The following is a 55943-nucleotide window of genomic DNA, read 5'->3' as shown; positions in this document are numbered from 1 at the left end:
ACTCCAGCAGGCTGCCGAGGTCGGCGGGCGGTTCGCCGACCGTGATGGTGTTGGAGACGACCTCCCCGGCCACGTACGTCCACTCGGCGCCGATCAACACCGCGGCAGCGGCGGCACGCAGCCTCGTGGGCAGGTGGCCCCAGACGACGACGAGGGCGGCCAGGGCGCCGAGCACCGCGAGCAAGGTGACGCCCGCGATCAGCGGGTCCAGCCAATCGGTGACGGGCATGCGACCGTCGCGGGCCCTGACCGCCGTGAACCCCATCAGGACGGCCACGAAGGCGAGGCCCAGCACCAGCGAGTACCCCACCACGGCCGGCGGCCGGTCGATCCGGTGGATGCGTGACGAGCGCATGCTCCCCCAAAGTGACGTGTGCGCGCACCTCATTCTTGCGCTGCTAATGTGGTGCGCGCGCACCTCACTTGTCAACCGCGGGAGGCAGCTGTGGCCCCGCCTGCACGCCGGCGCATCCTCGACGCGGCCGCTCGCCTGCTCCGCGAGCGCGGCCTGGCCCGGCTCACCACGCGCCAGATCGCCGAAGCCGCGGACGCGGCGGAGGGCAGCATCACCAAGAACTTCGGCGGCAAGATCGGCCTGTTGATCGAGCTCCTGTCGCAGGAGCTACCCGAGCTGCGCGCGTGGCAGGAGGCCGCCACCCCGCCGGGGCAGCGGCCGATGCGCACCGTGCTCGTCGACCTGGTGGAGCGCGGCGTCGACTACTACGCGGCGTCGCTCCCGATGATCGCCGGGGCCGCCGCCGACCAGGAGCTGTTCGCGGCGTACCGGAACGCCAACCGGCAACGCGGCACGGGCCCGCAGGTGGCCCTCGAGCGGCTCACCGACTACGTCGCGGAATGCCAGGACGCGGGCGAGCTGCCACGAGGCGTGCCACCCGCCACGATCGCCCTGATCCTGTGCGGCACGGCGCAGTTCGAGGCGTACGCCGAACACCTCTTCGGCGCGGACGCCCTCGACGGCGACCGGTCCGAACGGATCAGGGCGGTGGCCGACGTGCTCCTCGCCGGCAGGCCCTCCGAGCGGTGATCGCTCGATCGGCACGGGGCGGCGTCACGCGGGGGCGCCGAGCGGCGGGTGCTCGAGCACCCGCGGCTTGTACTCGACCATCTGGATGCTGCCGTCGAAGGTCCGGTGGTCGGTCATCTCGAGGGCGACGTCCGGATAGCCGTCGTAGATGCGTTCCGCGCCCGTCGCCCCGGTGATCACCGGGAACATCACGACCCGGAACCGATCGACGAGCCCCGCCCCCAGCAGGGACCGGCACAGGGTGAGGCTGCCGATCGTGCTGAGGATCGCCGGGCGGTCCTGCTTCATGGCGCGAACGGCCTCGACGGCGTCGCCGCGGACGAGCGTGGAGTTGGCCCACGTCAGCGGTTCCTCGAGCGTGGAGGAGAACACCACCTTCGACGCTCGCGTGAGCTCGTCGACGGACTCCTGCTCCTCGGGCCGGAACTCGTCCTGGCCGCCCGGAACCGCGCCGGCGGCGAAGCCCGACATCGTCCGGTAGGTGTTCGCTCCCATCAGGTACGTGACCTCGGGCTGCTCGCCGAGCCACGCGAGGTACTCCGGGGCCTCGAGGCCCCAGAACCCGGGCCAGCCCTCCCCCGACGCGTAGCCGTCGAGGGAGGTGATGAAGTCGACGAGAAGCTCTGCCATGTCTTTCGTCCTTTCCTCGGTGTCACGACCTTGGACCGGCGCCGAGCCGCGAACTCATCGGATCGGTGCGTAATCTCTCGGGCAGAGTTGGGACGGGGGGCTTCCAGACGTGAACGACGTTCCGGAGATCGACACGACCGTGCCGCACGGGGCGCGGACCTACGACTACTGGCTGGGCGGCAAGGACAACTACGCCGCCGACCGGGCGCTGGGCGACCAGATCCGGCAACGGATCCCGACGATCAGCGCCATGGCCCTGGCGAACCGGGCGTTCCTCACCCGGGCGGTGCGCTACCTGGCCCGCGACGCCGGGATCCGCCAGTTCCTCGACATCGGCACCGGCATCCCCACCGCCCCGAACGTCCACCAGGTCGCGCAGGCGGTCAACCCCGCCGCTCGCGTGGTCTACGTCGACAACGACCCGATCGTGCTCGCCCACGCCCGGGCGCTGATGACGAGCACGCCGGAAGGGCGCACGTCGTTCCTGCTCGGCGACTTCACAGACCCGGACGCGATCCTCGCCAGCCCGCAACTGCGCGAGACGCTCGACCTCGGCGAGCCGGTGGGCCTGCTGCTCGTCGCCATGCTCATGTACTTCGACCCGGCCGAGGGCGAGGACCCCTACCCCGTGGTCGAGACGCTGGTCGACGCGTTGCCGGCGGGCAGCCACGTGGCGATCAGCCACCCCACCGCCGACTTCGCCCCGGACGCGATGGCCGATGCGCAGGCGGTGATCAGGCAGTCCGGCATCACGTTCGTGGCGCGCGACCACGCGGAGGTCACCCGCTTCTTCGCCGGCCTCGAGCTCGTCGACCCGGGGGTCGTGCCGGTGCTCGGGTGGCGGCCCGACGAGCAGGACACCGGGGCGATCGATGAGAAGAGCGCCTACTACTGGGCCGGCGTGGCGAAGAAGGTGTGAGCTGACGGCGGATCTTGCTAAGGTCCGCCGCCGTGGCGGACCGACCGATCCCGACCCTGTCCTTCCTCGCGACCGTCGAGGTCACCGTCGGCCGACCGGTCGAGGTCGGCCCCACCGTCGACGGCCATCGGCGGATCATCCCGATCCTGGGCGGGACGGTCACGGGGCCCGAGCTGGTCGGCACCGTGCTGCCGGCGGGTGCCGACTTCCAGGTGCTGAAGACCGGCACCCTCACCGAGCTGCACGCGCAGTACGCCATCGAGACCGGTGACGGCGAGCGGATCTCCGTCACGAACTTCGGTCTGCGCTCCGGATCGCCGGACGACATCGCCGCGCTCGTCCGCGGGGAGCCCGTGCCCGCGGAGCGGATCTACTTCCGCTGCACGCCGCGGATGATCTCGGCGGGTCCGAGGTGGGCGTGGCTCGCCGAGCGGATCCTCGTCGGCACCGGGGAGCGGCACCCCGAGGCGGTCCGGCTGCACCTCTACGTCGTCGACTGAGCAGCCGCGGCCGCCTGCCGGACTCCCAGCCCGTGGACCTGCGTCAGCTCGAGTACTTCCTCGCCGTGGTCGAGCACGGTGGGGTGCACCGGGCCGCCGCGGCGCTGCGCGTCGCGCAGCCGTCGCTGAGCCAGTCCCTGCGCCGGCTCGAGAAGGACCTGCAGGCGGACCTGTTCCACCGCGTGGGGCGCGGCCTGGTGCTCGCACCGGCGGGTGAGGCGCTGGTCGGCCCCGCCCGCCAGATGCTGCGCACGCTCGGCGAGGCCTACGACGCGGTGCGCGAGGTCCGCGACCTCGAGGCCGGGCGGATCGACGTGGCGGCGCTCGCCGACCTCTCCGCGGACCCGGCCGCGATCTGGGTTGCCCAGTTCCGGGTGGCCAACCCGGGGGTCAGCGCGCGCATCGAGGAGCGCGACGACGTGGCGCAGGTGACCGAGCTGGTCGCGTCCGGCGAGTGCGAGGTCGGCGTCGGCGTGCTCCCGCAGCCGCCCCGACCCGGCATCGTGCTCGAACGGCTGCTCACGCAGCACTTCGTGTTCGTCGCCCCGCCGGGCACCGAGGACGGGTTCCCCGATCCGGTCCGGCTCGCCGACCTCGACGGCGTCCCGCTGGTGCTGGGCGAGCGGCGCGCCACCACCCGCGAGTGGATCGAGGCGACCCTGCGCGCGGCTGACGTCGAACCGCTGGTCTCGGTCGAGGTGCCCCAGCGGGGCGCCGTGCTGCCCACGCTCCTGAACGGCGGCGGCGCGGCGATCATGCCGCTGCGGCAGGCGCTCGACGCGCGCCTGCGCGACGCCGTGGTCCGGGAGCTCGACCCACCCCTGCGCCGCGAGATCGGCGTCGTGCACCGGTCGGGCCGGCAGGCGGCGGCGACGGCGGCGTTCCTCGACTTCACCCGCGGCCGCGTGGGTTCGTGGGAGCGCGCGGTCGAGCGCCGGATGGCCGCGGGCCTCGGGCTGGTGGCCGCGGCGGCGGACACCGATCTCGCCGTCCGGCGGCGGCAGCGCGCGGAGTTCTCCGCCCGCTCCCCCGTCGCCCGGATCACCCGCCGGCCCCGGGACCTCGATGGCCCGACGTCGAACCGATAGGCGGGATGGATCGGATCAGGTGATTTTCGGTCTTTGACCTTGCACGTCGGTGGGGCTTTGACTGAGGCCGGATTCGGCCCACCGGGGTGCCACCAGGCGTTCCGGCGGCCAGGGACCGCGGGAGAACGCCATGGCAGAGACGCAGACGACGGGAGCCGCGACGACGCAGCCGGCGGTGGAGGGGCTGCGTCGCGGCGCGTGGACGGCGACCGCCCTCGCATTCGCGTTCATGCTGCTCAACTTCGCCGACAAGGCCTCGCTCGGCTTCGCCGGCAGCTCCATCATGCGCGACCTGGGCATCACCCCGGCCGAGTTCGGCGTGGTGCAGAGCTCGTTCTTCTGGCTGTTCGCCGCCGGTGCCCTGGTGGTCGGGGCGCTGAGCACCCGGGTCCCGGTCCGGTTCCTGCTGCCGGCGCTGATGGCCGTCTGGGTCCTCACGATGGTGCCGCTGCTGTTCCCGGTGGGCTTCGGCCTGTTGCTGGTCTCCCGCGTCGTGCTCGGCTTCGCCGAAGGCCCCGCGTACGCGCTCGCGACCCACGTCGTGCACTCGTGGTTCCCGCCGGAGGAGCGCGCGCTGCCCGCCGGGGTGATCAGCGCGGGGAGCTCGGTCGGCCCGCTGATCGCGGCGCCGGTGCTGACGGTCGTGATCGCCACGTGGGACTGGCACGCGGCGTTCCTCGTGCTGATCGTCGCCGGGCTGGTCTGGCTGGTCGCCTGGTTCCTGCTGAGCCGTCCCTCGCCGGAGGAGCCGACCGCACCCCGCGACGACGCGGCCGCCGGTGCCGCCCCGCGAGCCCGCACCGACTGGCGGCTGCTGGTCCGCCAGCTGCGCACCCCGACGATCATCGGAGTGGCCCTGCTGGCGTTCGTCGGCTACTGGACCACGACGCTGCGGGTGTCCTGGCTGCCGCTCTACCTGGAACAGGGCCTCGGCTACGACGCGGTCACCGCGGGCCGGCTGGTGACGGCGCCCTACGCGGTGGCCGCGGCCGCCGCGGTCGCCGCCGGTTACGCGTCCAACCGCATGATCGCCGCCGGGGTGTCGCGGCGCTGGGCCCGCGGCGGGCTGTCGGTGGGGTTCGTCGTACTCGGCGGGATCAGCATGTTCCTGTTCACCGTGATCCCGCAGGGCGCCGTGCAGATGGTCCTGGTCAGCTGCGCGTTCTCGCTCAACTCGGCCGCGTACGGGGTGGCGCTCACGATCGTGGCGGACCTGGTCCGTCCGGGGCACCGCGGTGCCGTGCTGGGCTGCCTGGTCGCCTTCTACAGCATGGCCGGGGTGCTCGCACCGCTCGTCCTGGGCTTCTCGATCGGGGACGGCACCGCCGCGGCGGCGGGTTACGGTCAGGGCTTCGTGATCAGCGCGATGGTGATCGTCCTCGGCGGCCTGCTGTCGCTGCTGCTCATCAACCCGGAGCGCGACATCGCACGGCTCAGCGGCGACGGCGAGGCGGTGCCGGCGTGAGGCAGCCGCTCGACGGGGTCCGCGTCGTCGACTTCGGCCAGTTCATCGCCGTGCCGGCGGCCGGGGCCGCGCTCGCCCGCATGGGCGCCGACGTGATCAAGGTCGAGCCGGTGGGCGGCGAGTCGGCCCGGCAGATCGGCATCTACGGCGAGGCGATGGTGCGCACCTACAACGGGGACAAGAGGTCCATCGCCGTCGACCTGCGCACCCCGGAGGGCCAGGCGCTCGCGCAGCGGCTCGTCCGGGGCGCCGACATCGTCCTGCAGAACCTGCGCACCGGCGTCATGGAGTCGTTCGGCCTGGGACCGGCCGACGTGCGCGCGGTCAACCCCGGCGTCGTCTACGGGTCGGTCAGCGGCTTCGGGCGGGGCGGCCCCTCCCGCGACCGCCCGGGGTTCGACATCGCCGCGCAGGCCGAGAGCGGCCTGATGTCGATCACCGGGGAGGCCGGCCGGGAGCCGCAGCGCGTCGGGGTGCCGATCGTCGACGCGGCGGCCGGGCACGTGCTGGCCGAGGCGGTCCTCGGCGCCTACATCGGCCGACTCCGCTTCGGCAGCGGCCGGGACGTCGAGGTCTCCCTACTCGACGTGGCCATCCACCTGCAGGCCACGACGTGGGGCGAGTACTTCCTCACCGGCCGCGAACCCGAGCGCAAGGGCAACGGGCAGCCCACCGTCGCGCCCGCGGCGGACGTCGTGCCCACCGCCGACGGCGCGATCGTGCTGTCCGCCTACACCCCCGCCCACTTCGCGAGGCTCTGCGCGCTCATCGGCCGACCCGAGCTGGCGGACGACCCGCGGTTCGCCACGAACCCCGACCGGGTGGCGCACCGGGCCGAGCTGCTCGCCGAGCTCGCCCCGGCGTTCGCCGATCTCACCAGCGAGAAGGCGCTCGAGGTGCTCGTCGGCAACGGCATCGTCGCGGCCGCGATCCTGAGCTACGAGCAGGTGACGCGGCACCCCGACGTCCGCGCCTCCGGCACGTTCGTCGAGGTCCCCGACGCGGCCGGGCCGTACCCGGTGGTGCGCGAGCCGTTCCGGCTCGACGCCGTCGGCACACCGGCGCGCACGCCTGCGCCCCGGGTCGGCCAGCACACGCGGGAGATCCTGACCGAGCTCGGCTACCCCGACAGCGCGATCGACGACCTGGTGCACCGCGGGATCGTCGGGACCGGGGAGGAGTAGGGGTGCCCGCAGGCGTCGACCGCGAGGACGGGGACGGCATCGCCCGGCTGATCCTGCGCAACGAGGGCCGCCGCAACGCGCTCGCCGTCGACCTGTTCGACGACCTGGACCGCGAGCTGGCGGCGCTTCAGCACGACCCCGCCGTGCAGGTGGTCGTGCTCACCGGGCACGGGTCGGCGTTCTCGGTGGGCGCCGACCTCGCCGCTCCCCCGCACCGACGCACGCTGCGCGGGGACTCGGCGGACGCGGACCTGTCCCGCTTGCGTCGGGTCGGCCGGATCGCCGAGCGGCTGCACCGGTTGCCGCAGGTCACCGTGGCGGCCGTCAACGGGGCCTGCGCCGGCGCGGGGCTCTCCCTCGCGCTGGCCTGCGACCTGCGGATCGCGCCCGAGACGGCGGTGTTCAACACCGCCTTCCTCGCCGCGGGGCTGTCCGGCGACCTCGGCGGGATCTGGTTCGCGACCCGCATCCTCGGCCAGGCGAAGGCCCGCGAGCTGTTCCTGCTGCCCGAGCGGCTGCCGGCCCGGGAGGCCTGCGCCGCCGGGCTGGTCAGCAGGGTGACGCCCGCCGAGTCCTTCCCCACCGAGCTCGCCGCCCTCACGGCGCGGCTCGCGGCCAGCGCCCCACGGGCACTGCGGGCGATGAAGGCGAACCTGCGCGACGCCGACCGGATGCCCCTGGCCGACTACCTCGACGTCGAGAGCGAGCGGATGGTCGCCACGTTCCACACCGACGACGCCCGCGAGGCGGCGCGGGCGTTCCTCGAGCGGCGCGAACCCGTCTTCACCGGCCGTTGATCCACGGACCCCAGGACCTCGACGGGGTCGCGGAGGTGACTGCGCCGATCGGCGTCGCCCGCTCCCCCGCTGAGGTCGCGGCAGGTCCGCTCCCCTGCCTCGGACGCCGCCCGCCACATCACCGGCGCCGAGATCGTCGACGGCAGGATACGGCGGGCTGACCTGCCGTTCCGGCGCCGTTCGGTCAGCCCGGGTGCCGTGGGGTGTTGCTCAGGCTCCACCCGGACACGCGAGCCAGCGCGACCTCCAGCTGCGGCACCCTGACCACGTCCGTCGCCGCGGGCCCCTGGATGGTGACGTTGACCAGGTGCACGTGCTGGATCTGCGTCGCGTGCACCGGGGCCTCGTCCTCGTAGCCGCTGGCGACGTCGCGGAGCGCCACCCGCACCGCCGCGCTGATCGCGCCGTTGCCGTGCTCGGTCTGACCGGCCAGGGCACGCAGCCACGCCGATCGGCCCACCGCGTGCCCGGTGATCACCTTGCCGTCGACGTACAGCGTCACCCCGAAGCCGTCGTCGACGCGCGCGAAGTTCTCCAGCATCGCCCGCAGCACCGGGAACCGGCCCCCGTCGTCCCACTCGTCCACGCTGGGAGGCCGCATTCCCTCCGCCATGGCGCGACCATATCGCGGCGGCGGTCGCCCGAGTTCGTCCGTTGGTGCCGCGAGCAGATGTCACCCGTCGGACGCCGGCGGTAACCCGGACGACACAGGATTGCCTGACGATCCGACACATGAGCTCCCCCGATCCGGCAGTTGCCCGCGCACTCCTCGTCCGCGGCCTGGGAAGGCGCGCCTTCCTCCGGGCCGCCACCGCCCTGACGGGCGCGGGCGGGGCAGGTCTGCTCGCCGCCTGCAGCGCCACACCCGTGGCGACGTCCCCGGCGGGTGGCGGGACGGCGTCCGACACCCCGCTGCAGCCCGGCTCCGGGCCGATCGACGGTGATCACTACCTGCAGTCCACGCTGGACACCGTCCGCTGGGGGTACGTACCGGCGATCGGCGCCGAACCGGCGCTCACGATCGCCTCCGGCGAGACCGTCACCATCGACACCGTGTCGCACGAGGGGATCCTCGAGGACCAGGGGCGCGACCCCGTCGCGTACTTCGGCGGCCACGGCGTGGCGCAGGACGACGTGCTCACCGACGCCGTGACCATCGCCCGCGACTACGCGCGCACCCCGCGCAACTTCGACGTCGACGGCCCCCACGTGATCACCGGCCCGGTGTTCGTCGAGGGCGCGCAGCCCGGCGACGTGCTCAGGGTCGAGACGCTCTCGGCGGTGCCGCGCGTGCCCTACGGCGTGGTGTCCAGCCGGCACGGGAAGGGAGCGCTGGCCCGCACGTCCGACGGCGGTGCCCCGGCCGGGATCACGGTGGACGAGGTGATGCCGCCGGTCGCCACCGACGGCCGTGCGAGCGGCGACCCGCAGGCCTACGGCAACGTATCGATCTTCACCACGGTGCGGGACGGAGACGGCGGGCCGCTGGGGGTGATGCCGTTCGGCGACCGCGAGGTGGCATTCCCGCTGCGGCCGTTCATGGGGACGATGGGCGTCGCGCACACCGCGGCCGCGAGCGAGACCGCGCCCGAGCTGAACTCGATCCCACCGACGCTCGGCGGCGGCAACATCGACATCCGGCTGCTCGGCGCGGGCTCGGTGCTCTACCTGCCCGTGCACGGCGAGGGAGCGCTGTTCTACGTCGGCGACCCGCACCTCGCGATGGGGGACGGGGAGGTGGCGCTCACCGCGCTGGAGGGCTCGCTGCGGGCCACGTTCCGGCTGACGGTGTGCAAGCCCGGCTCCGGCGAGGCGCCGTCGGTCGCCTACCGCTACCCGTTCGCGGAGACCACCGACGCGTGGGTGCCCATCGGCCTCTCCGACCCGGACGGCTCCGCGGGCGGGCAGGTGAGCGACCTGGACGTGGCGATGCGGCGCGCCGTGGTGAACGCCCTGGACTTCCTCGAGCAGGACCAGGGCATGGACCGCGCCACCGCCTACGCCTACCTCTCCGCCGCGGCCGACTTCACGATCTCGCAGGTGGTGGACCGCACGGTCGGCGTGCACGGCGTGATCACGAAGTCGCACTTCCGCGCATGAGCGTGGCCACCTGACACCGGGCGGCGCGGCGCCTTCCCGATGCATCGATTCCGCGTAGGACGTCAGCACCCACCTCGTATGCCCTCGGCCTTCTCCTCCGGCCGACGACCTTGATACGAAGGGTCGACTCGAGGTCGGGAGGCGTACGGATGGCGTACAGCCCGTGGTCCCTGCTCACGGACGCAGGCCTGATCGGTGGCCTGCTGCTGGTGGGCACGCTGGTGCGCAGGTGGGTGGGGCTCGCCCAGCGGCTGATGCTGCCGGCGAGCGTGATCGCGGGCTTCCTCGGCCTCCTGCTCGGCCCGAAGGTGCTCGGCGTGCTGCCGTTCTCCGACCAGCTCGGCACCTACGCGTCCGTGCTGATCGCGGTGATCTTCGCCTGCCTGGCGCTCTCCGACGACATGGGCGTGCGCGGGTTCGGGCCGTCGACGGGCGCGTTCTCCCTGTACTCGATGGGTGCGTACGCGCTCCAGGTCGGGCTGGGCATGCTGCTGGCCCTGCTCGTGCTCACCCCCGCGTTCGGCACGCCCGCGGGGTTCGGGCTGCTGCTGTTCGCGGGATGGGCCGGGGGGTTCGGCTCGGCGGCGGCGATCGGGAGCGTGTTCTCCGACGCCGGCTGGGCCGAGGCCGGCTCGCTGGCGTTCACCTCGGCCACCGTCGGGCTGCTCGTCGGGGTGGTCGGCGGGATCGTCTGGGCGAACTGGGGCGCTCGGCGCGGCCACGCGCAACGGCTCGGGAACTTCACCGACCTGCCGGACTCGCTGCGCACCGGGCTCGTGCGCGATCCCGACGAGCGGGCGTCGATCGGCACGGCCACGACCTCGGCGTCCTCGATAGAGCCGCTCGGTCTGCAGGTGTGCCTGGTCGCGGCCGTGTCCGCCGCGGCGTACGGGGTGGCCGAGCTGTCCACGGCGCTGTACCCGCAGTTCTCGCCGCCGGTGTTCGCGCTGGCGTTCATCGTGGGGTTGCTGGTCAAGACCGCGCTCCGGCGCACCCCCGCCTGGGCCTACGCGTGCCCACGCACGATGCGCGGCATCTCGGGTGTGGCCACGGACATCCTCATCGTCTGCGGGATCGCCTCGATCGTGCCCAGCTTCGTCGTCGCCAACTGGGTCCCGCTGGTGCTGCTGTTCGTCTTCGGGCTGGCCTTCTGCCTGGTGATGTTCCGGTGGGTCGCGCCCGCCCTGATGCACGACGCCTGGTTCGAGAAGGCGATCTTCACCTGGGGGTGGGCCACCGGCTCGATCCCCACCTCCATCGCGCTCCTGCGCATGGTCGACCCCGACCTGGACAGCCGCACCCTCGAGGAGTTCGGGATCGCATACCTGCCGGTCGCGCCCGTGGAGACCGCGAGCGTCGCCCTGACCCCGGTGATCGTGCTCGTCGGCGCCGCGTGGGCGATCGCGGCGGGCTGGACGGCGCTGGGGGTCGTCGCCCTCGTCCTGCCGTTCGTGCTCGGGTGGGCCCGCCGCGGCGCCCTGCGGGCCACCACGGCCGCCGCCACGGACAACCCGGGGAGGACCGCATGACCATCGAACGCCTCGACGCCGACGTCGCGGTCATCGGGCTCGGCGCGATGGGGGCGATGAGCGCCTGGCGGCTCGCGCGCGCGGGCGCCCGGGTGCTCGGTTTCGAGCAGTTCGGCATCGCCCACGACCGCGGCGCGGCCGGCGGGGAGTCGCGCCTGTTCCGCATGGCCTACCACGAGGGCCCGGAGTACGTGCCGCTGCTGCGCCGGGCGCGCGAGCTGTGGCTGGAGCTCGCGGCGGTGTCCGGGCGGGACCTGTTCCTCCCGACCGGCTGCCTGTCGATCGGGCTGCCCGACCTGCCGCCGATGGTCAACGTGCGCCGCTCGGTCACCGACCACGACCTCGAGCACGAGGTCCTCGCCCACGACGAGCTCGCGACCCGCTACCCGCAGCACCGCCTCCACGAGGGCGAGATCGGCATCCTCGACGTCGCGGGCGGGATGCTCCGGCCGGAGCTGGCGGTGCTCGCGGCGGCCCAGCAGGCCCGCGCAATGGGCGCCCGGCTGCACGAGCACACCCCGGTGCGGGCGATCGAACCCGGCGGCGCCGGGGTCACGGTCGTCACCGACGAGGCGCGCTACCGGGTGCGCCGGGTCGTCGTCACCGCGGGACCGTGGACCGGCGAGCTGGTGCCGGACGTCGCGGTCACCGTGAAGCCGATCGTGCTCACCTGGTTCGCCCCCCAGGATCTTCCCGCCTACGCGCCCGGCGCGTTCCCGGCCTTCATCCGCGACACCGACGGCGTGCACCTCTTCGGCTGCCCCGTGCTCGACGGCATGTCCGTGAAGTGCGGTTTCGCCGACGTGTGGCCGCCGCTGCCCGGGCCGCGGGAGCTGACCCGCGACCTGCCCGGCTCCGCGCTGCGCCCCATCTCCGACGCGGTGCGCCGCTTCCTGCCGGGCCTGCACCCCGAACCGATCCGGCACGGCGTCTACATGGACGGCTACACACCCGACCGCACGGCGGTCGTGGGCCCGCTGCCGGACGCCCCGTCCGTGGTGGTGCTGGCGGGTTTCTCCGGGCACGGGTTCAAGATGGCGCCGGTGTTCGGCAGCATCGCGGCGGACCTGGCGCTCGAGGGCGGCACCGACTTCGACGTCACGCGGATGAGCCCGTCCCGGTTCGGCGCCGCGGCGTGAGCAGGTCCGACGCGATCAGGCCTCCGCTGCCACGATCGCGTCCCGGAACGCCGCTCCCACCGGCGAGGGGGCGGTGGCGCTCACGACCACCGACAGCGGGGTGACGGCCTCCGGATCGGTGAGGGGCCGCGACACGACGCCGTCGACGCGCAGCAGGGTGGTCGAGCGCGGCACCAGCGCAACGGCGAGCCCGCAGGCCACGATGCCCAGCAGGGCCTGGTCGTTGACGGCCTCCTGGGTGATGCGCGGGGAGAAGCCGGCGCGGACGCACGCGCTCACGATCGTGTCGTGGGCCACCGGGGCGAGCTCGCGCGGGAAGCAGGCCACGTCCTCGTCTGCGAGGTCGGCGAGCCGGACCGCCTCGTCGGCGGCGAGCGCGTGCCCGGCCGGGAGGAGGCAGTGCAGCGGCTCGTCGGCGAGGCGGGTCAGCTCCACCCCGTCGTCGCCGGTGAGCATCCGGCAGATCCCGACGTCGATCGCGCCGTCGCGCAACGCCGCCAGCTGCGCCCGCTGCCCCATCTCCTGCACCACCGGCACGACGTGCGGGTGCGCAGCGCGGAACCGCGGCAGCACGCCGGGGAGCAGCCCCGACACGGCGGAGGCGATGCAGCCGATCCGCAGGTGAGCGCGCTCTCCCCCGGCGCGACCGAGCGTCGACTCCAACACCCGCGCCCGGCCGACGAGCTGGCGGGCCTCCGGCACCAACGTGGCTCCCGCGGCGGTGAGGCGCAACCTGCGCTTGCTCCGGTCGAACAGCACCGCGCCGAGCTGGCGCTCCATCTTGGTGATCGCCTGGCTCAGCGCGGGCTGGGCCATCTGCAGGTCGCGGGCCGCCTCGGTGATGCTCAGGCGCTCGGCGACGGCGAGGAAGTACTGGAGCTGGCGGAGCTCGACCATCGCTTGCGTCCCCCTCACATCCCTGGCACCGGCGGCCGTCGGCTCTCACCGCAGGCACCGCGGTTGCTCGTCGTGGGCCTCACGTCGGGCGGCGGGCCACGAGACGGCGCCGCACCCTCCGAGCTCCCCCGGCGATCGATTGTTCCGGTGACGATCGCCTCCCACCCGACGGCTCGGGAAGGCCGGCTCACCACTGCCGGGCGGTACCACCTCCCGGACATCGCGGCTAGCGCTGCCGCAGCCCGTCGACGACGACGGTGAGCATGCGGTCGAGCTGGGCACGCTGTTCGGGCGCGCCGGCCACGGAGAGCACGCCGGCGAGGATGCCGCCGACGTCGACCGGGTCGACGTCGCTGCGCAGCTCCCCGGCCTGGGCGCCGGCCTCGAGGATCGTCTCCAGGATGCGCTGGACCTCGTCGCAGACCGGGCCCCTGCCGAAGCGCCCGGATGCGCTCATGGCGACCAGCGCCTCGCAGATGCCGCGCCGTTCGCCCGCCCATTCGGCGAAGCGGCGCGTCCAGGCGTGCAGGGCCTCGGCGGGCCGCTGGGTGGCGAGGAGGGCTTGCGCGTCCTCGCGCAGGGGGCGGAGCTGGTCGCGGTAGACCTCTTCGACCAGGTCCTCCCGGGTGGGGAAGTGCCGGTAGAGGGTGCCGCTCCCCACGCCGGCGCGTTTCGCGATCGCGTCCAGCGAGATCGGCTGCCCGGAGGCGAACGCCTCGGCGGCCGTGGCGATCAGGCGTTCGCGGTTGCGTCGGGCGTCGGCGCGCTGTGTGGTCCGTGGAGGTGTCATGGCCTTCCGCGATCGAGGAATGAAGCGGGGAGCTCTCCGGTTCAGTGTACAGTCACACAAGCGGGGATCTCCCCGCTTGCAGGGGGCGCCCGCCCCCTGCTCCCACGACGGAAGGCTGGACATGCCTACAGCGCTCATCACCGGCGGTACCACCGGGATCGGCAGAGCGACCGCCGAGCTCCTGCACGCCCGCGGCTACCGGGTCGCGGTCACCGGGCAGAACCCCGACTCCCTCGCGCGAGCGCAGCTCGAGCTCCCCGACGACGTGCTCGTCGTCCGATCCGACGCGCGCGACCTGGCCGACACCGACGCCCTCGTGGCGACGGTGTCCGAACGCTTCGGGACCCTCGACCTGCTGTTCCTCAACGCCGGGATCCTCCGCCCCGCCCCGGTGGCCGACGTGACGGAGGAGTCGTTCGACGAGCAGGTCGCCGTCAACTTCAAGGGCCAGTACTTCACCCTCCAGAAGGCCCTCCCGATCATGAACGACGGCGGGTCGATCGTCCTCACGGTGGGCATCGGGGCCCGCCGCGGCACCGTCGGCGCCACGGTGGCGACCGCGACGCGCGGCGCCCTGCTGGCGATGCTGCCCTCCCTCGCGCTCGAGCTGGCTCCGCGCAGGATCCGCGTGAACACCGTGAGCCCGGGGGCGACCGAGACCCCGCTGCTCGACAAGTTGGGGGTTCCCCAGAGCGGCCGGGACGCCATGCGCGCGAACATCCCGTTCGGCCGGTTCGCCTCCAGCCAGGAGGTGGCGGAGGTCGTCGCCTTCCTCGGCTCGGACGCCGCCAGGTACGTCACCGGCCAGGACGTCGTCGTCGCCGGCGGCTACGGGCTCGCCGCCTGACACCTGATCGACCTGAACCGATCAGGATCCGACCTGCTCGTCGCCGGACCCGCGAGGGAAACCCCGGAGCCGGGCGCCAATCGCAGGTGGGGCAGGCCTCCTGGCGACGGCGCTGCCGGCGCAGGCACTGGCCGAAGAGGAGCCCGGTGCGGGCCCGTTGCAGGGGAGAGCGGGGCTGCCCGGACGGCGCGTGCGTGGCGGGCCTGCCCTTCCCGAGCTCGGCAGCAGCGAGCCGCACCCCTCCTCGGCAGCGGCGGAGGCCAGGTCGGAACCGCTGACCGCGATGGGCTCGACCGCCCGGCTGTTCGCGACGGCCGTCGCCCGAGTTCGACCGGATCGTCAGCAGGCAGATCCTGCTCGTCAGCGGCGGCGCTCGCGGCCTGACGCGCCGGGTCTCGTCACCGGTCGAGCTCTCGCTTCCTCGCACCATCGGGCATCGAGAGGATCGTGATCATGCCGACCGCCACCGACCCCACGAGGTAGACCCAGATCTTGTCCTGGTGGCCGGTGCCGGCCAGCCACGTGGTCAGGTACGGCGCCGTGCCGCCGAAGAGGGCGACGGTGGCCGCGTAGGGAAGCCCGGTGCCCGTGGTGCGCACCGAGGTCGGGAACAGCTCGGCGTAGATGGCCGCGACGTTCGCGCAGTTGCCCACGAGCAGGATCACCCCGATGAGCTCGACCACCAGGAGCGTCCAGAAGCCGCCGCCGTCGAGCACCCGGTAGGCCGGCCACGCGAACAGGGCGAAACCGACGAGGAAGAACATGAAGGTCGGCCGCCTGCCGAAGCGGTCGGACGCCAGGCCGCCGATGGGCAGCAGCAGCATGAACACCACAACCGCGATGGAGTTCGCGAGCAGAGCGCTGTCCAGCTCGAGGCCGGTTGTGGCGCTCATGTAGCCGGGCATGCTCGTGATCCACAGGTAGTAGATGATCGTTCCAGGGACGGTGATCCCGACGACCCTGAGCAGGCCCAGCTTGTGGTGGGCGAACAGGGCTCGCACCGGCCGGTGCGAGCCACCGGACGACTCCGCGCTCTCGAAGTGCTCGGTCTCGCCCGTCCGGGCCCGCAGCCACAGGACCAGCACCCCCATGGCCGCAGCCACCCCGAACGCGACCCGCCAACCCCACGCCTGCAACTGCTGTTCGTCCAACACCGAGGTCACCACGAACGCGAACAGCGAAGCGAGCAGGATGCCGCCCGCGGTGGAGACCTGCTGGAACGACCCGGCGAACGCACGCCTCCCCGGCGCCGCGCTCTCGACGATGTAGGACACGGAGCTCGGCCATTCGCCGCCCGCCGAGAAGGCCTGGACAAGCCGGGCGAGCAGCAGCACCAGCGGCGAGACCACCCCGATCTGCGCGTACGTCGGGCACAGCGCGATGGCGAGGCCGCCGCCGGACATCAGGCCGACGGTCAGCACCAGCGCCTTCTTGCGGCCGTACCGGTCGGCGTAGGTGCCCAGGACGGCGCCCCCGACCGGGCGCATCAGAAACCCCACCGCGAAGATCGCCAGGGCGGCGAGGAACGCGGCGAGGGGATCGTCCTGGGGGAAGAACTGGCCCGCGAACACCGGAGCCAGCGAGGCGTACAGCCCCCAGTCCAGGTACTCGAGCGCGTTCCCGAGCGCCCCCGCCAGGATCGACTTCCGCTGGTGGCGCGTGAACCTCGGCGCTGCCCTGTTTCCGGCCACGACGATGTGCTCGTGAGCTGACACGCCTCTCCTTGGTGATCGAGGGAAAGGGAGATCGACGGGGTCACGACCCTCGTCGTGCGGCCGAGCCGATCAGTCGGGCGCGGACCGGCTCGGACCGGGCGACGTCGGCGATGGTGAGCGCCATGGCCAGCCCCGCGTCGCGCACGAAGCGGTCGCCGTCAGGGCCTGCCGCGGCGGTGGCGAACGCGGCGGTGTGGTTGCCCTCCTCGGGCGGCAGGTCGAACGACAGCATGGGGTGGATGGCGGGGATGCGCAGCGAGACGTTGCCCATGTCGGTCGAGCCGAACATGACGTCCGGGTAGTCGGGGAACGCGCGGCCGATGGCCTTGGCGTTGTCCTCGAAGAGCCGGGCCAGGTCGGGGTCGTGCCGGAACTCGCGGTAGATCGAGGGCAACGGGGTGTACTTCACGCTCGTGCCAGTGCCGACGGCGCCGGCCTCGAAGCACGCGCGCACCCGCTCCCACACCTCGTCGACCTCGGCGATGGTGTCGCAGCGGATCATGCAGTCGACGATCGCGCGGTCCGGGATGACGTTGACGGCGGCCCCGGCCTCCCGGACGAGGTGGTGCACCCTGACGCCGTCGCGCAGCTGCTGTCGGAGCAGCCCGATGGCGGTCTGGGCGAGGACCGTCGCGTCCCCCGCGTTCAGCGCGTTCCAGGGGCGCGAAGCGTGCCCGCCGCGCCCGGTGTAGGTCACCTGCCAGGAGCGCGACGCGCGCAACGTCGGGATCACGACGTCCTTGAGCGACGGGTGCACCATCATGGCGGCGTGGGTGTCGTCGAAGACGCCCGCGTTGACCATGATCTCCTTCCCGGTCCCCCGTTCCTCGGCGGGCGTGCCGAAGACCCGCACGGTGAGCCCGAGCTCGTCGGCGTACGGGGCGAGGGCGAGGGCGGCGCCGACCGCGGACGCGGCGATCACGTTGTGCCCGCAGCCGTGGCCGATGTCCGGCAGCGCGTCCATCTCCGCGCACACGCCGATGGCGAGATCACCGGATCCGGCCGACGCCACGAACGCCGTCGGCAGGCCGGCGACGCCCTTCTCCACCGCGAACCGCCCGGCCTCGAGCGCCGCGATGATCGCGGCCGAGGTCTCGTGCTCCTCGAACGCCAGCTCGGGGTGGGCGTTGATCCGGTGCGACAGCTCCAGCACCGCCGCGAGGTTCTGCTCGAACGTGCTGGTCACGCGTTCGCCGACGTCTGTCATCGCGTACCTCCCGTGAGTGCGTGCTCGGCGATCTGGGCGTGCGTGGCGAACCAGACGCCGTCGTGCGAAGCGATGTGCTCGAGCAGCCGGGTGAGGATCACGATGCGCGAGCGGTGCCCGATGCAGTGCGGGTGCAGGGTGAGCTGGAAGACGCCACCCTCGGCGTAGGCGACGTCGAACTCGTCGCGCCAGATCGACAGCACACCGCGGGGCGGCGTGTACGGCCGCAGCGTGGTGAAACGGTCCATCGTGAAGTACGCCAGGTCGTCGCGGATCCATTCGACGGGCAGCTCGACGATGCCGGTCGGTTCGCCGTCGGCGACGATCTCGTAGCAGTCGTCGTCGGCCATCAGCGACGAGTCGTAGGCCAGGCCCAGCTCACGGATGATCCGCAACGAGTGAGCGGAGAAGTCCCAGGACGGGGTGCGGATGCCGACCGGACGCGCCCCGCTGAGGCGCTCCAACGTGTCGGCCGCCCGCAGGGTCAGCTCGCGCTCGGCCTCCGGCGGGAGCAGGGCGTTGCGTTCGTGGATCCAGCCGTGCAGGGCGACCTCGTGCCCGGCATCCACATAGGACTTCAGCTCGCCGTCGTGCAGCAGCGCGGAGACGGCCGGCACGAAGAACGTGGAGGGCGCCGCGAAGCGCTCGAGCAGCCGGAGGATCCTCGGCACGCCGACGCGTGCGCCGTACTCGCCCTGCGAGAGCTTCCCCGGCAGCACCTCGCCGTCCCGCAACGCGGGCGTCTCGTGGTCGGAGTCGAACGACAGCGCCACGGCGACCTGCGCGCCACCGGGCCAGGACCGCGGGCGCAGCGGACGCCCGGCGCGCACGCGCTCGACGTGGCCGCGCCAGGTCGATTCGTCCCACTGCCACGGCTGGAGCTCGCTCACACGTCCTCCACGGCGACGTCGCGGCTCCCGGAGCGTCGGCGGACGTTCCCGTCGTCGTCGACGACGACCGCCGGGTCCAGCCGTCTCGACGCCTCGGCGAACCGGGCGAGGATCGACGCCGCCACCTCGGGCCGCGGCAGGATCGGCTGGCCGTCGGCATCGAGCTCGATCGGCTCGACCCGGAGGACGGGCCCGTCCGGCCCACCCAGCCGCACGTGGAACACGGCGCTCTCGTACCAGGGGCCCTGCAACAGGGCCGCCTGGTAGGGCGGGGCCGGGCGCGCCTCCTCCCGCACGACCATGGATCTCCGGCTCCAGCCGTCGCACCAGTCGAAGACGAAGTTCCCGGTGGAGTAGAGGATCAGCCCCCGCCCGTGGAACTCGGCCGGGTGCAGGCAGTGCGGGTGGTGCCCGACGACGAGGTCCGCCCCGGCGTCGACCAGGCGGTGCGCCAACGGCCGCTGGTACTGCGCCAACGGCCCCTGCGTCGCAGGCAGGTAGCAGAACGGCACGCCCCAGTGCAGCGCCACCACGACGAAGTCGTTGTGCTGCTCGGCCTCCCGGATCCCGGATTCCGCCGCGCGCACGTCGGGCTCGTGGGCGCGCGTGTGCACGAACGGCGGGGTCCCCGGGGTCTCGTCCAGGAAGGTGCTGTCGAACTCGAAGGTCTGGCGCACCCGGATCGGCGCGATCCCCGCCCGGTCCGCCGTCGCGTTCGCACCGAGCGGGAGCGCCGAGCAGAAGCTGAAGAACGCCACGGTCCTCCCGCCGGCGGACAGCACGTGGGGACGGGTCGCCTCCGCGAGGGTCTCGCCGAACCCGGCGTGGTGGACGCCCGCGGCGTCCAGGGCCCGTACCGTGTCACGCGCGCCCTCCGCGCCGAAGTCCATCGCGTGGTTCGTGGCCAGCGACACCACGTCGAAGCCGAGGGCCGCGAGCTCCGCGCCGCCCGCCGTCGGCGCGCGCATCGTGACGAGCTTCTCCGCACGCCGCCCGGAGCCGGTGAGCGGCACCTCCAGGTTGCCGATCGTCAGGTCGCCGCCCGCGAGCAGCCCGAACGCCGGAGCGCCGGTGCCCGCGGACTCCGCGAGGGGGCGTCGCGGCCACCCGGAGACGACAACGTCCCCCACGATCTTCAGGTCCATGAGGCTCCTGTCTCGTCTCTCGATACGCCGTGCCGCAATGCAGTCCGACAAGTCGACCGAGTAAAGGCTGCGTGCCGGGATGAGGAACGGCTGGGGCGCGGAGTGATACGGTCGCGGCCTGATGAGCACAGGTCTGCCGGAGAAGCCGGCGAGCGGCGTCCGGTCGATGAACAGCGTGCTCAGCACGCTCCGGGTCTTCGAGGAAGTCGCCCTGCGGCAGCCGATCGGCGTGTCCGACCTGGCCCGCGTCACCGGCATCCCGAAAAGCTCCGTCCAGCGGTGCCTGGTGACGCTCCAGCAGGCGGGCTGGCTGAAGGTCGTCGACCCCGAGCGCGCGCGGTGGGGCGTGACGATGAAAGCCCTGACGCTCGGGCTGCGCAGCGCCGGCGAGCAGGACCTCCGCGCGGTGGCGGGTCCGGTCGTCAAGCGCCTCGCCGCCGAGACGGACGAGACCGTCCTGCTCGGCCTGCGCGACGGCGAGGAGTACGTCATCGTCGCGCGTGAAGACACCACGCAGGTCGTCCGCGTGGTCCAGGAGATCGGCTCACGCGTGCCGCTGCGCGCGACCTCCGCCGGTCTGGCGATCATGGCGCGCCTCGAGCAGGCCGAGGTCGACGAGCTGCTGGAGCGCGACCTCACGGAGTTCGCGAACGCGCCCGTGCCCGACCCCGACGAGCTGCGGGCGGAGATCGCGCAGACCGCGAAGCGCGGGTACGCGCTGCACGGCTCGTCATCCTGGTACCGGCCCCACGTGGCGTCGATCGCCGCGGCCATCACGAACGCGGCCGGGCAGCCCATCGCGGGGGTCACGCTGGCCGTGCCGCAGACGCGCTACGACCGCTCCCGCGAGAAGACCCTGGCGCCGCTGGTGGTCGCGGCCGCGGACGAGATCAGCCGGCTCCTCGCCGCTTCCTGACGACCGCCCACCCTCCATCCCCGTGCCGGAGATCGGCACGTCCTGATCGCGTGCCACATTCCGGTACGTGTGTATCGTATGGCAGCATGATTCCTCCGGCGGCGGGACGCCGGATGTCGTGCGCATCGATCGCGTGGCCTGCCGCGCACGTCGCCCCCGACCACCCGCCGCCGTCGACGATCGCGAGAAAGAGAGCTCGTCCGTGCCCAGCGAGATGACCCCACTGCAGCTACGGGGCACCACGTTCCCCAACCGCGTGTGGATGTCCCCCATGGCGCAGTACGCCGCCGGAACCGACGGGATGCCGACCGACTGGCACGTCGTCCACTACGGCGCTCGTGCCGTCGGCGGGGCAGGCCTGATCGTGGTCGAGTCCACGGCGGTCGGGCCGTCGCACCGGACCACCGCGGCCGACCTCGGCATCTGGACCGAGGAGCAGGCGCTGGCGCACCGCCGCCTGACGTCGTTCATCGCCGACCAGGGCTCCGTCCCGGGAATCCAGTTGCTGGCCGCCGGACGCAAGGGATCCCACCAGCGCCCTTGGGTGGGCGAAGGGCAGAACAGCCCGGTGAGCGTGGCCGACGGCGGCTGGGAGCTGATCGCGCCCTCGCCGATCCCGTTCGGCGACCTCACCCCTCCCCGCGAGGCCGGCCTCGCCGACCTCGACGAGGTCGTCGCCGCGTTCGCCCACGCGGCCCGCATGTCCGACCTCGCGGGGTACGAGGTGGTCGAGATCCACGCCTCGCACGGGTACCTCCTGCACCAGTTCCTGTCCCCGCTGGCGAACCGTCGCACGGACGAGCACGGCGGGAGCCTGCAGAACCGGATGCGCTTCCCGCTGCGGGTGGCGCGCGCCGTCCGGGAGGCCTTCCCCGCGCACAAGCCGGTGTTCGTGCGCATCACCGCCACCGACTGGGTCGAGGGCGGCATCACCCTCGAGGAGGCGGCGACCTTCGCCAAGGAGCTGGCGGCCGTCGGCGTCGACCTGCTCGACGTCACCTCGGGCGTCCTGGTGCGTGACCTGCAGGCCCGCCCGCCGGCGCGGAACGGCGTGAACGTCGGGTTCGCGAGCGCGCTCCGCGAGGCGTCCGGGCTGGCGGTCGCCCCCGTCGGTCAGATCGTCGACCTGCAGCTCGCCCACGACGTGATCGACGCGGGCACGGCGGACGCCGTGCTGGTCGGCCGCCCCTTGCTCCGCGATCCCTACCTCGCGCTGCGCAACCGCCCCAGCGACCCCGCCGCGTGGCCGGCGCAGTACCACCGCGCGCTCTGAGACACAGGAGGAACCCTGCGATGGCGTCGACGAACACCCGGACCGCCACGAACCGCGAGGTCCGGCGGCCGCACGACACGACGATCCGCTACACGATCAGCGGCCCGGCCGGCGGGCCGGTCCTCGCGCTCGTCCACGGCTGGGGCTGCAACCGCACCGATTTCGACGCGGTCACCGACCACCTGCCGTCCCACCTGCGCGTCCTCGCGGTCGACCTGGCCGAGCACGGCGAGTCCCGCTCGGCCCGGGACGTCTGGACGATGGAGGAGTTCGCCCGCGACGTGGCAGCCGTGCTCGACGCCGAGTCGGTCGAGAGCTGCGTCGTCGCCGGCCACTCCCTCGGCGGGGCGGTGGCCGTCGAGGTCGCCCGGCTGCTGCCCGACGTGGTCTCGCACGTGGTCGCCCTCGACGCCCTGCACTACCTGGGGCTGTTCCCCGCACAGGACGAAGTGCGGACCGACGCGTTCCTGAAGCCGTTCCACGACGACTTCGCCGCCGCGACGCGGGCAATGGTCGAGTCGGGGTCGCCCGCGGGCACGGACCCGGCGCTGACGAACGCCTACTTCGAGAAGATGGTCGCCGTGCGGCAGCCCGCCGGACTGCGCTCGATCGAAGGCCTCGTGCACTGGGACATGGACGCCGCGCTGCGCGACGTCCGGCAGCCGATCACGCTGTTCGCGGTGCGCGAGATCCTCGCGCAGGAAGCGGTCGACCGCTACGGCGACCGCATCCGCATCGTGCCGGTCGACCTCGGCACCCACCACTTCCCCGTCGAGTCGCCGCGAGGCACGGCCGACCTGCTCGCCGGCATCGTGCCCGAATAGGTCGGTGAACGATCCGCCCCCGCTCCCCCGACGTCGGGTCGCTGCCCCCTCAGCTGCTGCGCAGCAGCCTCGTTGCCCGCGACCGCGAGCAGCCGGGCGCGCACGAAAACCCGCGGCGAGCTGCACGTCGCGGCGGCGCCGCCACGTGATCTGGAATGCGCGGAGAGGATGTCCAGCGGCGGCCGCCGTCGGGGAGCCGGTCGAGCGCGAGGTGCCCCACCTGGTCGACGTGGCGGTGGTACAGCTCGGCGATCGCCTCGGCGTCACCGTCGCGTACCGCCGCCCACAACGCGACGTCCTCGCCCGGCGGCGCGGTCGCAGCCGGCGCCCCCGCACTGGTCGTCATAGCCGATCATGGTCGGCACCGGCTGCCGCCTCGCCCGACGACCGCACCCCTATCTCCCGGCGGCAGACCTGCCGCTCAGCGTCCTGGAGCGATCACAGGGCTGCCGGTTGGAGCTGCTCCACCAGCACGCCCGCGAGGAGGTCGACGAGCTCGTCGCGCGCGTCCAGCGGCAGCACCTGCGCCACGTACTGGTCGGGTCGCACGACCACGAGGCAGCCGCGGTCGCGGTCCACCTGGCGCAGGTCGAACAGGTCCTGCTCGGGATGGGGGCAGAAGACCTTCTCGTAGTCGACGAGCCCGAACCGCCCCTTGCGCGGCAGCAGCACCGCCGGCAGGTCGGCGACGCTCACCTCCCGGTGGCCCTGCTGCAGGACCGCGCGGACGTCGATCACCGAGTCCGGGGCCGCCCCGGGCGGGGTGAACCGGGCGAGCACGTCGGGCAGCTCGTCGCACAGCGCGCGCAGCCGCGAGCCCGCGTCCGCCGGATGGGCCCGGTCGGCGAACGCGTAGAGCCGCCACGCACCGTCGGCGCGGGCGACGTGCCCGAGGTGCATCGGCTTGGCGTCGGCCATCCGGACGACCGGCGCGGAGTGGAAGCGCATCCCGACCGGGAAGCCCTCGGCCAGGTGCTGGTGCACCGGCTCCCCCACCAGCACCGACGGCCCGTACCGCACCGCGACGCCCGCGGTGTAGCGGCCCTGCTCGCGGAAGTAGCGCTGGAACTTCTCCGGCTCGGCCTCCCGGTTGCTGAACATCGCCGCGAACTCGCGGTCGAAATCGATCAGCCGCTGCGCGACCGCCTGCCGTTCCGTGGAGTAGGTGCGCAGGATCTCCGGCCGAGAGGTGCCGCGCAGGACCGTGCCGAGCTTCCACCCGAGGTTCCACGCGTCGGCCATGGACACGTTCATCCCCTGGCCCGCCTTCGCGCTGTGCGTGTGGCAGGCGTCCCCGGCGATGAACACCCGCGGCTCCCGCTCCCCGTCGGCCGCGTCGTCGAACCGGTCGCACAGCCGCTGGGCGATCTCGTACACGGTCCACCAGCCGACGTCCTTCACCTCGATCGTGTACGGGTGCAGGATCCGGTTGGCCACGGCGGCGAGCTTCTCGGGGGTGACGCTGCGCTCCCGCAGCATCTCGGCGTCGCGCTCGTTGTCCAGCTCGATGTAGAGCCGGACCAGGTAGCCGCCCTCGCGCGGGATGACCAGCAAGCTGCCCTGCTCGGACGTGATCGCCGACTTCAGCCGGATGTCGGGGAAGTCGGTCACGGCGAGCACGTCCATCACACCCCACGACTGGTGCGTGGTGTCCCCGCGCAGGCGCAGCCCGATCGCCTCCCGGGTCCGGCTGCGGGCGCCGTCGCAGCCCACGGCGTACCGGGCGCGGATCGTCGCCGTCCGGCCGGTCGGCTCTCCCCCCTCGACGTGCTGCAGGGTGACCGTCACCGGGTACTCCACCGCCGGATCGGGGTCGACCCGCACGTCGGTGGCCTGCAACCCGTAGAACGGCTCGGCCCGAGCCGCCGAACGTGCCATGTGGTCGCGCAGGTAGGCGAGCATCCGCGCCTGGTTGACGATCATGTGCGGCATCTCGGAGATGCCCTCTTCCACGTCGTCGATCCGGCCGGTGCGCACGATCGACGAGCTGTCCTGCGGGTCGGGCCGCCAGAACGTGACCTCGTTGACCTGGTAGCCCTCCCTGATCAACCGGTCCGCCAGCCCGAACGCCTCGAACATCTCCACCGTGCGGCACGCCACCCCGTCGGCCTGCCCCACCGCCAGCGGCCCGTCGCGCCGCTCCACCACCACCGTGCGCAGCTGCGGGAACTCCGCCAGCTGGGCCGCGAGCACGAGCCCCGCCGGGCCGCTACCGATGATCACCACGTCCGCGGTCTCCGGCAGACCCGGCCCGCGTTCGAGCACCGACGGGTGCGGGTGGCGGACCAGCGGGTCCCCCGGCTCGTAGCCGTCGACGTAGAACTGCATGCAGTCGGCTCCTCGTCTTGCGCCTGCCCGCATTCTGCGCCGCTTCTCTTGGAAGGAAAGCCGTGTTCTTCCTGCCAGAACATCATTTCGCCTGACTGCGGGTGTGTCGGACATCTCCCCCCTGGCGCCCGCAGCCGTTGTGGTGTACTGCATACAGTCAACGAGAACGGCACAACCGGGGAGGAGCCGGCCATGACAGAGACGGCCGCAGCAGCCGCGCACGTCGAGGGCGAGGAAACGCCTGCTCTGACGGACGGGATCCACCTGGTCGTCGACGCGCTGAAGCTGAACGGGGTCGAGACGATCTACGGCGTGGTGGGCATCCCCATCACCGACCTGGCGCGCCTGGCCCAGGCGTCCGGCATCCGCTACATCGGGTTCCGGCACGAAAGCGACGCCGCGCACGCAGCAGCGGCGGCCGGGTTCTTGACCCAGAAGCCGGGGATCTGCCTGACGGTGTCCGCACCGGGCTTCCTCAACGGCCTGGTCGGGCTGGCCAACGCCACCACCAACTGCTTCCCCATGGTCCAGATCTCGGGGTCGAGCGAGCGCCACATCGTGGACCTGCAGCGCGGCGACTACGAGGAGATGGACCAGCTGGCGGTCGCCAAGCAACTCTGCAAGGCGGCCTACCGGGTGTCGCGGGCCGAGGACATCGGACGCGGCATCGCGCGCGCGATCCGCACGGCGGTGAGCGGTCGCCCCGGCGGGGTCTACCTGGACATCCCGGCGGCGGTGCTCGGGGAGATCATCGCGAAGGAGAAGGGCCAGAACTCGCTCTGGAAGGTGGTGGACCCGGCACCCAAGCAGCTCCCCGACGCCGCGGCCGTCGACCGGGCCGTCGAGCTGCTGGCCGGGGCGCAGCGTCCGCTGATCGTGCTCGGCAAGGGTGCGGCGTACGCCCGGGCCGAGGAGCCGATCCGGCAGTTCGTGGAGTCGACCGGGATCCCGTACATCCCGATGTCGATGGCCAAGGGACTGCTCCCCGACGACCACCCGCAGTCCGCGGCCACCGCGCGGTCGTTGGCGCTGAAGGAGGCCGACGTCGTGCTCCTGGTCGGGGCGCGGCTGAACTGGCTCCTGGGGCACGGGGACGCACCGCAGTGGGACCCGAACGCGACGTTCATCCAGGTCGACATCGCGGCGAACGAGATGGACTCGAACCAGCCGATCGCCGCCCCGCTCGTCGGCGACATCGGCTCGGTGATGGAGGCCCTGGTGGAACGCACGAAACCCGGGCAGATCGCGCCGCCCACCGCCTGGCGCGAGAAGCTGGCGGAGAAGTCCGCGGCGAACGTGGCGAAGATGGCCAAGCGGCTGGAAGCGGCGAAGACCGCGCACCCGATGACGTTCCTCGGCGCGCTCCAGGCCATCCGCGACGTCTACGCCGAGCACCCGGAGGTGTACCTCGTGAACGAGGGCGCCAACGCCCTCGACCTCACGCGCAACACCATCCCGATGACCGTGCCGCGCCACCGGCTGGACTCGGGGACCTGGGGCGTGATGGGCATCGGCATGGGCTACGCCATCGCGGCCGCGGTGGAGACGGGCCGGCCGGTGATCGCGGTCGAAGGCGACTCGGCGTTCGGCTTCTCCGGCATGGAGACCGAGGTCATCACGCGCTACGACCTGCCCGTGATCACCGTCGTGCTCAACAACAGCGGCGTCTACCGCGGCGACGAGGCCTCGCCGTCGGGCGACCCGGCGCCGACCTACCTGCGCGCCCGCCACGACGTGCTCATGCAGGCGTTCGGCGGCACCGGCTACCGGGCCACCACGCCCGACGAGGTCGACGCGGCGCTGCGCAAGGCGTTGGCGGAGGGCAAACCCGCCCTGATCGACTGCATCATCGACCCGGCCGACGGCACGGAGTCGGGCAACATCAAGCACCTCAACCCGAAAGGGCTCGGCGCCAAGGGCTGACCGCAGCGGCGCTTCCGGTAGCCGACGGACGGGCGGTCCTCCTCGACGAGGAGGGCCGCCCGGCTCCATGACGGCGGCTAGGAGCGTCGGGAGCGGAGGTTCGAGCGGTCCGCCAGGGGCGGTCCGGCCTCGATCGCCTCTCGGCCGCCGGGTACCACCAGCATCGCCAGCGCACCGAGCACCGCGGGGAGGGCGAAGGCGTAGAAGTTCGCCTCCAGCCCCCACCCCGAGGCCATGACGGCGCCGCCGTAGATCGGCCCGCAGATGGCGCCGAGGCGTCCGACGCCCAATGCCCACCCCAGCCCGGTCGCACGCATGTGCGCCGGGTAGAAGTTCGCGGTGTAGGCGTTGACGAGCACGGTCGTGCCGATCGTGCACGCGCCGGCGATCGCCACGAGGGCGAACAGCAGCACGCTCGGAAGCGGGATGCTCATCAGGAAGATGCACAGGGCCGCCACCGCGAACATGCCCGCGGTCACCGGCTTCGACCCGATCCGGTCGGCGACGACGCCCAGCAGGGGCGTGCCCAGGATCGCACCGAAGTTCAGCACCAGCAGGAACGCCAGCGCCGACCCCAACGGGTAGCCCGCCTCGCGCATGATCTGCGCGAGCCAGGTGTTCAGCCCGTACACGAGCAGCAACCCCACCCCCGTGCCGAGCCAGAACACGAGGGTCCCCCGGAGGAACTGCCGGGCGAAGAGCGACGCGAACGCGGCGACCGGCCCCGTGCCGGAACGTTCCGGCGCCTTCTCCAGGACCAGGTCGTAGCGGGCGGCGAGCTCAGCAGCTTCCGCTTCCCGGCCCCGGGCGAGCAGGTAGTTCGCCGACTCCGGCAACAGCCGCCACGCCACCGGCAGCAGCAGCCAGCCGAGCACCGCGCCGATCCAGAACATCGACCGCCAGCCCAGCGCGGGAATCGCGGCTATCGCGGTGAGCGACGCGACGATCCCACCGATCGAGTAGCCGGAGAACATGATGGCGTTGGTGGTGCTGCGGTGGCGCGGGTGGGCGTACTCGATCGTGAGCGCGATGGCGGTCGGCACGACGCCGCCCAGGCCGAGGCCCGCGACGAACCGCGCGAACCCGAACAGCTCCACCGTCGGCGCGGCCGCCGCCAGCGCCATCGCGGTCGAGAACCACGCGATACACCCGAGCATGACCCGCCTGCGCCCGACGAGGTCGGTGATCGTGCCGATCAGCATCGCCCCGATCAGCATGCCGATGAGGGCGTAGGCGCCGATCCGGCCCGCTTCGGCCGGCCCGAGGACCCACCCGGCGGACCCGTCGACGAGGGTCGGCACGACCGTGCCGTAGACGATCAGGTCGTACCCGTCGACGATGATCGCCGCGCTGCAGATCGCGACGACGACGAGCCTTGTGTTCATGCGACCTCCAGAGCGGCGCCGGACGTCCGACGGGCCGGTGCACCCGTGGACCAGCACCCGATCAAGACGGTACGGCCTGGATCTCGACAGCCCGTCGGACCGGAGCCCCGGTGACGTCAGGCAGTTCTCCGCTCCGAAGAGTGCATTTCCTCGTGAAAGAATCACTTCGGCGCGCACGCGTTGTCAACACGCGCCTGCGGGCACCTCGTCCGCGGTGCCGGTCAGGCCGACTCGCCCGCCGGTGGGGTGACGGGCAGCAGCCGCGGCCGCTTGGCGACCCGGTGGTCGCCCGTGGAACGGCCGCGCAGCCGCCGGTAGGCCCAGGGCCCCACGACCGTGGCCAGCCAGCGCAGGTCGCCCGCGGCCCTGCGCCCGACGCCGCGGTACCCGACCCCGGGCAGCGGTCGTGACCAGCTGTCATCGCTGCCCGGGAGGCGGAGGGCTTCGGCGAACGCCGCCGCGATCCGGGCGTGCCCCAGCGGGCTCGCGTGGATGCGGTCGGGGCACCACAGGCGCGGGTCCGTGGTCACCGGGTGCCCGAAGGTGTCGACGAGGGCGACCCCGTGGCGGGCGGCGGAGGCGCGGATGCTCGCGTTCAGCTCGAGCACGCGGCGCCGCAGCGGGCGCAGGACCGGGCTGAGCCGCGGCAGGTCGGGGAACGTCAGCGTGGCGACCCGCGCTCCCGACGCGGTGAGCGCCGAGAACATCTCGTCGAGGCACCCACCGACGGCGGCGACCGAGAACGACGGGCGGACGAGGTCGTTCATGCCGGCCACGACGGTGACCAGATCCGGCCGCAGCGCGAGCGCGTCGGCGAGCTGCTCGTCCCGGACCTGCTGGGCGAGCTCGCCCCGCACCGCCAGGTTCGCGTGGTGCAGATCCGGCGTCGAGGCGGCGATCTTCTCGGCGAGGCGGTCGGCGAACCCGCGCCAACCGCCGGCGCCGTCCGGATCGCCGACGCCCTCGGTCTAGCTGTCCCCGATCGCGACGTACCGGGTCTGCACCACGCCACCTCCGTGCGACACACGTCGTTCCGCGGATGTGGTGTACGAGATCGCGCGCGTGATCCTCATGAAGTCCGGAGGCCCACGGGCGGCGTGGCCCTCGCCGAGGGCCGGTCACCCGTCACCAACGCCGCTCAGCCTCAGCGCGCCATCGGCACAGCACGGGCACGGTTGGGCGACCGCCCCATCGCGCACGGATCACGTCGTCGGCGCACGCGTTGTCAACTCGGAGCCGCCCCCGGCAGCGCCGCAACGGGCTCCTCGAACCGGTAGGGCGGCCCGGGCACGACAACCGGCTGCCCGTCGATCTCGACGGTGCGGAAGAACGCGCGCGCGGCGAGCTGAGGGCTCGCCAGCAGGTCCTGCGGCGTCGCGACCGGGGCGAGGCTCACGCCGTGCGCCTGAGCGCGCTCGTACAACTGCAGCTTCGGCCTGTTCGCCGCGAAGGACTCGAACACTTCGCGGAACGCGTGGGCGGCCGCGTGGGTGCGCCGCCACGCCGGATCGGTCCAGCGATCCTCCCGGAGTTCGGTCACCCGGGCAGCGGGGAGCCCATCGGCCTCCAGCCACGCCACGAGCCCGTCCCACGCCAGCGGGGCGCCACCGATCCCCGCGACGAGGTAGACCCAGCCGTCGGCGCAGCGGAACAAGCCGTTGCCGACCTCCGTCGCGGTGCCTGCCGTCCGGCCGCGCACGACGCCCTCGAGGTCGAGGTACTGGATCGCGTTCTCCAACGAATGCGCGACGGCCTGTTGCGCCGAGGCGTCGACGATCTGCCCCCGGCCGGTCTCCTCGCGCGCGAGCACCGCGATCAGCGCACCGACCGCGGCGTGCAGGCCCACCATCACCGCGGTCTGCTCGCCCGCGACGCGGACCGGCGCACGACCGGGCTCGCCCGCGAGGCGGAGCAGCCCTCCCGCCGCCAGCAGGGTGAGATCGGACGCCGGCCGGTCGGCGTACGGTCCGTCCAGTCCGAAGGGGCTCATCGCCACGTGGATCAGCCGGGGGAAGGCGGCGAGGTCGTCGGGGTGCAGCCCGCGCTCCCGCAAACGGCGCGGACCTTCACTGGTGAGCAGGATGTCGGCGGCGGCGAGAGCCGCGTCGCGGTCACCGCAGCGGCGGCGCCCGGCGACCCCCGCGAACACATCGCGCGCCGACCGGCCGCCCACCGGCCACACGATCGGGCAGTCTTCCGCATCTGCGTCCTCTGATTCGAGAACGACGATCTCAGCGCCGAGATCGGAGAACACCTTGCCGGGGTACCAACCCAACTCTGTTGTGGCGTCGACGACGACAAGACCCGAGAGCGGTCGATCGACGGGGGGCTCGAGATCCATGCTCGCTATTTCCTCCAATCTTCGAAGATGCGTAGTAGGGTGCGTGATCTCGACATCAGCTGTGGTCTCCCGGAGGTCGCCGTGAACCCCGCTCGGTTGGATCGGGCGCTCGCCGTGCTCGGCTATCTCGCCCATCACCACGAGGGACGCAGCCTGAGCCGCCTCGCCGCTGACCTGTCGCTTCCGATGAGCAGCACCCACGACCTGCTGCAGGCCCTCGTCGAGATCGGCGCCGTGCGACTCGCCGGCCCCAGGGTCTACGCGCTCGGTCCTCGCGCGGTGGCGCTCGGTCTGTCGATCTCGGAGTCGGTGCAGTTGCGACCCGTGGCGCGGCCGCACCTGCGGGCCCTTTCCGAGGAGATCAACGAGAACGTCTACCTGGCCGTGCGGACCGGGGACGAGGTCGTATACGCGGATCGGTACGAGGCGTCGCAGCTGTTGTCGGTGGTGATCGAACTCGGCGGCGGGCGCCCGCTGCACGGATCGGCGGTCGGCAAGCTGATGGCCGCATTCGACCCCGAGCTGGAGACGAAGGTGCTCAGCTCGTCGCGGCTCGAGCAGTTCACACCGTTCACGCTGGTCAAGCGCGACGAGCTGCGCGCCGAGTACGCGGCGATCCGCGACCGCGGCTACAGCGTCTCCGACGGCGAGAGCGTGGAGGGCATCATCGGGCTGGCCACGCCCATCGTCGATCGAGACGGAACCGTCGTCGCAGCGGTCCACGTTTCAGCGCCACGAGGACGGCTGTCCGACGACCGGCTGCCCGTCGTCGTCAGCCAGATGATCAACACGGGCGGCGCGGTGTCGCGGCAGCTGGGCGCGTCCGCCGAGGCCGCCCCGCACGCCACCCTCGACGACGTGGTCGCGTTGGAGCGGCGCCGCAGGGCTTGAGCGGATCATCGTCCCCACCCGGGCACCACGAGCGTGGCCCAGGCCAGCAGCGGCCCGACGGCGATGAGCAGGACGCTGTAGCGCAACAGCCTCCGGTACAGCGCCGGGCGCTGCTCGGGCGCCGTGCTGGCGAGGACGAGCGCCCCGTAGGTGGAGAACGGGCTGACGTCCACGACGGTGGCGGACACGGCCAACGCGGCGGCCATCCCGACCACCGCCACGTCGCCCTGTTGCAGGAACGGCACGGCCAGCGGGACGACGACGCCGAGGATCGCGATCGACGAGGCGAAGGCCGAGGCGACCCCGCCCAGGTAGCACAGCAGCAGGGCGGCGACCAGCGGCGCGCCGATGCCCGCGATGCGCCCGCCGAGGAGGTCGATCGTGCCCGCCTCCTGCACCACGCCGAGATAGGTGATCACCCCGCACACCAGCAGGACCGTGGACCAGCTGATCGCGCCGACCGCCTCGCGGTGACCGCCCCGGCAGGCCAGCGTGACCACGCCGGCCACGCACATGGCGAGGAACCCGACGTCGATCCCGAGTGCGACGGTGCCCAACCCGAGCACGCCGACGCCGATCAGGGTGACGGCTTGGTCGGGCCGCACCCTCGCGGCGTGCGAGGTGCGGACCGCCACGGACGCTTCCCCGCCACCCGGACCGGGTTCGTCCGGGTCCGGCGGCTCGGTCCACCGACGGCCGAGCAGGGCGAAGAGCAGCGCGGCGATCGCGAGGTTGATCCCGAACGAGGTGAGCAGCAGCGCCAAGGGCTCGAACGCCAGCCCCTCCCGCGCGAACAGGCCGGCGAGGAACCCGCCGATGGGGTTGACCGGGGAGAAGAAGCCGGCGAGCGCGCCGTGCACCACCATCGCGCCCGCGAGGAGCGGGTCGATCCGGTACCGGCGGGCGAGCGGCATGGCCAGCGGCGCGACGATCGCCACCGCGTAGACGGCGCCCATCGCGCACAGCAGCGCTGCGAGGCCGAACAACACCCACGGGACGAGGGCGGCGCGGCCGCGGACGAGGCAGATCGCCCAGTGCACGATCAGGTCGACCGTGCCGTTGGCCGCGGCCAGGGCGAACAGGTACGTGAGCCCGACGAGCAGCACGAACAGACCGCCCGGGAACCCGGCGAGGATCGCCTCGGTGTCGAGGCCGAGCACCCACGTGCCGACGGTGAACGCGGCGATGAAGCCGAGAACGCCCAGGTTGATGTCGAGCGTGGTCGCGAGGACGAACATCGCGACGAGCGCGACGATCGAGAGGATCTGCGGTCCCATCCGGGTCCCTTCCACGAGGAGAGGAGCGGCACCCGGTGGGGTGCCGCTCCTCCCGGACGGGGTCAGGCCTGTCGCGCGGCGTGCGCCCCGGCGATCCGGCCGAAGGTCAGTGAGCGCAGCACCGACGTGGCCGGCGGGTACTCGTGGTAGAAGAGACCCGTCAGCTCACCGGCCGCGTACAGGTGCGGGATCGGCGTGCCCGCCGGGGTGACCACGCGGGCGTCCAGATCGGTGCGCACACCGCCGTAGGTGAACGTGATCGCTGCGGTGAGCGGGATCCCGATGAACGGCGGGGTGTCCAGCGGCGTCGCCCAGTTCGACTTGGGCGGGGTGAGCCCGGTCGTCGCCTTGCCGTCGAGCCTGCGCACGTCGAACTCACCCGGGCCGCACGCGGCGTTGAACTCCGCGACGGTCTTCTCCAGCGCCTCGGCGTCGAGGCCGAGGCGGCGGGCCAGGTCGCCGATCGTGTCGGCGCGCTCGGGCGGCACGTCGCTGAGCACAGCGCTCTCCCAGCCCGGGATGGCCAGGGTCTTCGCGTCGGCGATCCAGTACGCCTCCTGGTCCTGGTTGCGCCAGATCTCGAAGCCGATGTGCTCGAACGTGTTGTCCCAGGTGTCGCGGCCCTCGTCGTAGAACCGCTCGGCGCGGCCGTTGACGAAGATCCCGCCGGTGTAGCCGTAGATCACCGCATCCGCACTGGAGGTCCGCCGGTCCACCGGCTCGGCGTGGATCATGTCGAACTGGCCCGCCGTGTCGGCGCCCAACTCCATCGCCATGCGCAGGCCGTCGCCGCGGTTGTTCGCGATCCCGGGCGCGATCAGCGGCAGGTCGCACGCCTTCGGCCCCACGTAGCGGGTGAGCATCTCGACGCTGCCCTCGAACCCACCGCATGCGAGCACGACGTCGCGGGCGGCGAGCCGCACGAGCAGCCCGTCGGTGCCGCGGACGACCACGCCGTCGACCGCGCCCTCGTCGGAGACGGTCAGCCGGACGGCCTCGGTGCGGTACCGCAGGTCCACCCCGGGCGTGCGCTCCAGGACGGCCGACAGCGCCTCCACGATCGCCTTGCCCCCGCCCTCCGGCCGCCCCGGCGGGTGCATCGTGGCGGGACCGCCGTCGAAGGTGTGCGCGAACGGGAACTCCTCGAAGACCAGCCGCACCCCGCGCTCTTCGATGAACCGCAGGGTGGTCGGCACCTCGCGGTCGAGCAGCCGGCAGTACTCGTAGTCGGCGAGCCCGCCCGAGACGCGGCGCATGCGCTCGGGCCACTCGTGATCGAACGTGCGGTCCTCGGTGACGCGCAGGAACGCGCCGGTCCACCGCGTCGCACCGCCGCGCTCCTCGCGCGGCGCCCGCTCGAGCACGGCGATCCTGGCGCCCTCGCGGGCCTCGGCGTAGGTCACGGCTGCGGCCAGTCCGGCCGCGCCGTGCCCGACGACGACGAGGTCGTACTCCTGGACGGTCTTCATCTCATCTCTCCCGGGTCGTCGTTGACGTGCGGAATCAGCGGAGCGTGAACGGGTCGGCCAACGGCGCGGCGTCGGACTCGAACCAGATCGACTTGGGCTGGGTGAACTCGGCGAACCCGTCGAGGCCGTTCTCGCGGCCGTAGCCGCTGCCCTTGATGCCGCCGAACGGGGTGGCCACCTGGAGTGCGCGGTAGGTGTTCACCCAGACCGTGCCCGCCTCCAGCCGGCGCGCCACGCGGTGCGCCCGCGCGAAGTCGGTCGTCCAGACCCCGGCGGCGAGGCCGAACTCCGAATCGTTGGCGATCGCGACGGCCTCGTCCTCATCGGTGAACCGGATGACGGACAGGACGGGACCGAACAACTCGTTGCGGGCCACGGACATGTCGTTGGTCACGCCGTCGAGGACCGTGGGCGGGTAGAACCACCCGTGCTCGGGGCGCTCTCCGTCCGGTCCGCCTGCGACGACCACGGCCCCCTCGGCGATGGCCTCGGTGACGCGGTGCGCGACCCCGGTGAGGATCTTCTCCTGCGACAGGGGCCCCATCTCGGTCTCCGTGGCGCGCGGATCGCCCAGCCGGATCCGCCGCGCGCGCTCGGCGACGGCCTTGACGAGCCGGTCGGCGATGCTGTCGTGGACGAGCAGTCGGGACCCTGCGACGCAGGTCTGCCCCGCTGCGGCGAAGATGCCGGCGAGCACCCCGTTGACCACCCGGTCGACGTCCACGTCGGCGAAGAAGATGTTCGCCGACTTCCCGCCGAGCTCGAGCACGGTCTGCTTGAGCCCGGCCGCGGCGCGGGCGGTGACGTGCCTGGCGGAGTCGGGACCGCCGGTGAAGAACACCTTGCGCACCAGCGGGTGCCCGACGAGGGCATCGCCCGCCTCGGCCCCGTAACCGGCGACGACGTTCAGGCAACCGTCGGGCAGCCCGGCCCGCTGTGCGAGCCTGCCGAGCAGCAGCAGCGACAGCGAGTTGACCTCGGGCGGCTTCACCACGACGGTGTTGCCCGCCGCGAGTGCGGGCGCCAGCCCCATCGCGCCGAGCAGCATCGGCGAGTTGAACGCCGGGATCACCCCGATGACGCCGTAGGGCTCCCGGACGGTCACCGCCGTGATCGACGAGCTGTCGTGCGGGATCTGGCGGCCCTCGTTGTGGTGGGCGAGGGTGGCGTAGTAGCGGTACCAGTCGCGCAGCATCACCTGCTGACCACGAACCTCGCGGATGACCTTGCCGGCGTCGCGGCTCTCCAGCTCGGCCAGCTCGTCGGCGTGTTCGGCGATCAGGTCCCCGAGCCGCCAGAGCACCTCGGCCCGGCGGGACGGGCCGACGCCGCGCCAGTGCTCGAACGCCCGGTGCGCGGCCAGGACGGCACGGTCCACATCGGCGGCATCACCGCGGGCGATCTCCGCCCACGGCCGCGTGGTCATCGGGTCGTGCGTGGGCAGGTAGTCACCGGACGACGGGGGCGTGGCCGCGCCGTCGATCCAGTGCGGGTGCCGGTCGAGGGTCACGACGCCACCCCGCCGATCACGGACGCCGGGCGCTCGCCGGGCGTATAGGCCAGCTCTGCGGGGTCGAGCTTGTGGGCCAGGTAGTCCTCGAGCTGACCCGCCGCCCCTTCGGTGAACTCGTCGAAGGCCTCCTCGACGGTCCAGCCGATGTGCGGGGTGAGCACAACGTTGGGCAGCGTGCGCAGCGGGGAGTCGGCCGGCAGGGGCTCGTGCGCGAACACGTCCAGGCCCGCAGCCCGCAGCGGCCCCTCGCGCAGCACCTCGACGAGCGCGTCCTGGTCGACGATCGCCCCGCGAGCGGTGTTGATCAGGACCGAGCCGGGCTTCATGGAGCGCAGCCGATCGGCGGTCAGCAGGCCGCGGGACTCGTCCGACAACCGCAGGTGCACGCTCACGACGTCGGAGGTGGCGAGCAGCTCCTCCATCGGGAGTCGGGGGACGCCGTCGTCGGCCGTCGAGCTGCTGCCCGGTCGTGCCCAGGCCACGACGTCCATGTCGAAGGCCTGGGCGAGCCGGGCCACGGCCCGGCCCTGCAGGCCCATGCCGAGGATGCCCATCCGCCTGCCGCGCAACGTGCCGCCGAGCAGGCCGGGCCAGTCGCCCGCGTCGCCCGCCCGCGTGGCCTCGGGGAAGCGCCGCAGCGCCGCGATCGCGAGGCCGAACGTGAGCTCGCGCATCGCGGCCTCGCAGGCGTCGTGGCTGCGCCACAGGGCGAGGACGATCCCGCGCCGCCGCGCCTCGTCGAGGTCGACGTGGTAGGCGTGCCCGCCGGTCTGCAGGATCAGCTCCAGCGCAGGCAGGCGGTCGAACGTCGCCCGGTCGAATCGGGTCCGCTCGCGGATCGCCACCACCACGCGCACGTCGCGCAGCTCGGAGTCCGGGACCTCCGCGAGGGGGCGGTCCAGCACGGTCACGTCGGCGAGCTCGCGCAGCCGGGCAGCGGCGGGCGCGTTGCGCATCCGGTGTTCCCAGTCATCGAGCAGCAGCAACCGGGGACGTCTCTGTGACACGTCGTCGCGCCTCCAAGTCTCGTAATCGACTTCGCAGTCTCGAAGCAAGACGAAGCATGCGGGCGACTCGCAAGAGCTGTCAAGCCTCACATTTGGTGGAGGAAGCAGGGCTTGACACGGGCATCGGCGCCGCGCAGTCTTCCGGTGTTCCGTACTTGCGAATCTGACTTCGAGAGAAGGCTCATGGGTCCCCTCACCGGCGTCCGGGTCGCCGACTTCTCCTGGGTGGGCGCAGGCCCGTTCACGACCAAGCCGCTCGCCGACCACGGCGCCGACGTGATCAAGGTCGAGTCGCGCACCCGCACCGACCCGATCCGGTCGATGCCCCCGTTCCGCGACGGCGTCCCCGGCGTGGACCGCAGCGGCTACTTCGCCGACCGCAACTCGAGCAAGCGCTCGATCTGCGTGGACCTGCGCCGCGACGAGGGGCGCGAGCTGGCGCTGAAGCTCATCGCGATCAGCGACGTCGTGATCGACAACTTCACGCCGGGCACCATGGACCGGCTCGGACTCGGCTACGCAGACGCCGTCCGCGTTCGCCCCGACGTCATCTACCTCGAGATGCCGATGCAGGGCGCCACCGGCCCCCACCGGGACTTCCGCGGCTACGGCCTGTCGATCGGCGCCGCGAGCGGCATCTTCGGGCTGACCGGGGAGCCGGACAGGCCACCGGCCGGTACCGGCACGAACTACCCGGACCACGTCCCCAACCCGCTGCACGGCGCGGTCGCGGTGCTCGCCGCCCTGCTGCGGCGCAGGCGCACGGGGCAGGGCTGCTACATCGAGCTCGCCCAACTCGAGTCGACCGCGAACGCGATCGGCCCGGCCCTCGTCGCGGTGGCAGCCGGGCACCGCGTCGAGCGCGCGGGCAACACCGACCCGGTGGCCGCCCCCCACGGCGTCTACCCCTGCGCCGGCCCGGATCGGTGGATCGCCCTCGCGGTGCGGACCGATCGTGAGTGGCGGGGACTTTCGCAGGTGCTCGCGCGGCCGGGGTGGGGCCGCGATCCGGCGTTCGCCACGGCCGCGCGGCGGCGCGCGCGGCGGACGGAGCTCGACGCCGCGATCGGCCAGGTGACCCGGGAGTGGGAGGCCGAGAAGCTGGCCGACGCACTGGCGGAGGTGGGCGTTCCCGCCTCCCCCGTCCTGGACGCGGACGACCTGCTGCACCGCGATCCGCAACTGCGGGCCCGCGGGCACTTCGTCCGCCTCGACCACCCGGTGATGGGGCGGTCGGTCTACTCCGGCATCCCGTACCGGCTCTCCAGCACTCCCGGCCACCTGCGTTCCCCGGCCCCGCTGCTCGGGGCCGACACCCACGACGTCTGCACCGAGCTGCTCGGGGTTTCCGAACCCGAGTACGCCCGGCTGGCCAAGGAAGGAGTCGTCGGATGAGCACGGCAGCCGACACCGGGCGGGACGAGGCCCCGGACCGGCCCGCGATCGCCACCGAGACGCACGGCGACGTGCTGCTCGTCCGGTTCGACCGGCCCTGGGCGCACAACGCGCTCGACCCGGACGCGATGATCCTGTTCCGGGAGACGATGGAGTCGTTCCGCGACGACCCCGCGCTCTCGGTCGCGGTGCTCACCGGCACCGGCACGCGTGCGTTCTGCGCCGGGGCCGACCTCAAACGGACCGGCGCGCCCGACCTGCCCTTCGCCGCCGCGCACCTGGCGCCGTACGCGCAGGGCGTGCGGGAGGGCGGCTACGTCCGCGCGATCACGCTGAGCGAACTGCAGATCGGGAAGCCGATGATCGCCGCCGTCAACGGGCACGCCCTCGGCGGCGGGCTCGAGATCGCGCTCCACTGCCACCTGCGCATCGCGAGTCCCAACGCCACGTTCGGGCTCCCGGAGGCGCGCTGGGCGAGCGTGCCCGCCGTGGGCGGCGCGTCGCACCTCCTGCGGGCGATACCGCAAGCGGTCGCGCTGAAGATGCTGCTCACCGGCGATCGCATCGACGCCGCCGAGGCCCTCCGCGTGGGTCTCGTCAGCGACGTCGTCCCGGCGGAGGACCTGCTCGACACCGCGCTCGAGCTGGCCCGCCGGATCGCCGCGAACGGGCCGCTCGCGATCCGCGCGCTCGCCACGCTCGCCCACCGCACCCACGACCTGCCGCTCAGCCAGAGCATCGCCGTCGAGCAGCTCATGTGGGGGTTGCTGCGCGACACCGCCGACCGCGCCGAGGGCCGCGCCGCGTTCGCGGCCCGGCGTCCCCCCGTCTACGAGGGCCGATAGCCGTGATCGAGAGGACCGACATGACAGATTCCACCGAACAGCGCCGGATCGTCGCGGCGGAGGACTTCCGGGACGACGACGGCGTCCGGCTGGTGATCTCCACCTGCCCGGCCTGTGGCAGCAGGTGGTTCCCGCCCCGCACGGTCTGCGCGCGCTGCGCCCACGACGGCACCGGCACGACCCTCTCCGGCCGCACGGGAACCGCGTACGCCTCCACGGTCGTGCGGGTCGGACCGCGGGGTTTCCCGGCACCGTACGTCCTGAGCTACGTCGACATCGACGGCGTACGGGTGCTCGCGCACACCGACGGGACCGCGGCACTCCCCCCGGACGCACCCGTCGAGCTGACCAGCGGCCCGATCGGCCGCGACGGCGACACCGAGCTGTGGTCCTACCGCGTCCGCCGCGTCGCGGAGGGTGCCCGATGAACCCCGTGCTCCTGTGCGGGGCCGCCGTGGCCCCCTTCGGCAAGCATCGCGACCGCACCGCCGCCGACCTGGGCGCGCAGGCCGTCGGCGCACTCCTGCGCGACACCGGCCTTCCCCCGGACGCCGTCGAGGCCGGGTTCGTCGGGTCGGTCTACGGGGGATCGCTGATCGCCCAGCGCGTCCTGCAGCGGGTCGGCATCTCCGGGCCTCCCGTCTTCACCGTCGAGAACGCGTGCGCGAGCGGCGGGTCGGCCGTGCACCTGGCCTGGCAGGCCGTCGCGTCCGGCACCTACGACTGCGTGGCAGTGGTGGGCGTCGAGAACCTGTCCGCGTTCGGCGGCGGAACGCTGCCGCTCACCACGGCGGACGTCGAGATCGACCAGGGCATGGTCATGCCCGCCGCCTACGCCATGCGCGCCCAGCGCTACCTGTACGAATCCGGCGCCACGGTCACCGATCTTTCCCGCGTGTCGGTGAAGAACCGCGGCAACGGTGCGGCGAACCCGCGGGCGCACTTCCGACAGCCGGTCACGCTCGACGAGGTCGCCACCTCCCGCCCCGTCGCCGACCCGCTGAGGCTGTTGCACTGCTGCCCGAACAGCGACGGCGCGGCCGCGGTGCTCCTGTGCAGCGCCCCGTTCGCCGCCGAACTCGGCACCCCGAGCGCGACGATCAGGGCGAGCGTCGTGCGCTCGGGCCGCTTCCACACCTCCCACCGGGATATGACCTGGCCCGACATCACCGAGCGGGCCGCGTCGGCCGCCTACGCGATGGCCGGCCTCGGCCCCGCCGACCTCGACGTCGTCGAGCTGCACGACGCGTTCGCCATCGCGGAGCTGCTGCACGCGGAAGCGCTCGGCCTCGCCGCGCGGCACACCGCGCACAAGGCCGTGACGAACGGCGAGTTCGACCGCGACGGGCGGGTCGCCGTCAGCCCCAGCGGCGGGCTGCTCTCCCGGGGGCACCCCGTGGGCGCCACCGGCGTCAGCCAGCTCGCAGAGGTGTACTGGCAGCTCACCGGGGCGGCCGGGCCGCTGCAGGTGGCCGGGGCGTCGGTCGCGCTCACGCACACCACCGGGGGTGGGATCTACGGCGTCGACAACGGCGCCTGCTCGGTGCACATCCTCGCCGCGGAGGACTGACATGCCACCCCGTTCCCGCACCGCGCTGCTCGTCCCCGCCCGGTCCGAGGTCACAGCCGTCGTCGCCGACCTGCTGCACGACAGCGGCTGGGCGGTCACCGAGGCCGCCGACGGGCCGGTCGACGCGCTCGTGTTCGACCCGGGACTCCTGCGCGGCGACCCGGATCCGGACCCGGCAGCCACCCTGCAGGCGCTCGTCGAGCGCACCCCGTTCCCCGCGCGGGACGACGGCGGCGCGGCCGTCGTCGTGATCGGCAGCCGCGACCAGCTCGGTCGGGTCGCGGATCCCCGCCGGGCGGCGCTGGCGGGCGCGGTCTTCGCCGCGGCGCGCAGCATCGCGCTCGCGCTGGCGCCGTCCGGGGTCACCGTCAACGTCGTCGCCGGCGTTCCGACCGACGGCCGCCGCGGCCTGTTGCCCGATGCGCCGACGCTCGCCGACGTCGCGGGAGCGGTCGCGTTCCTCGCCGACCCGCGCAGCCGATACATCACCGGCCAGCTGCTGTTCTGCGACGCCGGCGACGCCCTGTTGTCGAGCATGTCGGTCTGAAGGGAGCCCCATGACCACGCGTGCCCTCGAAGGGCGCACCGCGATCGTCACCGGCGCGGCCCAGGGCATCGGCCGTGCCATCGCAGGCGAGCTCGCCGCTCAGGGCGCCCGCGTCGCGATCGCCGACCTGTCGGATGAGGCCGCTCACGACGTCGTTGCGGAACTGCAGGAGGGCGGTCACGAGGCGATCGCGGTACCGGTCGACGTCACGTCCAGCGCCGAGGTCGACGATCTGTTCGCCGAGACCGAGCGCCGGCTCGGCCCGGTCGACGTGCTCGTCAACAACGCCGGGATCAACATCAACAGCGGGGTGCGCAAGCTCCCGGACGAGGTCTGGCAACGCGTCATCGCCGTCAACCTCACCGGCGTCGCGCACTGCTCGCGGGCCGCCGCCCGCACGATGGTTCCCCGCCGCTGCGGCCGCATCATCAACATCGCCTCCCGCGCCTGGCTCGGCTGGTTCGGTCAGCTCGCCTATGCCGCGTCCAAGGGCGGTGTGGTCTCCGCGACCCGCTCGCTCGCCATCGAGCTCGCCCGCTACGGGATCACCGTCAACGCGATCGCCCCCGGTCTCGTCGACACACCACTGCTGCGGGCCGAACCCCCCGAGGTCATGGCGAAGCTGCTCGCGGCCCAGCCCACCGGCACGATCGGGGCACCCAGCGACGTCGCCTGGGCCGTCTCGTACTTCGCCGGGCCGGCCGCGGCGCACGTCACCGGCCAACTGCTCTACGTGTGCGGCGGGAAGAGCCTCTACGCCCAGCCGGCTTCCTGACGTGCCGGCTGCGGCAGGCCGGCACCGATGGCTCCGTTCACGTCCATGCGCTAGGAAGTGCGGAGCGAGGAGGGGGGCCGGGTGCGCATCGTCGACGTCCGCGAGCGAACGGTCCCGATCTCGCGCTACGCGACCCGCGACGTCGGCCGCGGCGGCCTGGACACCACCGCGGTCGCGGTGGTCACCGACGTCCGCCGGGACGGTGAACCGGTCGTCGGATTCGGCTTCTCGTCGATCGGGCGGTTCGGGCAGGGCGGCTTGATCCGTGAGCGGTTCGCTCCGCGCCTCGTCGCCGCAGGCGAGGAGCTGGCCTCCGCCTCGGGCGACAACATCGATCCGTTCCGGGCGTGGGACCGCGTGATGCGGGGCGAGAAGCCCGGTGGGCACGGCGAGCGGTGCGTGGCCGTGGGGACGCTGGACATGGCCCTGTGGGACGCGGCAGCCAAGATCGCCGGCCAGCCGCTGCACGCGTTCCTCGCCGACGCGACGGGATCCCGCAGCTCCGGTGCGCCGGTGCCGGTCTACGCGGGCGGCGGCTACTACTTCGGCGCCGACGACACCGCCCGGCTGACCGACGAGGTGCGCGGGTTCCTCGATCGCGGCCACACCCACGTGAAGATCAAGATCGGTGGCCTGCCCCTCGCCGAGGACCTCGAGCGGATCGAGGCCGTCCTCTCGTTGCTCCCGGGCGCCGACCACCTCGCCGTGGACGCCATGAACCGCTACGACCCCGACCAGGCGGTCCGGGCCGCGCACGCGATGGCTCCCTACGGACTCCGGTGGTTCGAGGACATCTGCGATCCGCTCGATTTCGCGACGCACGCGCGGATCGCCGAGCTCTACCCGCCACCGCTCGCCGCGGGGGAAGCGCTACTCTCGGCGGCCGACGCCCGGAACCTGGCCCGCTACGGCGGCCTGCGAGCCGACCGGGACGTGCTGGTCTTCGACCCCGCGCACTGCTACGGCCTGCCCGGCTACCTGCGGATCGTGCGGGTGATGGAGTCGGCGGGCTGGGACCGCAGGGCGTTCCAGCCCCACGGGGGGCACCTGTTCTCGCTCCACGTGGCGGCCGCGCTGGGCCTCGGCGGGAGCGAGGCCAACCCGCACAACTTCCAGCCCTTCGGCGGGTTCGCCGACGACGCCGTCGTCGATGGCGGTCGCGTCCGGCCGCCCGAGGCGCCGGGGATCGGCTTCGAGACCCGATCAGGCCTGATCACCCTGTTCCGTTCGCTGCTGCGACCGTAGCCGGTGGATCACGGGCCCGCGGTCCACGTCGTCGTTCGGCGGCGCCTGGGACCGGGACGCGCGGACGCAGCGCGCCGCGAGCGCCGTGAGGATCAGCCCGGACGCGGTGGCCAGGCTTGCGGCGGCGACCAGAACCGGGCCCGGCTGGCCCTGGTGGCTGACCGCGACGTGGGTGGGCCCGGACAGCACGGTCACGGAGGTCCCGACCCAGACGACTGCGAGCGGAGCCACGAGGCGGCCCGTGCCGCGGCGCCCCAGCAGGGCGGGGACGCCGATCGCGGCGCCGAGCACGAGCACGCCGTTGACCAGGAGGAAGGCCCGCTGGGTGACGGTCTCGAAGCCCGCCGGACCGCCCCAGCCGGGCCCGTCGGTCACCGCCCATCCGACGGTCGTCGCGGCGAAACCCGCCGCGACGACCGCGGCGCCCGCCGCGACCCGCCGCTCGCGCCGACCCGCGGCAGGCAGGTGCGTGATCCGCATCGACGACAGGCGGGGCCAGCGATCGTGCACGTAGCCGAGGAAGCAGATCGACAACCCCACCGCCTGGACGATGAACCCACCGTCGGCGACGACGTAGAGCCAACCCTGCGACCCGTTGCCGAGCGGGGCCGGCGATCCGCCGGCGAACGCCTGGGCCAGGAGACCGAGCGGCACACCGACCGCGATGGGCGCCAGGAGCCCGGTACCCACCCAGATCGGCGCCAGCACCAGCCAGGCCGGCAGACGGCGGCCCCACCGGTGGGTGAGCGCCACGACCAGCACGACCGCAACCAGTTCCATGCCCGCGGTCACGGCATCACCGACCACGTGCCGCGTGTCCACCAGTTGCGCGGCGCCTGCCGCATCCGCAGCCCCGACGGGATCCCCGGCGAGCCACAACGCCTTCAGCGTCAGATAGGGCACGCAGGCCGCGATGGTCGAGTAGCACGCCGCCACCCGCAATCGGCCCCGCCGCCGGGCTGGACGATCCGTCCCTGACCTCGGATCGCCGACGCACGCCCGATCCGGGGCTCCGGAAGCCCGCGCCGCCACGGCCGCGCCCGTCACGCCGCCCGGAGCGGAGCCAACGCGCGGGCCACGTCGACGAGCCGGTGCCCGTGGCGGCGGGCGGCCTCGAGGACCGCCTTGACGTACCCGGGGTCGGCGGATTCCGCCTCCACCTGGCTGATCCCGTAGGGATTGCCGCCGGCGGCGTGCGCGATCTCGTAGTCGACCCAACCCGGAGGGACGATCACCGAGCCCCAGTGGAACATCGTGTGGTACAGCGCGAGCAGCGTCGACTCCTGCCCGCCGTGCGGATCCATGCTCGCGGTGAAACCGGTCGCCGGCTTGTTCGCCAGCTCCCCCGCCAGCCACAACCCGCTGGTGGTGTCCAGGAACTGCTTCAGCTGGGAACTGACGTTGCCGAACCGCGTGGGCGTGCCGAACGCGAGCCCGTCCGCCCACACCAGGTCGTCCAGGCCGGCCACTTCCACGTCCGCGGTGCCCTCGAGGTGCGCCCGCCAGGCCGGGTTGGCATCGATGGCGGCATCACCGGCGAGCTCGGGCACCCGCCGCAGCCGAACCTCAGCGCCGGCGTCGGTTGCGCCCTGCCCGAACGCTTCGGCGAGCCGGTGGACGTGGCCGGTCGCGGAGTAGTAGATCACCGCGATCCGTGGCTGGTCTCTCACTGGACACCTCTCCTTGAGTTGACATGTCTACTCAGCATGGACATCGTTGAGTAGACATGTCAACCCGATGTCGCGCGAGGATGAGCCGAGCCGACCGGGCGATCGATCATGGCGCTCGCGGCGCGACCGCAGCGGGTCGACGGCGACGGAACACCGGGGGTGGACGATGACCGACGTCTCCTGGCTGGGGCCTCCGATCGACGTTCGACGCCTGTTCGGTGAACAGCACGCCGCTGTCGTCGATCTGCTGGGACGACTCGAACCCGACGAGTGGGCGACGCCCACGGTCTGCCCGGGCTGGTGCGTCAAGGACGTCGCGGCCACACGGCCCTCCGGCCCGCGGAGGACGAGACCTTTTCCGCCTTCCTCGACCGCATCAACGACGTGTGACCGCCGCCCGCCGCTGCAGCCCACGCCTGCTGGTCGACCAGCTCGAGGCCACCGGCGGTCAGATCGTCGAGTTCTGGCAGGCCGTGGACCTGGACGCCCTCGGGGACCCGGTGACGTGGGTCGGGCCCGGACCGGTTCCGATCTGGATGGATGCCGCTCGCGATTTCAGCGAGTACTGGACCCACCACCAGCAGATCTGCGACGCCCTCGGACGAACCGGCCTCCGCGACCCCGAATACCTCGGCGTGGGCTCCGCCCTGCAGGTGGAAGTGACCGGACCGGGCGGAGGGCGATGGAGCTGCATCCGCAGCCCGGACCGGTGGGTGCTGCAACGCCGGTCGCACCCTCGACCTGCCGCCCGACTCCGCCTCGACCCGGACATCGCATGGCGACTCTGCACCCGTGGGGTCACGCCCGAGACCACAGCGGGGCATGCGCACGTCGACGGCGATCAGCGCCTCGCCTCGGCGGCCCTCCAGACCGTTTCGATCATCTGGACGCCGCCGGCCGCCGAGGCATCCACGTCCTGACGCCGGCGGCGCCTGCCGCCGCTCGAGACGGAGGGTTCGGTCGACGTGTCAACCCAAGTAGGCTCGCAGAATGCCTGAACCGCGATGGCTCACCCCCCGCGAGGAGCGGGCGTGGCGCGGCTACATGCTGATGCACCCCTTGCTGAACCTCCAGATCGCCCGAGACCTGGGCCGGGAGTGCGGGTTGTCCATCGCCGACTACATGGTGCTGGTGAGCCTGTCCGAAGCCGCCGACTCCCAGATGCGCCTGGTGGACCTGGCACAACAGATGCTGTGGTCGAAGAGCCGCCTCGGACACCACCTCGACCGGATGGCGGCACGCGGCCTGGTCCAGCGCCGACGCCACCCGGACAACAGCCGCGCCGCCATCATCGCCCTGACCGACCTCGGCCGCTCGACGATCGAGCGAGCAGCTCCCCACCACGTGGAGTCCGTGCGCCGCCACCTCATCGACCTGCTGACCGAGGAGCAACTCGACACCCTCGGCGACATCGCCGAGACGGTCCTCGACCACCTCACAGCCGTCCAGAACGGATCCCCGAACCCGGACCCCGAGCCCGCCACGTGATGCGCGCGCCGGGACACGGGTCGTCCGGGCGCCGGCACGGCGATCGTGTTCCGGCTCCAGGGAGTGAGCCTCGACGACCACCGCACGCGGGGCTTCCACCTCGGCCGATGCCGCGGGGTACCACGACGTCATGGCACCACCGCTCCTCACCGTCGGCCACGGCACGACGAGCCAGGCGGAGTTCACCGAACTGCTGCGCAGTGCGGGCGCCGCCCGGGTGGTCGATGTGCGCCGCTACCCCGGCAGCCGCGCACACCCCCACGTCAACCGCGAGGCGCTCGCGAAGTGGCTCCCCGCAGCCGGCATCGACTACCGCTGGGACGAACGGCTCGGTGGCCGCCGACCGCTCCCGGCCGAGTCACCGGACCGATGGTGGCGGGTCGACGCCTTCCGCGCCTACGCCCACCACATGCGCAACCCCGAATTCCTCGACGCCGTCGACCACCTGCTCGCCGACGTCGCGACAGCCAGCACGGTGGTGATGTGCAGCGAAAGCCTCTGGTGGCGCTGCCACCGCAGGCTGATCGCCGACTTCCTGACCCTCGCCCGCGCAACCCCCGTGCGCCACCTCGACCACGACGGCCGAACCACGCGGCACCCGGTCGCGGCCGGAGCCCGCCGAACGCCCGACGGGGTTCTCGTCTACGACCGGACCTAGCTCCTCGGCGTGGCCGCGGGGGACGGTGTCCGTCGCGCACGAGACCGCGCCCGGCCGCAGCGCGCAGGGCGGCTCCGGGCAGCGTGTCCACCGCACCGCCCGTGACCAGCTCGAGGACGCAGCGGGTGTCGGGGTTGGCCGGGTCCTCGACCCGGTGGGCGCCCGGAGCGGTCGCCGCGGGCATGCCCCGGCTTCGGCGAGCGGCCGCCGGAGGCGACCGAGGCGAACCGGGTCATGGCGTGGCCGGCGGTCCGGCTGTGGTGGCGGAGGCGGCCCCGAACCAGGTCCGCGGGGCCGACCGGGGTGACTGAGGTCGTCCGGCCGGACGGCCACCCCCGCCGCGGTCGGCTCGCCGAGGGGATCAGCCATGACGACCGCCGGCCCCATACGATCCCGCGGAGGTGGTGAGGGCCAGGAACTCGGCGCGGGACCGGGGATCGTCGCGAAGGCAACCGAGCAAGCTCGAGGTGACGGTGCTCGTACCGCCGGCGCGTACGCCGCGCAGGGTCATGCACATGTGCTCGGCCTCGATCACCACCCCGACACCGCGAGGCTGCAGGTGGGTCTGCAACCAGTCCGCGACCTGCTTGGTCAACCGTTCCTGGACCTGGGGACGGCGGGCGAACAGCTCCACCACCCGCGCGAGCTTGGACAGGCCCAGGATCCGCTCCCCCGGCAGGAACCCGACGTGCGCGGTGCCCACGAACGGGAGCATGTGGTGCTCGCAGACCGAGTGCACCGGGATGCCGCGGGCCAGCACCAGCTCGTCGTAGCCCTCGTCGTTGGCGAAGGTGGTCAGGTCGAACGAGCGCGGGCTGAGCATCTCCGCGTAGGCGCGCGCCATCCGGCGCGGCGTGTCAGCCGTCGGGCCGGTGTCCGTCGGCACGCCGAACGCGGCCAGGAACGCGGTGGCCGCCCGCTCGGCGGCGACGACGTCGACCCCCTCGGACGGCGGCACGACCCGCAACCGGTTGGGCGACGGGAACGCGCGGGCCGCAGCGGTCACGACGTCCGCGCCCGCGAACCTCGGTGGCCGAACGCCGGCGCGAGGCGCGCGAGGGCCAGCGCCGCGACGAGCAGGCCGAAGTCGCGCAGGGCGATGTCGTAGAAGCCGCCGGTGAGCACCAGGTTCACGATGATGCCTGCGAGCCAGGCGGCGACGACGTACCCGCCGATGCGCGGCAGCACCGCGACGAGCACACCGGCGAGGACCTCCACCCCGCCGACCGCGAGCATCGCCTGGTGAGCGGTGCCGGGCACGAGCCCGTCGATCTGCGGGGCGAGGTAGCCGTCCCAGTCGGTGAGCACGCCGACGAACTTGTCCAGTCCGAACAGGATCGGCGCCACCGTGAACACGGTGCGCAGCAGCAGGAACGCCTCCCGGGCACCCGGGATGGGGTCCACGCCGGCGGGCGATGTCGGGGGGTCGCGGTGGGTGGTCATGATGCCCTCCACTCTCTAAAAGACGCTACGCTGGACTTTAGAGCGGGCGGCTTGTTAAGTCAAAGTTGATGTCTTTTAGAAAGTGTGGATCATTGGACGACTTCGTCTCGCAGGTCAGTGGGGTCAGCGCGCTCGCCGAGCCGGCCCGCCGCGCGCTGTACCTCTACGTCGCAGCGCAGCCCGAGGCGGTGAGCCGGGACCAGGCCGCTGAGGGCGTCGGCCTCCCCCGGCACACCGCGAAGTTCCACCTGGACAAGCTGGTGGACGAGGGCCTGCTCGACACGGAGTACCGGCGCTTGACCGGCCGCCGCGGCCCGGGCGCCGGGCGCCCGACGAAGCTGTACCGGCGCTCCGCGCGAGAGGTCGCGGTCACGCTCCCGCCGCGGCACTACGACCTGGCCGGGCGGATCCTGGCCCGCGCCGTCGATGCATCTGCCCGCGAGGGTGTCCCCGTCCTCGAGGCGGTGCAGCACGCGGCGGCCGAGTTCGGGCATCGGCTCGCCGCCGAAGCACAGCCCTGCGAGGGTGGCGCGACGCCGCTCGACGACATCGCCGCAACCCTCGCCGAGCACGGGTACGAACCGCGGGTCCAGGACGGCGTCCTGGTGCTCGCGAACTGCCCCTTCCACGCCTTGGCGCGGGAACACACCACCCTCGTGTGCGGCATGAACCTGCACCTCATCACCGCGATGCTCCACGAGCTCGGCCGCACCGAGGTGCAGGCGAGGTTGGCTCCCGCCCCGGGGCGGTGCTGCGTGACCCTGGCGGAGCAGCCGAAGCAGTAGACGGCCGGTGCGGTCCGTCGCCCGGGCACAGCCGATCTGATCGACCGGTCAGCGGGATCGGCGGGCCTGGGCGTCCGCGACCCTCTCCTCGAGGAGTTCGGCGAGGACCGCGGCCCCGCTCGTCGCGGGGTCCTTGGTGGCGGTCAGGAGCGTCAGGGTCCGCCCTTCGGCCAGTTCGGCCAGGTGGTGCAGCGCGTCGGCCTGCTCGCCGGTCGTGAGTTCGTGCCGGTAACGGCGGCGGAACTCGGTGAAGCGCTGCGGGTCGTGGGCGTACCAGCGGCGCAGCGCGGGCGACGGGCTGATGTCGCGGCACCATGCGTCGATCTCGGCCCGGGATTTGCTCATGCCGCGTGGCCAGAGACGATCGACCAGCACGCGGATGCCGTCCTCCTGGGTCGCCGGGTCGTAGATGCGGCGCACCCGCACCTCCGCGGGAGCCATGGTCTCCTCCATGCGCGTTCGTCCGGTCCGATTACGCCACCTGCGTTCGCGGCGGTACAGGGCCTTCGAACCCGAGCACCTGGGACGTTCGGCGCTGATACGCGGGAGCCGTCGGTGACGATGCCGGTCGCCACCACGCTGGGCGCGTTGCGCTCACACCCGCGCGTCGCTCGCGCGCCGCGCCCGGGGGATGGGCCGGAGATCCGCACCGGCCACCACCCGGTTGCGGATCGTGCCGAGGCCTTGCACCGTCATCTCGACCACGTCGCCGATCTGCAACGGCGGCGGGTTCCGGCTGCCGCGGCGGTTCCACAGCTCCATGAGGCACCCGCTGCCGCAGGTGCCCGACCCGAGCACGTCGCCGGGGCGGACCCAGGCGCCGCGGGAGGCGTAGGCGACCAGGTCCTCGAACCGCCACACCATGCTCGCAAGGGTGTCCGAGCCGATCTCGTGGTCGTTCACCGACACCGTCATCCGCAGGTCGAGTCGATCGTCGCGGCGGTGGAGCTCCAGCTCGTCGGCGGTGACCAGCCAGGGGCCCAGCGTCGTGGCGCCGTCCTTGCCCTTCACCGGGCCGAAGCCGAGCGCCATCTCGGCGAGCTGCGTGTCGCGCGCGGTCCAGTCGTTCATGACGAGGTAGCCCGCGATGTGGTCGCGGGCCTGCTCGGGGGTCAGGTCGCGACCCGCGCGCCCGATGACCGCGGCCACCTCCAGCTCGAAGTCGAACAACTCGCAGCCGGGAGGCACGGGCACGTCGTCGTACGGGCCGACGACACCGTTCGGGTTGGAGAAGTAGAAGACCGGGACCTCGTACAGGCCGGGGTGGCCGGTCGCGCCGGGCCCGCGGCCCAGCGCCATCCCCTCGATGTGCTGCTCGAAGGACATGAAGTCGCGCACCGCTGGAGGGCGCAGCGGCGCGGTGAGCGCGACGTCGGCCAGCTGCCGGCTCTCGCCGCCCCCGCGGGCCCGCGCAGCCGCGTCCTCGAGGGACCTCGGCGCGTCGGCGAGCAGGTCGACGAGATCCGCGCCCGGTGGGAGCGCGTGCAGGGTCTCGCCCTCCAGCAGGCCCACCCTGGTGGCGCGGTCCTCGGTCCAGGCCGCGAATCGCATGTGTCCTCCGTGCTGGTGTCAGGGGCCGGCGTCGACGAGGCCGGCCGGAACGGGTTCGCGTCGGTGCGGTCGTGGACCGCTGTCGCTGCCCTGCATGGCGGTGCGACCCACGACGCGTGCGCACAGCTCGCCGCGCGGCTTTCGAGCGCTCCGCGATCAGGGATCGGGGGACAGCAATCCCTCCCGGACGGCGACCACCGCGGCCTGTGTGCGCGAGGTCAACCCGAGCTTGCGCAACACGCTGCTGACGTGGGTGCGAACCGTGCGCTCGGAGATCACCAGCTCGTCGGCGATCTCCTGGTTCGACCGGCCCTTCGCCACGAGCACGAGCGCCGCGCGTTCGCGCTCGCTGAGCGCCGCGATGCCGGTCGCCGGCGACAGGACCTCCTGCGTGAGCCGGCGGGCCACCATCGGGTCGAGGAAGACCCCGCCCCGGGCGGCTGCGCGGATCGCCGCGACTATCTCCGTCGGCTTCGCGTCCTTGAGCAGGAACCCGGTTGCGCCGCTCGCGAGCGCGGCGTGGACGCGTTCCCGCTCGCCGAAACTGGTCAGCACCACGACCCGGACGGTCGGGTGCTGCTGGATGATGCGCGCGGTGGCCGCGACCCCGTCGAGTCCGCGCATGAGCAGGTCGATGAGGACGACGTCGGGAAGCTCACCGTGGCCGGCCATCGCGGCGAGCTTGCTGAGCGCCTCGTCACCGCTCTCGGCCTCGGCAGCGACCTCGACGTCGTCGTAACCGTCGAGGTAGGCGCGCACACCGCGGCGCACCACCGAATGGTCGTCGACGAGGAGAACCCGAATGACAGCGTTCCGCTCACCGGCGGCGGCCTGGCCGGTCATCATGCACCCCCGCTCGAAGACGTTCGTGGACAGCCGTCGCGACCCCGCCCGGGAGCACGGGCCCGCGCCGATCCTTGCCGACGCGAACGCCTCCCGGTAAGACTTGCGACCCCGGTGCCGCGTGCCAGGGCCGACGACGACGGGGTGGGGCGGGTGGCTGACCTCGACGAGCGATTCAGCGGGGACGCCGCTCGCCACGGGCAACGCCGGCTCGCCGCCATCGCACGAGCAGCGTCCAGCGTCGCGGACGCCGGTTCGCTGCGCGTCACGCTCGACGTGGTCGCCCGCGAGGCCGCGCGGGCCGAGAGCATCGCGGCCGTGCAGATCCTGCTCATCGAGGGCGGCACCCTGCGCGTGGTCGGCAATGCCGGCTCGATCGACGGCGAGGGCTTCCCGGAGCGGTTGGAGCAGTGCCGCAGGCGAGGTGCCCGGCCGATGTTCGCCGAGGCGTTCCGCACCGCGCGGCCCGTCGTCGCCGTGCACCGCAAGCGCACCCTGATGGCCGACCCCGCCTGGGAGCCGCTGCACGAGGCGATGGGCGCGTCGGACTGGGACAGCCTCGTCGCCGTGCCGCTGACGGTGCGCAAACGCGTGCTCGGCGTGCTCAACGCCTACTACGCGCCCGACACGGTCCCGGACGGAGCGGCCGTCGAGTTCCTCGAAGCCATGGCGGACCTCGCAGCCATGGCCGTCGACTCCGCGGATCTGCTGGCTCGCTCGCGGCGCGATGCGGCGGCCTCCGAGCGTGCGCGCATCGCCCGCGACCTGCACGACTCCGCGGTACAGCACGTCTTCTCGATGCGGTTGCAGGCCTCGGCGCTGAGCGAGCAGGTCGACACGGACGGGACGACCGACCCGCACGTGGTGCGCGCCGTCGCGGACGAGCTCGCCGGGCTCGCCGAGCACGCTTTGGCCGACTTGCGGGGCCTCGTGTTGCAGCTGCACCCGGCGGACCTCGTCGAGCTCGGGCTGGCCGGGGCCGTGGAGCGGCACGCCGAGTCGGTCGCGGCCGCGGCGGGCCTCGACATCGACGTCGAGATCGACCTCGCCGAACCCGACCTGCTGCCGGCCGAGATCCAGGAGGACCTGTTCCGGATCGTCCAGGAAGCTCTGCACAACGTGGTCCGGCATGCCTCGGCGACGCGCGCGGTCGTGCGGGTACGCGTCCAGGACGACGCGGGGCGGGCCCACGTCGCCGTCGACATCGACGACGACGGTGTCGGGACCGGGGGTCGCCCGCCCCGATCGGGCGCGCTCGGGCTGGTGTCGATGCGGGAACGCGCGCAGCGCTGGGGCGGCACGACGGAGGCGAGCGACGGCCCCCGGGGGTTCCGGGTCCGCGTCCGGGTGCCCGTCCCGACCGCGGTGCAGGGCCTCGGCTGATCGTCGGGTCACGTCCTCGGGCTCCGGGCTCAGGCGGGTTCCCCGACCCGCTCGCCGCCCGCGGCCGGAGCCGCGCTCGTCTCCCGGACGAGCCGGACGCACCCCACGGTGAGCAGGCAGCACGCCGCCATCACCACCGACACGACGATGCTGTTGCCCGGCTGCGCGCCGAGCGCGGCGAACACCAGCGGCGCGAGCCCGGAGGCGATCCCGGCCAGGCCGAGCCCCAACGACGCGCCGGTGTATCGGACACGGGCGGGGAACAGCTCGGCGTAGAGCGCGGCCATGGGACCGAACATCGCGGTGTGGATCACGCCCTGCCCGACCACCACGGCCAGCAGCAGCAGCGCGAACGAGCCCGAGTCGACGAGCGGGAAGATCGCGAACGCCCACGCGGCCATCCCCACCGCGCCCGCGACGACCACCGGGCGCCTGCCGATCCGGTCGGAGAGCCCGGCGAAGACCAGGACCCCGAGCGCCGCCACCACCGACGAGATCGTCAGCGCGTTCAGCACGGCGGAGCGGGTGAACCCGGCGGCCACGGCGTAGGTGATGACGAAGACCGTCAGGGTGCCCTGCGCGACGAAGGCGCCCGCGCCCATGCCGACCGAGATCAGCAGGGCGCGCGGGTGCGCGCGCAGCACCTCCGCGAGCGGCACCCGCGCCTTCTCCCGCTCCTGGCGGAAGACGGGGGTCTCCTCGACCTTGGCCCGCACGAACAGTCCGACGGCCAGCAGCACCGCGCTGAACAGGAACGGGATCCGCCAGCCCCAGGCGACCAGCGCGTCGTTGCCGACGGCTCCGGCGACGACCGTCAGCGCGAGGGTGGAGAGCACCGTGCCGCTCGGGGCGCCGGACAGCGTGAAGCTCGCCCACAGGCCGCGCCGCGAGGCGGCGTGTTCGGTGGAGATCAGCACCGAGCCGCCCCACTCACCGCCCAACGCGATCCCCTGCAGGATGCGCAGCAGCACGAGCAGGATCGGCGCCCACACCCCGATCGTCGCGTAGCCGGGCAGCAAGCCGATCAACACGCTGACCGTGCCCATCACGGTCATCGACACGACCAGCGTGCGTTTGCGGCCGATCCGGTCACCGAAGTGGCCGAACAGCGCCGCGCCGACGGGCTTCGCCGCGTACCCGGCCACGAGCGTGCCGAAGCTGGCGATCACCCCTGCGGTCGGGTCGGCGCTCGGGAAGAACACGGTGTTGAACACGACCGCGGAGGCCGTCGCGTAGAGCAGGAAGTCGTAGTACTCGATGACGCTACCCAGGTAGCTCGACGTGACGGCGCGACGCAGCTGGGTGGGGGAACGGTCAGCGGGTGGGGACATCGCGGTGGCCTCTCTGCCGTGCGTGCTCCGGGTAGTGCGAGGCAGAACCTATGTACGGCGAGGCGCGCGCCAACAGGCTCCGTTGACCGGCCGGCACGGGCGGAGTGCACGACGCACGGCGAGACATTTGTCGCGCCTCACCCGGAGGCGCCGCCGGTCAACGGACGTCATCCGCGCGATCCGGGGACCACGGCGAGCTCCTAGCGTTCGGCGGAGCCCCAAGACCCACCGGAGGAGCCATGTCGACCAGCCCCGGGAAGCCGCTCGTGATCGTCGCCGCGGTCAACGGCGGGATGCAGCAGAGCCGCGACGGCGCCTTCGTGCCCGTCAGTCCCGAGGAGATCGCGGAGGACGCGCGGCTGTGCCGCGAAGCCGGCGCCGCCGTCGTCCACGTCCACGCCCGCGACGAGAAGGGCGCCAACACCGGGGACGTCGCCGTCTTCCGCGACATCATCACCCGCATCCGCGAACGGACCGACGTCCTCCTGCAAACCACGAACGGGATCGGTGTCCGGCGCGACCCGGCGACCGGGCAGCTCGTCTGGCCCTCCGACGAGGAGCGCCTCGCGCTGATCGACCTCGACCCGACCCCGGACCTCTACGGCGTCGCCGCCGGCACCACCGACTTCTGGCACCCCGAAGGCGGCTACCCGACCGAAACGCCGTACGTCAACTCGCCCGAGTACCTCAAGAAGACGATCAAGGCGATCTACGACAAGCGGTCGACCCTCGAGTACGAGGTCGTCGACATGCACGTCATCGCCCGGCTCGCCCGCTACGCGGACGAGGGCCTCTTCGACCGCAACGCCGAGCACGTGTGGCTCCTCCTCGGCGGCGGGCTCGGCGACGTCGACGCCGACCCGGAGACGCTCGTCTTCATGCGCAACCTCGCGCTCAGCCGCTTCCCCAACGCGGTCTGGGGCGTGCTGGGAGCCGGCCACGACAACTTCACGTGGGCGACGCTCGGCATCGCCATGGGCTGTGACACCGCACGGGTCGGCTTCGAGGACGGCCTCTACCGCGCCGACGGCTCGGTCGCCGGGCGCAACCACGAGCTCGTCGCGGAACTGGTCAAGATCGCCGCGATCTACGGCCGCCGCCCGGCCACGCCGGAGGAGGCCCGCGAAATCCTCGGGCTGAACCGCTGAACCGCTGAACCGGTCGACACGGCTCGACACGGCTCGACACGGCTCGACGCGGCCGGCGCCGGTACCCGTGGGTCGCTCGGGCACGGGCACGCTCAGGCCCGTCCCCGCGGTGAGGCCCCTCGCCGAGCTCAGGGCGCCGGTGTCCCACGGACGCACCCGCCGGGGATCCCGCTCAGGAGCCCCTCCCCTCCTGGACAGCGGAGGGCGCATCCGGCCCCGTCGTCGAGCGGGG

General features: G+C 72.9%; 53 protein-coding genes and 2 pseudogenes (1 of these 55 running past the window's edge). 30 read left to right on the top strand and 25 right to left on the bottom strand.

The features are described from left to right. A protein-coding gene (locus tag VKZ81_RS14910; protein ID WP_324242147.1) for a hypothetical protein crosses the window boundary here: on the bottom strand, positions 1–355 show its 5' portion. Its footprint begins 233 nt before the window's first position; the window shows 355 of its 588 coding nt (coding positions 1–355); it begins with the start codon at positions 353–355; its stop codon lies beyond the left edge, outside the window. Positions 356–445: 90 nt separating this feature from the next. Between VKZ81_RS14910 and VKZ81_RS14905 the strand changes: the two genes are divergently transcribed. After that, the gene (locus VKZ81_RS14905; protein WP_324242146.1) at positions 446–1045 is read left to right on the top strand and encodes a TetR/AcrR family transcriptional regulator; all 600 of its coding nucleotides are present in this window, start codon (positions 446–448) and stop codon (positions 1043–1045) included. 24 nt (positions 1046–1069) lie between these two features. On the opposite strand, the gene VKZ81_RS14900 is transcribed toward VKZ81_RS14905, so the two are convergent. Continuing rightward, positions 1070–1675 carry a dihydrofolate reductase family protein gene (locus tag VKZ81_RS14900; protein WP_324242145.1) on the bottom strand — a complete coding sequence of 202 codons (606 nt, stop codon included), beginning with the start codon at positions 1673–1675 and terminating at the stop codon, positions 1070–1072. Between the two features lie 109 nt (positions 1676–1784). On the opposite strand from VKZ81_RS14900, the gene VKZ81_RS14895 reads away from it, so the two are divergent. The 6 genes from VKZ81_RS14895 to VKZ81_RS14870 all read left to right on the top strand — a co-directional run bounded on the left by VKZ81_RS14895 (position 1785) and on the right by VKZ81_RS14870 (position 7628). Next, positions 1785–2594: an SAM-dependent methyltransferase gene (locus VKZ81_RS14895; RefSeq protein ID WP_324242144.1), complete on the top strand. Its 810-nt coding sequence runs from the start codon at positions 1785–1787 to the stop codon at positions 2592–2594. 32 nt (positions 2595–2626) lie between these two features. Then, positions 2627–3094, top strand: coding sequence for a DUF3237 domain-containing protein (locus VKZ81_RS14890; RefSeq protein ID WP_324242143.1), 468 nt, complete (start codon positions 2627–2629; stop codon positions 3092–3094). A gap of 32 nt (positions 3095–3126) precedes the next feature. Beyond that, positions 3127–4182: a LysR family transcriptional regulator gene (locus tag VKZ81_RS14885; protein ID WP_324242142.1), complete on the top strand. Its 1056-nt coding sequence runs from the start codon at positions 3127–3129 to the stop codon at positions 4180–4182. Positions 4183–4312: 130 nt separating this feature from the next. After that, positions 4313–5647 carry an MFS transporter gene (locus VKZ81_RS14880; RefSeq protein WP_324242141.1) on the top strand — a complete coding sequence of 445 codons (1335 nt, stop codon included), beginning with the start codon at positions 4313–4315 and terminating at the stop codon, positions 5645–5647. Beyond that, positions 5644–6831, top strand: a complete 1188-nt coding sequence (locus tag VKZ81_RS14875; RefSeq protein ID WP_324242140.1) for a CaiB/BaiF CoA transferase family protein — start codon at positions 5644–5646, stop codon at positions 6829–6831. The genes VKZ81_RS14880 and VKZ81_RS14875 overlap by 4 nt, the downstream gene beginning before the upstream one ends. 2 nt (positions 6832–6833) lie before the next feature. Then, a complete protein-coding gene (locus VKZ81_RS14870; protein WP_324242139.1) occupies positions 6834–7628 on the top strand; it encodes an enoyl-CoA hydratase-related protein in 795 nt (264 codons plus the stop codon). Positions 7629–7812: 184 nt separating this feature from the next. Here VKZ81_RS14870 and VKZ81_RS14865 read toward each other — a convergent pair whose 3' ends face one another. Further along, positions 7813–8241: a GvpU-like protein gene (locus VKZ81_RS14865; protein ID WP_324242138.1), complete on the bottom strand. Its 429-nt coding sequence runs from the start codon at positions 8239–8241 to the stop codon at positions 7813–7815. A 254-nt stretch (positions 8242–8495) separates the two neighbouring features. On the opposite strand from VKZ81_RS14865, the gene VKZ81_RS14860 reads away from it, so the two are divergent. The 3 genes from VKZ81_RS14860 (at position 8496) to solA (ending at position 12396) form a co-directional block, all read left to right on the top strand. Continuing rightward, positions 8496–9728, top strand: coding sequence for an acetamidase/formamidase family protein (locus VKZ81_RS14860; protein WP_324242137.1), 1233 nt, complete (start codon positions 8496–8498; stop codon positions 9726–9728). Between the two features lie 149 nt (positions 9729–9877). After that, positions 9878–11257, top strand: a complete 1380-nt coding sequence (locus VKZ81_RS14855; RefSeq protein WP_324242136.1) for a sodium/glutamate symporter — start codon at positions 9878–9880, stop codon at positions 11255–11257. Then, positions 11254–12396, top strand: coding sequence for an N-methyl-L-tryptophan oxidase (solA, locus tag VKZ81_RS14850; protein WP_324242135.1), 1143 nt, complete (start codon positions 11254–11256; stop codon positions 12394–12396). The genes VKZ81_RS14855 and solA overlap by 4 nt, the downstream gene beginning before the upstream one ends. A 15-nt stretch (positions 12397–12411) precedes the next feature. Here solA and VKZ81_RS14845 read toward each other — a convergent pair whose 3' ends face one another. After that, on the bottom strand, positions 12412–13293 hold the full coding sequence (locus VKZ81_RS14845) for a LysR family transcriptional regulator (protein ID WP_324242134.1): 882 nt from the start codon (positions 13291–13293) through the stop codon (positions 12412–12414). 226 nt (positions 13294–13519) lie between these two features. Beyond that, positions 13520–14083, bottom strand: coding sequence for a TetR/AcrR family transcriptional regulator (locus VKZ81_RS14840; RefSeq protein WP_324242133.1), 564 nt, complete (start codon positions 14081–14083; stop codon positions 13520–13522). Between the two features lie 121 nt (positions 14084–14204). Here VKZ81_RS14840 and VKZ81_RS14835 point away from each other — a divergent pair, with 121 nt between their 5' ends. Next, positions 14205–14930: an SDR family oxidoreductase gene (locus tag VKZ81_RS14835; protein ID WP_324242132.1), complete on the top strand. Its 726-nt coding sequence runs from the start codon at positions 14205–14207 to the stop codon at positions 14928–14930. 398 nt (positions 14931–15328) lie between these two features. Here the strand turns inward: VKZ81_RS14835 and VKZ81_RS14830 are convergent, their stop codons facing one another. The 4 genes from VKZ81_RS14830 to VKZ81_RS14815 are packed head-to-tail and all read right to left on the bottom strand — an operon-like array spanning position 15329 to position 19887. After that, the gene (locus VKZ81_RS14830) at positions 15329–16645 is read right to left on the bottom strand and encodes an MFS transporter (RefSeq protein ID WP_324242131.1); all 1317 of its coding nucleotides are present in this window, start codon (positions 16643–16645) and stop codon (positions 15329–15331) included. 40 nt (positions 16646–16685) lie between these two features. Continuing rightward, positions 16686–17852 carry a M20 family metallopeptidase gene (locus VKZ81_RS14825; protein WP_324242130.1) on the bottom strand — a complete coding sequence of 389 codons (1167 nt, stop codon included), beginning with the start codon at positions 17850–17852 and terminating at the stop codon, positions 16686–16688. Beyond that, positions 17849–18742, bottom strand: a complete 894-nt coding sequence (locus tag VKZ81_RS14820) for a polysaccharide deacetylase family protein (protein WP_324242129.1) — start codon at positions 18740–18742, stop codon at positions 17849–17851. Before VKZ81_RS14820 ends, VKZ81_RS14825 begins: the two co-directional genes overlap by 4 nt. Beyond that, complete coding sequence (locus VKZ81_RS14815; protein WP_324242128.1) at positions 18739–19887, bottom strand: CapA family protein; 1149 nt, start codon at positions 19885–19887, stop codon at positions 18739–18741. Before VKZ81_RS14815 ends, VKZ81_RS14820 begins: the two co-directional genes overlap by 4 nt. 121 nt (positions 19888–20008) lie before the next feature. On the opposite strand from VKZ81_RS14815, the gene VKZ81_RS14810 reads away from it, so the two are divergent. The 3 genes from VKZ81_RS14810 to VKZ81_RS14800 all read left to right on the top strand — a co-directional run bounded on the left by VKZ81_RS14810 (position 20009) and on the right by VKZ81_RS14800 (position 22900). Further along, positions 20009–20803, top strand: a complete 795-nt coding sequence (locus VKZ81_RS14810; protein WP_324242127.1) for an IclR family transcriptional regulator — start codon at positions 20009–20011, stop codon at positions 20801–20803. Positions 20804–21005: 202 nt separating this feature from the next. Beyond that, complete coding sequence (locus VKZ81_RS14805; protein WP_324242126.1) at positions 21006–22076, top strand: NADH:flavin oxidoreductase/NADH oxidase; 1071 nt, start codon at positions 21006–21008, stop codon at positions 22074–22076. Between the two features lie 20 nt (positions 22077–22096). Further along, positions 22097–22900 (top strand): alpha/beta fold hydrolase, encoded by an 804-nt coding sequence (locus VKZ81_RS14800; RefSeq protein ID WP_324242125.1) that lies wholly within the window; start codon positions 22097–22099, stop codon positions 22898–22900. Positions 22901–23338: 438 nt separating this feature from the next. Here the strand turns inward: VKZ81_RS14800 and VKZ81_RS14795 are convergent, their stop codons facing one another. Beyond that, positions 23339–25228: an FAD-dependent monooxygenase gene (locus tag VKZ81_RS14795; RefSeq protein ID WP_324242124.1), complete on the bottom strand. Its 1890-nt coding sequence runs from the start codon at positions 25226–25228 to the stop codon at positions 23339–23341. A gap of 192 nt (positions 25229–25420) precedes the next feature. Here VKZ81_RS14795 and oxc point away from each other — a divergent pair, with 192 nt between their 5' ends. Next, positions 25421–27151 (top strand): oxalyl-CoA decarboxylase, encoded by a 1731-nt coding sequence (gene oxc / locus VKZ81_RS14790; RefSeq protein ID WP_324242123.1) that lies wholly within the window; start codon positions 25421–25423, stop codon positions 27149–27151. Between the two features lie 77 nt (positions 27152–27228). On the opposite strand, the gene VKZ81_RS14785 is transcribed toward oxc, so the two are convergent. The 3 genes and pseudogenes from VKZ81_RS14785 to VKZ81_RS14775 form a co-directional block, all read right to left on the bottom strand. Further along, positions 27229–28536, bottom strand: coding sequence for an MFS transporter (locus tag VKZ81_RS14785; RefSeq protein WP_324242122.1), 1308 nt, complete (start codon positions 28534–28536; stop codon positions 27229–27231). A gap of 221 nt (positions 28537–28757) precedes the next feature. Further along, positions 28758–29543: pseudogene (locus VKZ81_RS14780) on the bottom strand (SGNH/GDSL hydrolase family protein). Positions 29544–29761: 218 nt separating this feature from the next. Further along, on the bottom strand, positions 29762–30877 hold the full coding sequence (locus tag VKZ81_RS14775; protein ID WP_324242121.1) for a CoA transferase: 1116 nt from the start codon (positions 30875–30877) through the stop codon (positions 29762–29764). 39 nt (positions 30878–30916) lie between these two features. Here VKZ81_RS14775 and VKZ81_RS14770 point away from each other — a divergent pair, with 39 nt between their 5' ends. After that, on the top strand, positions 30917–31768 hold the full coding sequence (locus VKZ81_RS14770; RefSeq protein ID WP_324242120.1) for an IclR family transcriptional regulator: 852 nt from the start codon (positions 30917–30919) through the stop codon (positions 31766–31768). Between the two features lie 5 nt (positions 31769–31773). Here VKZ81_RS14770 and VKZ81_RS14765 read toward each other — a convergent pair whose 3' ends face one another. From VKZ81_RS14765 to VKZ81_RS14750, 4 genes are all read right to left on the bottom strand, one after another. Then, positions 31774–33045, bottom strand: a complete 1272-nt coding sequence (locus tag VKZ81_RS14765; RefSeq protein WP_324242119.1) for an SLC13 family permease — start codon at positions 33043–33045, stop codon at positions 31774–31776. A gap of 62 nt (positions 33046–33107) precedes the next feature. Next, positions 33108–34514 (bottom strand): FAD-binding protein, encoded by a 1407-nt coding sequence (locus tag VKZ81_RS14760; RefSeq protein ID WP_324242118.1) that lies wholly within the window; start codon positions 34512–34514, stop codon positions 33108–33110. Between the two features lie 34 nt (positions 34515–34548). Then, entirely contained in the window at positions 34549–36024 is a 1476-nt protein-coding gene (locus VKZ81_RS14755; RefSeq protein WP_324242117.1) for an aldehyde dehydrogenase, read from the bottom strand. Further along, positions 36021–37013 carry an NAD(P)-dependent oxidoreductase gene (locus VKZ81_RS14750; protein WP_324242116.1) on the bottom strand — a complete coding sequence of 331 codons (993 nt, stop codon included), beginning with the start codon at positions 37011–37013 and terminating at the stop codon, positions 36021–36023. The genes VKZ81_RS14755 and VKZ81_RS14750 overlap by 4 nt, the downstream gene beginning before the upstream one ends. Positions 37014–37217: 204 nt before the next feature. Here VKZ81_RS14750 and VKZ81_RS14745 point away from each other — a divergent pair, with 204 nt between their 5' ends. The 7 genes from VKZ81_RS14745 to VKZ81_RS14715 all read left to right on the top strand — a co-directional run bounded on the left by VKZ81_RS14745 (position 37218) and on the right by VKZ81_RS14715 (position 43411). Next, on the top strand, positions 37218–38429 hold the full coding sequence (locus VKZ81_RS14745) for a CaiB/BaiF CoA transferase family protein (RefSeq protein ID WP_324242115.1): 1212 nt from the start codon (positions 37218–37220) through the stop codon (positions 38427–38429). Next, positions 38426–39274: an enoyl-CoA hydratase/isomerase family protein gene (locus tag VKZ81_RS14740; RefSeq protein WP_324242114.1), complete on the top strand. Its 849-nt coding sequence runs from the start codon at positions 38426–38428 to the stop codon at positions 39272–39274. The genes VKZ81_RS14745 and VKZ81_RS14740 overlap by 4 nt, the downstream gene beginning before the upstream one ends. A 20-nt stretch (positions 39275–39294) precedes the next feature. Further along, on the top strand, positions 39295–39702 hold the full coding sequence (locus VKZ81_RS14735; RefSeq protein ID WP_324242113.1) for a Zn-ribbon domain-containing OB-fold protein: 408 nt from the start codon (positions 39295–39297) through the stop codon (positions 39700–39702). Beyond that, positions 39699–40844 carry a thiolase family protein gene (locus tag VKZ81_RS14730; RefSeq protein ID WP_324242112.1) on the top strand — a complete coding sequence of 382 codons (1146 nt, stop codon included), beginning with the start codon at positions 39699–39701 and terminating at the stop codon, positions 40842–40844. Before VKZ81_RS14735 ends, VKZ81_RS14730 begins: the two co-directional genes overlap by 4 nt. Position 40845: 1 nt before the next feature. After that, positions 40846–41391, top strand: coding sequence for an SDR family oxidoreductase (locus tag VKZ81_RS14725; protein WP_324242111.1), 546 nt, complete (start codon positions 40846–40848; stop codon positions 41389–41391). Between the two features lie 10 nt (positions 41392–41401). After that, positions 41402–42166: an SDR family NAD(P)-dependent oxidoreductase gene (locus tag VKZ81_RS14720; protein ID WP_324242110.1), complete on the top strand. Its 765-nt coding sequence runs from the start codon at positions 41402–41404 to the stop codon at positions 42164–42166. Positions 42167–42247: 81 nt separating this feature from the next. After that, positions 42248–43411, top strand: coding sequence for an enolase C-terminal domain-like protein (locus VKZ81_RS14715; protein ID WP_324242109.1), 1164 nt, complete (start codon positions 42248–42250; stop codon positions 43409–43411). Here the strand turns inward: VKZ81_RS14715 and VKZ81_RS14710 are convergent. Then, positions 43370–44314 carry a hypothetical protein gene (locus VKZ81_RS14710; RefSeq protein ID WP_324242108.1) on the bottom strand — a complete coding sequence of 315 codons (945 nt, stop codon included), beginning with the start codon at positions 44312–44314 and terminating at the stop codon, positions 43370–43372. The two genes, VKZ81_RS14715 and VKZ81_RS14710, sit on opposite strands and share 42 nt — an antisense overlap. 140 nt (positions 44315–44454) lie before the next feature. Beyond that, positions 44455–45081, bottom strand: coding sequence for an NAD(P)H:quinone oxidoreductase (gene wrbA / locus VKZ81_RS14705; protein WP_324242107.1), 627 nt, complete (start codon positions 45079–45081; stop codon positions 44455–44457). 67 nt (positions 45082–45148) lie between these two features. On the opposite strand from wrbA, the pseudogene VKZ81_RS35145 reads away from it, so the two are divergent. The 4 genes and pseudogenes from VKZ81_RS35145 to VKZ81_RS14690 all read left to right on the top strand — a co-directional run. Next, positions 45149–45391 (top strand): annotated as a pseudogene (locus VKZ81_RS35145) (maleylpyruvate isomerase N-terminal domain-containing protein); the annotation flags it as partial. Positions 45392–45467: 76 nt separating this feature from the next. Further along, positions 45468–46001, top strand: coding sequence for a hypothetical protein (locus tag VKZ81_RS14700; protein ID WP_414709379.1), 534 nt, complete (start codon positions 45468–45470; stop codon positions 45999–46001). A 70-nt stretch (positions 46002–46071) separates the two neighbouring features. Next, positions 46072–46569 carry a MarR family winged helix-turn-helix transcriptional regulator gene (locus VKZ81_RS14695; protein WP_324242105.1) on the top strand — a complete coding sequence of 166 codons (498 nt, stop codon included), beginning with the start codon at positions 46072–46074 and terminating at the stop codon, positions 46567–46569. 130 nt (positions 46570–46699) lie between these two features. Further along, complete coding sequence (locus VKZ81_RS14690) at positions 46700–47227, top strand: DUF488 domain-containing protein (protein WP_324242104.1); 528 nt, start codon at positions 46700–46702, stop codon at positions 47225–47227. Positions 47228–47588: 361 nt separating this feature from the next. Here VKZ81_RS14690 and folE read toward each other — a convergent pair whose 3' ends face one another. Continuing rightward, positions 47589–48194: a GTP cyclohydrolase I FolE gene (gene folE / locus VKZ81_RS14685; protein ID WP_414709380.1), complete on the bottom strand. Its 606-nt coding sequence runs from the start codon at positions 48192–48194 to the stop codon at positions 47589–47591. Between the two features lie 35 nt (positions 48195–48229). Next, a complete protein-coding gene (locus VKZ81_RS14680) occupies positions 48230–48670 on the bottom strand; it encodes a hypothetical protein (RefSeq protein ID WP_324242102.1) in 441 nt (146 codons plus the stop codon). A 92-nt stretch (positions 48671–48762) separates the two neighbouring features. Here VKZ81_RS14680 and VKZ81_RS14675 point away from each other — a divergent pair, with 92 nt between their 5' ends. Beyond that, positions 48763–49455 (top strand): helix-turn-helix transcriptional regulator, encoded by a 693-nt coding sequence (locus VKZ81_RS14675; RefSeq protein ID WP_324242101.1) that lies wholly within the window; start codon positions 48763–48765, stop codon positions 49453–49455. A gap of 48 nt (positions 49456–49503) precedes the next feature. On the opposite strand, the gene VKZ81_RS14670 is transcribed toward VKZ81_RS14675, so the two are convergent. From VKZ81_RS14670 to VKZ81_RS14660, 3 genes are all read right to left on the bottom strand, one after another. Further along, positions 49504–49875, bottom strand: coding sequence for a DUF488 domain-containing protein (locus VKZ81_RS14670; RefSeq protein WP_324242100.1), 372 nt, complete (start codon positions 49873–49875; stop codon positions 49504–49506). 174 nt (positions 49876–50049) lie between these two features. Next, on the bottom strand, positions 50050–51006 hold the full coding sequence (locus tag VKZ81_RS14665; protein ID WP_324242099.1) for a fumarylacetoacetate hydrolase family protein: 957 nt from the start codon (positions 51004–51006) through the stop codon (positions 50050–50052). A gap of 156 nt (positions 51007–51162) precedes the next feature. Next, a complete protein-coding gene (locus VKZ81_RS14660; RefSeq protein WP_324242098.1) occupies positions 51163–52047 on the bottom strand; it encodes a response regulator transcription factor in 885 nt (294 codons plus the stop codon). Here VKZ81_RS14660 and VKZ81_RS14655 point away from each other — a divergent pair. Continuing rightward, positions 52003–53232: a GAF domain-containing sensor histidine kinase gene (locus VKZ81_RS14655; RefSeq protein WP_324242097.1), complete on the top strand. Its 1230-nt coding sequence runs from the start codon at positions 52003–52005 to the stop codon at positions 53230–53232. The two genes, VKZ81_RS14660 and VKZ81_RS14655, sit on opposite strands and share 45 nt — an antisense overlap. A gap of 29 nt (positions 53233–53261) precedes the next feature. Here VKZ81_RS14655 and VKZ81_RS14650 read toward each other — a convergent pair whose 3' ends face one another. Further along, positions 53262–54563 carry an MFS transporter gene (locus VKZ81_RS14650; protein WP_324242096.1) on the bottom strand — a complete coding sequence of 434 codons (1302 nt, stop codon included), beginning with the start codon at positions 54561–54563 and terminating at the stop codon, positions 53262–53264. A 239-nt stretch (positions 54564–54802) separates the two neighbouring features. On the opposite strand from VKZ81_RS14650, the gene VKZ81_RS14645 reads away from it, so the two are divergent. Next, complete coding sequence (locus VKZ81_RS14645; RefSeq protein ID WP_324242095.1) at positions 54803–55711, top strand: beta-keto acid cleavage family enzyme; 909 nt, start codon at positions 54803–54805, stop codon at positions 55709–55711. The last annotated feature ends 232 nt before the right edge of the window (positions 55712–55943 follow it).

Origin of the sequence: Pseudonocardia sp. (assembly GCF_035305885.1) — a bacterium.
GTDB lineage: Bacteria > Actinomycetota > Actinomycetes > Mycobacteriales > Pseudonocardiaceae > Pseudonocardia.
The sequence above is the reverse complement of the archived record's forward strand: the minus strand, read 5'-3'. Positions and strand labels throughout refer to the sequence as shown.

Bases quoted from the DNA above. Each gene is read 5' to 3' on its own strand.
- VKZ81_RS14900 (WP_324242145.1), bottom strand. From the start codon at position 1,675: ATGGCAGAGCTTCTCGTCGACTTCATCACCTCCCTCGACGGCTACGCG.
- VKZ81_RS14880 (WP_324242141.1), top strand. From the start codon at position 4,313: ATGGCAGAGACGCAGACGACGGGAGCCGCGACGACGCAGCCGGCGGTG.
- VKZ81_RS14865 (WP_324242138.1), bottom strand. From the start codon at position 8,241: ATGGCGGAGGGAATGCGGCCTCCCAGCGTGGACGAGTGGGACGACGGG.
- VKZ81_RS14855 (WP_324242136.1), top strand. From the start codon at position 9,878: ATGGCGTACAGCCCGTGGTCCCTGCTCACGGACGCAGGCCTGATCGGT.
- solA (WP_324242135.1), top strand. From the start codon at position 11,254: ATGACCATCGAACGCCTCGACGCCGACGTCGCGGTCATCGGGCTCGGC.
- VKZ81_RS14845 (WP_324242134.1), bottom strand. From the start codon at position 13,293: ATGGTCGAGCTCCGCCAGCTCCAGTACTTCCTCGCCGTCGCCGAGCGC.
- VKZ81_RS14840 (WP_324242133.1), bottom strand. From the start codon at position 14,083: ATGACACCTCCACGGACCACACAGCGCGCCGACGCCCGACGCAACCGC.
- VKZ81_RS14835 (WP_324242132.1), top strand. From the start codon at position 14,205: ATGCCTACAGCGCTCATCACCGGCGGTACCACCGGGATCGGCAGAGCG.
- VKZ81_RS14825 (WP_324242130.1), bottom strand. From the start codon at position 17,852: ATGACAGACGTCGGCGAACGCGTGACCAGCACGTTCGAGCAGAACCTC.
- VKZ81_RS14815 (WP_324242128.1), bottom strand. From the start codon at position 19,887: ATGGACCTGAAGATCGTGGGGGACGTTGTCGTCTCCGGGTGGCCGCGA.
- VKZ81_RS14810 (WP_324242127.1), top strand. From the start codon at position 20,009: ATGAGCACAGGTCTGCCGGAGAAGCCGGCGAGCGGCGTCCGGTCGATG.
- VKZ81_RS14800 (WP_324242125.1), top strand. From the start codon at position 22,097: ATGGCGTCGACGAACACCCGGACCGCCACGAACCGCGAGGTCCGGCGG.
- VKZ81_RS14795 (WP_324242124.1), bottom strand. From the start codon at position 25,228: ATGCAGTTCTACGTCGACGGCTACGAGCCGGGGGACCCGCTGGTCCGC.
- oxc (WP_324242123.1), top strand. From the start codon at position 25,421: ATGACAGAGACGGCCGCAGCAGCCGCGCACGTCGAGGGCGAGGAAACG.
- VKZ81_RS14785 (WP_324242122.1), bottom strand. From the start codon at position 28,536: ATGAACACAAGGCTCGTCGTCGTCGCGATCTGCAGCGCGGCGATCATC.
- VKZ81_RS14775 (WP_324242121.1), bottom strand. From the start codon at position 30,877: ATGGATCTCGAGCCCCCCGTCGATCGACCGCTCTCGGGTCTTGTCGTC.
- VKZ81_RS14765 (WP_324242119.1), bottom strand. From the start codon at position 33,045: ATGGGACCGCAGATCCTCTCGATCGTCGCGCTCGTCGCGATGTTCGTC.
- VKZ81_RS14760 (WP_324242118.1), bottom strand. From the start codon at position 34,514: ATGAAGACCGTCCAGGAGTACGACCTCGTCGTCGTCGGGCACGGCGCG.
- VKZ81_RS14745 (WP_324242115.1), top strand. From the start codon at position 37,218: ATGGGTCCCCTCACCGGCGTCCGGGTCGCCGACTTCTCCTGGGTGGGC.
- VKZ81_RS14740 (WP_324242114.1), top strand. From the start codon at position 38,426: ATGAGCACGGCAGCCGACACCGGGCGGGACGAGGCCCCGGACCGGCCC.
- VKZ81_RS14735 (WP_324242113.1), top strand. From the start codon at position 39,295: ATGACAGATTCCACCGAACAGCGCCGGATCGTCGCGGCGGAGGACTTC.
- VKZ81_RS14730 (WP_324242112.1), top strand. From the start codon at position 39,699: ATGAACCCCGTGCTCCTGTGCGGGGCCGCCGTGGCCCCCTTCGGCAAG.
- VKZ81_RS14725 (WP_324242111.1), top strand. From the start codon at position 40,846: ATGCCACCCCGTTCCCGCACCGCGCTGCTCGTCCCCGCCCGGTCCGAG.
- VKZ81_RS14720 (WP_324242110.1), top strand. From the start codon at position 41,402: ATGACCACGCGTGCCCTCGAAGGGCGCACCGCGATCGTCACCGGCGCG.
- VKZ81_RS14695 (WP_324242105.1), top strand. From the start codon at position 46,072: ATGCCTGAACCGCGATGGCTCACCCCCCGCGAGGAGCGGGCGTGGCGC.
- VKZ81_RS14690 (WP_324242104.1), top strand. From the start codon at position 46,700: ATGGCACCACCGCTCCTCACCGTCGGCCACGGCACGACGAGCCAGGCG.
- VKZ81_RS14680 (WP_324242102.1), bottom strand. From the start codon at position 48,670: ATGACCACCCACCGCGACCCCCCGACATCGCCCGCCGGCGTGGACCCC.
- VKZ81_RS14665 (WP_324242099.1), bottom strand. From the start codon at position 51,006: ATGCGATTCGCGGCCTGGACCGAGGACCGCGCCACCAGGGTGGGCCTG.
- VKZ81_RS14650 (WP_324242096.1), bottom strand. From the start codon at position 54,563: ATGTCCCCACCCGCTGACCGTTCCCCCACCCAGCTGCGTCGCGCCGTC.
- VKZ81_RS14645 (WP_324242095.1), top strand. From the start codon at position 54,803: ATGTCGACCAGCCCCGGGAAGCCGCTCGTGATCGTCGCCGCGGTCAAC.